Origin of the sequence: Saccharothrix sp. CCNWYY140 (assembly GCF_037401995.1) — a bacterium.
In the GTDB taxonomy this organism is placed as follows: domain Bacteria; phylum Actinomycetota; class Actinomycetes; order Mycobacteriales; family Pseudonocardiaceae; genus Actinosynnema.
Genome location: NZ_JBBEGC010000055.1, coordinates 1 through 50,189 on the forward strand (window position 1 = coordinate 1; position 50,189 = coordinate 50,189).

At 71.4% G+C, this 50,189-nt stretch carries 53 protein-coding genes; 24 read left to right on the forward strand and 29 right to left on the reverse strand.

Annotated elements, in window-relative coordinates:
* Positions 1-314 precede the first annotated feature (314 nt).
* The 6 genes from alc to WBN91_RS22930 are packed head-to-tail and all read right to left on the reverse strand — an operon-like array spanning position 315 to position 6,993.
* Positions 315-1,313, reverse strand: coding sequence for an allantoicase (alc, locus tag WBN91_RS22905; RefSeq protein WP_337726191.1), 999 nt, complete (start codon positions 1,311-1,313; stop codon positions 315-317).
* A complete protein-coding gene (gene allB / locus WBN91_RS22910) occupies positions 1,310-2,614 on the reverse strand; it encodes an allantoinase AllB (protein WP_337726190.1) in 1,305 nt (434 codons plus the stop codon). The genes alc and allB overlap by 4 nt, the downstream gene beginning before the upstream one ends.
* Positions 2,615-2,619: 5 nt before the next feature.
* The gene (locus WBN91_RS22915; protein ID WP_337726189.1) at positions 2,620-3,639 is read right to left on the reverse strand and encodes a glycerate kinase; all 1,020 of its coding nucleotides are present in this window, start codon (positions 3,637-3,639) and stop codon (positions 2,620-2,622) included.
* Complete coding sequence (gene gcl / locus WBN91_RS22920) at positions 3,636-5,348, reverse strand: glyoxylate carboligase (protein ID WP_337726188.1); 1,713 nt, start codon at positions 5,346-5,348, stop codon at positions 3,636-3,638. The genes WBN91_RS22915 and gcl overlap by 4 nt, the downstream gene beginning before the upstream one ends.
* Positions 5,348-6,220: a 2-hydroxy-3-oxopropionate reductase gene (locus tag WBN91_RS22925; protein ID WP_337726187.1), complete on the reverse strand. Its 873-nt coding sequence runs from the start codon at positions 6,218-6,220 to the stop codon at positions 5,348-5,350. Before WBN91_RS22925 ends, gcl begins: the two co-directional genes overlap by 1 nt.
* A complete protein-coding gene (locus WBN91_RS22930) occupies positions 6,217-6,993 on the reverse strand; it encodes a hydroxypyruvate isomerase family protein (RefSeq protein WP_337726186.1) in 777 nt (258 codons plus the stop codon). The genes WBN91_RS22925 and WBN91_RS22930 overlap by 4 nt, the downstream gene beginning before the upstream one ends.
* Before the next feature lie 154 nt (positions 6,994-7,147).
* On the opposite strand from WBN91_RS22930, the gene uraD reads away from it, so the two are divergent.
* Both uraD and pucL read left to right on the forward strand, forming a co-directional pair.
* Complete coding sequence (uraD, locus tag WBN91_RS22935) at positions 7,148-7,657, forward strand: 2-oxo-4-hydroxy-4-carboxy-5-ureidoimidazoline decarboxylase (protein WP_337726192.1); 510 nt, start codon at positions 7,148-7,150, stop codon at positions 7,655-7,657.
* Between the two features lie 3 nt (positions 7,658-7,660).
* On the forward strand, positions 7,661-8,539 hold the full coding sequence (gene pucL / locus WBN91_RS22940; RefSeq protein ID WP_337726185.1) for a factor-independent urate hydroxylase: 879 nt from the start codon (positions 7,661-7,663) through the stop codon (positions 8,537-8,539).
* Positions 8,540-8,552: 13 nt separating this feature from the next.
* Here the strand turns inward: pucL and WBN91_RS22945 are convergent, their stop codons facing one another.
* On the reverse strand, positions 8,553-9,278 hold the full coding sequence (locus WBN91_RS22945) for an SDR family NAD(P)-dependent oxidoreductase (RefSeq protein WP_337726184.1): 726 nt from the start codon (positions 9,276-9,278) through the stop codon (positions 8,553-8,555).
* Positions 9,279-9,383: 105 nt separating this feature from the next.
* Here WBN91_RS22945 and WBN91_RS22950 point away from each other — a divergent pair, with 105 nt between their 5' ends.
* The gene (locus WBN91_RS22950; RefSeq protein WP_337726183.1) at positions 9,384-10,223 is read left to right on the forward strand and encodes a LysR family transcriptional regulator; all 840 of its coding nucleotides are present in this window, start codon (positions 9,384-9,386) and stop codon (positions 10,221-10,223) included.
* A 12-nt stretch (positions 10,224-10,235) separates the two neighbouring features.
* On the opposite strand, the gene WBN91_RS22955 is transcribed toward WBN91_RS22950, so the two are convergent.
* Together WBN91_RS22955 and aceB are read right to left on the reverse strand one after the other, a co-directional pair.
* Positions 10,236-11,420 (reverse strand): DUF6986 family protein, encoded by a 1,185-nt coding sequence (locus WBN91_RS22955; protein WP_337726182.1) that lies wholly within the window; start codon positions 11,418-11,420, stop codon positions 10,236-10,238.
* A 1-nt stretch (position 11,421) separates the two neighbouring features.
* Positions 11,422-12,948, reverse strand: coding sequence for a malate synthase A (gene aceB / locus WBN91_RS22960; protein ID WP_337726181.1), 1,527 nt, complete (start codon positions 12,946-12,948; stop codon positions 11,422-11,424).
* Between the two features lie 84 nt (positions 12,949-13,032).
* Between aceB and WBN91_RS22965 the strand changes: the two genes are divergently transcribed.
* The 5 genes from WBN91_RS22965 to WBN91_RS22985 all read left to right on the forward strand — a co-directional run bounded on the left by WBN91_RS22965 (position 13,033) and on the right by WBN91_RS22985 (position 15,499).
* A complete protein-coding gene (locus WBN91_RS22965) occupies positions 13,033-13,788 on the forward strand; it encodes an IclR family transcriptional regulator (protein ID WP_337726180.1) in 756 nt (251 codons plus the stop codon).
* A 103-nt stretch (positions 13,789-13,891) separates the two neighbouring features.
* Positions 13,892-14,212 carry a DMT family transporter gene (locus WBN91_RS22970; RefSeq protein ID WP_337726179.1) on the forward strand — a complete coding sequence of 107 codons (321 nt, stop codon included), beginning with the start codon at positions 13,892-13,894 and terminating at the stop codon, positions 14,210-14,212.
* 28 nt (positions 14,213-14,240) lie between these two features.
* Positions 14,241-14,588: a DMT family transporter gene (locus WBN91_RS22975; protein WP_337726178.1), complete on the forward strand. Its 348-nt coding sequence runs from the start codon at positions 14,241-14,243 to the stop codon at positions 14,586-14,588.
* 36 nt (positions 14,589-14,624) lie between these two features.
* Positions 14,625-15,068 (forward strand): MarR family winged helix-turn-helix transcriptional regulator, encoded by a 444-nt coding sequence (locus WBN91_RS22980; RefSeq protein WP_337726177.1) that lies wholly within the window; start codon positions 14,625-14,627, stop codon positions 15,066-15,068.
* An 80-nt stretch (positions 15,069-15,148) separates the two neighbouring features.
* On the forward strand, positions 15,149-15,499 hold the full coding sequence (locus tag WBN91_RS22985; RefSeq protein WP_337726176.1) for a hypothetical protein: 351 nt from the start codon (positions 15,149-15,151) through the stop codon (positions 15,497-15,499).
* A gap of 4 nt (positions 15,500-15,503) precedes the next feature.
* Here the strand turns inward: WBN91_RS22985 and ftsY are convergent, their stop codons facing one another.
* Positions 15,504-16,862: a signal recognition particle-docking protein FtsY gene (ftsY, locus tag WBN91_RS22990; protein WP_337726175.1), complete on the reverse strand. Its 1,359-nt coding sequence runs from the start codon at positions 16,860-16,862 to the stop codon at positions 15,504-15,506.
* A gap of 114 nt (positions 16,863-16,976) precedes the next feature.
* On the opposite strand from ftsY, the gene WBN91_RS22995 reads away from it, so the two are divergent.
* Both WBN91_RS22995 and WBN91_RS23000 read left to right on the forward strand, forming a co-directional pair.
* The gene (locus tag WBN91_RS22995; RefSeq protein WP_337726174.1) at positions 16,977-18,089 is read left to right on the forward strand and encodes an anhydro-N-acetylmuramic acid kinase; all 1,113 of its coding nucleotides are present in this window, start codon (positions 16,977-16,979) and stop codon (positions 18,087-18,089) included.
* Positions 18,076-19,626, forward strand: coding sequence for a sodium:solute symporter (locus tag WBN91_RS23000; RefSeq protein WP_337726173.1), 1,551 nt, complete (start codon positions 18,076-18,078; stop codon positions 19,624-19,626). The genes WBN91_RS22995 and WBN91_RS23000 overlap by 14 nt, the downstream gene beginning before the upstream one ends.
* Here WBN91_RS23000 and WBN91_RS23005 read toward each other — a convergent pair.
* Entirely contained in the window at positions 19,623-20,555 is a 933-nt protein-coding gene (locus WBN91_RS23005; RefSeq protein ID WP_337726172.1) for a GNAT family N-acetyltransferase, read from the reverse strand. The two genes, WBN91_RS23000 and WBN91_RS23005, sit on opposite strands and share 4 nt — an antisense overlap.
* A 50-nt stretch (positions 20,556-20,605) precedes the next feature.
* Between WBN91_RS23005 and WBN91_RS23010 the strand changes: the two genes are divergently transcribed.
* The 6 genes from WBN91_RS23010 to WBN91_RS23035 all read left to right on the forward strand — a co-directional run bounded on the left by WBN91_RS23010 (position 20,606) and on the right by WBN91_RS23035 (position 24,599).
* A complete protein-coding gene (locus WBN91_RS23010) occupies positions 20,606-21,178 on the forward strand; it encodes a maleylpyruvate isomerase N-terminal domain-containing protein (protein WP_337726171.1) in 573 nt (190 codons plus the stop codon).
* Between the two features lie 69 nt (positions 21,179-21,247).
* The gene (locus WBN91_RS23015) at positions 21,248-21,697 is read left to right on the forward strand and encodes a winged helix-turn-helix transcriptional regulator (protein WP_337726170.1); all 450 of its coding nucleotides are present in this window, start codon (positions 21,248-21,250) and stop codon (positions 21,695-21,697) included.
* 49 nt (positions 21,698-21,746) lie between these two features.
* A complete protein-coding gene (locus tag WBN91_RS23020; protein ID WP_337726169.1) occupies positions 21,747-22,085 on the forward strand; it encodes a hypothetical protein in 339 nt (112 codons plus the stop codon).
* Between the two features lie 14 nt (positions 22,086-22,099).
* Positions 22,100-22,798, forward strand: a complete 699-nt coding sequence (locus WBN91_RS23025; RefSeq protein ID WP_337726168.1) for a lysophospholipid acyltransferase family protein — start codon at positions 22,100-22,102, stop codon at positions 22,796-22,798.
* Between the two features lie 161 nt (positions 22,799-22,959).
* Positions 22,960-24,168, forward strand: coding sequence for a hypothetical protein (locus WBN91_RS23030; protein WP_337726167.1), 1,209 nt, complete (start codon positions 22,960-22,962; stop codon positions 24,166-24,168).
* Positions 24,169-24,173: 5 nt separating this feature from the next.
* Positions 24,174-24,599, forward strand: a complete 426-nt coding sequence (locus tag WBN91_RS23035) for a hypothetical protein (RefSeq protein WP_337726166.1) — start codon at positions 24,174-24,176, stop codon at positions 24,597-24,599.
* A gap of 58 nt (positions 24,600-24,657) precedes the next feature.
* Here WBN91_RS23035 and smc read toward each other — a convergent pair whose 3' ends face one another.
* From smc to WBN91_RS23055, 4 genes are all read right to left on the reverse strand, one after another.
* Entirely contained in the window at positions 24,658-28,371 is a 3,714-nt protein-coding gene (gene smc / locus WBN91_RS23040) for a chromosome segregation protein SMC (protein ID WP_337726165.1), read from the reverse strand.
* A gap of 63 nt (positions 28,372-28,434) precedes the next feature.
* Positions 28,435-29,088: an anti-sigma factor family protein gene (locus WBN91_RS23045; RefSeq protein WP_337726164.1), complete on the reverse strand. Its 654-nt coding sequence runs from the start codon at positions 29,086-29,088 to the stop codon at positions 28,435-28,437.
* Positions 29,085-29,573: a sigma-70 family RNA polymerase sigma factor gene (locus WBN91_RS23050; RefSeq protein WP_443217778.1), complete on the reverse strand. Its 489-nt coding sequence runs from the start codon at positions 29,571-29,573 to the stop codon at positions 29,085-29,087. Before WBN91_RS23050 ends, WBN91_RS23045 begins: the two co-directional genes overlap by 4 nt.
* 51 nt (positions 29,574-29,624) lie before the next feature.
* A complete protein-coding gene (locus WBN91_RS23055) occupies positions 29,625-29,921 on the reverse strand; it encodes an acylphosphatase (RefSeq protein ID WP_337726162.1) in 297 nt (98 codons plus the stop codon).
* 67 nt (positions 29,922-29,988) lie between these two features.
* Between WBN91_RS23055 and WBN91_RS23060 the strand changes: the two genes are divergently transcribed.
* The 4 genes from WBN91_RS23060 to WBN91_RS23075 all read left to right on the forward strand — a co-directional run bounded on the left by WBN91_RS23060 (position 29,989) and on the right by WBN91_RS23075 (position 32,843).
* Positions 29,989-30,672, forward strand: a complete 684-nt coding sequence (locus WBN91_RS23060; protein ID WP_337726161.1) for a CAP domain-containing protein — start codon at positions 29,989-29,991, stop codon at positions 30,670-30,672.
* Positions 30,673-30,685: 13 nt separating this feature from the next.
* Complete coding sequence (locus WBN91_RS23065) at positions 30,686-31,168, forward strand: hypothetical protein (RefSeq protein ID WP_337726160.1); 483 nt, start codon at positions 30,686-30,688, stop codon at positions 31,166-31,168.
* Between the two features lie 140 nt (positions 31,169-31,308).
* A complete protein-coding gene (locus WBN91_RS23070; protein WP_337726159.1) occupies positions 31,309-31,752 on the forward strand; it encodes a hypothetical protein in 444 nt (147 codons plus the stop codon).
* A 53-nt stretch (positions 31,753-31,805) separates the two neighbouring features.
* On the forward strand, positions 31,806-32,843 hold the full coding sequence (locus tag WBN91_RS23075) for an amidohydrolase family protein (RefSeq protein WP_337726158.1): 1,038 nt from the start codon (positions 31,806-31,808) through the stop codon (positions 32,841-32,843).
* On the opposite strand, the gene WBN91_RS23080 is transcribed toward WBN91_RS23075, so the two are convergent.
* Positions 32,840-34,057, reverse strand: coding sequence for an MFS transporter (locus WBN91_RS23080; protein ID WP_337726157.1), 1,218 nt, complete (start codon positions 34,055-34,057; stop codon positions 32,840-32,842). The genes WBN91_RS23075 and WBN91_RS23080 overlap by 4 nt on opposite strands.
* A 246-nt stretch (positions 34,058-34,303) precedes the next feature.
* On the opposite strand from WBN91_RS23080, the gene WBN91_RS23085 reads away from it, so the two are divergent.
* A complete protein-coding gene (locus WBN91_RS23085; protein WP_337726156.1) occupies positions 34,304-35,143 on the forward strand; it encodes a class I SAM-dependent methyltransferase in 840 nt (279 codons plus the stop codon).
* Between the two features lies 1 nt (position 35,144).
* On the opposite strand, the gene WBN91_RS23090 is transcribed toward WBN91_RS23085, so the two are convergent.
* Together WBN91_RS23090 and WBN91_RS23095 are read right to left on the reverse strand one after the other, a co-directional pair.
* A complete protein-coding gene (locus WBN91_RS23090; RefSeq protein ID WP_443217779.1) occupies positions 35,145-35,684 on the reverse strand; it encodes a GNAT family N-acetyltransferase in 540 nt (179 codons plus the stop codon).
* On the reverse strand, positions 35,669-36,253 hold the full coding sequence (locus tag WBN91_RS23095; RefSeq protein ID WP_337726154.1) for a TetR/AcrR family transcriptional regulator: 585 nt from the start codon (positions 36,251-36,253) through the stop codon (positions 35,669-35,671). Before WBN91_RS23095 ends, WBN91_RS23090 begins: the two co-directional genes overlap by 16 nt.
* Before the next feature lie 139 nt (positions 36,254-36,392).
* On the opposite strand from WBN91_RS23095, the gene WBN91_RS23100 reads away from it, so the two are divergent.
* On the forward strand, positions 36,393-37,490 hold the full coding sequence (locus WBN91_RS23100) for an NAD(P)/FAD-dependent oxidoreductase (RefSeq protein ID WP_337726153.1): 1,098 nt from the start codon (positions 36,393-36,395) through the stop codon (positions 37,488-37,490).
* Between the two features lie 4 nt (positions 37,491-37,494).
* On the opposite strand, the gene WBN91_RS23105 is transcribed toward WBN91_RS23100, so the two are convergent.
* Positions 37,495-38,172 carry a response regulator gene (locus tag WBN91_RS23105; RefSeq protein WP_337726152.1) on the reverse strand — a complete coding sequence of 226 codons (678 nt, stop codon included), beginning with the start codon at positions 38,170-38,172 and terminating at the stop codon, positions 37,495-37,497.
* A gap of 244 nt (positions 38,173-38,416) precedes the next feature.
* On the opposite strand from WBN91_RS23105, the gene WBN91_RS23110 reads away from it, so the two are divergent.
* Positions 38,417-38,857, forward strand: coding sequence for a MarR family winged helix-turn-helix transcriptional regulator (locus tag WBN91_RS23110; RefSeq protein ID WP_337726151.1), 441 nt, complete (start codon positions 38,417-38,419; stop codon positions 38,855-38,857).
* Here the strand turns inward: WBN91_RS23110 and mutM are convergent.
* The 10 genes from mutM to WBN91_RS23160 all read right to left on the reverse strand — a co-directional run bounded on the left by mutM (position 38,854) and on the right by WBN91_RS23160 (position 48,538).
* Positions 38,854-39,714 (reverse strand): bifunctional DNA-formamidopyrimidine glycosylase/DNA-(apurinic or apyrimidinic site) lyase, encoded by an 861-nt coding sequence (gene mutM, locus WBN91_RS23115; protein WP_337726150.1) that lies wholly within the window; start codon positions 39,712-39,714, stop codon positions 38,854-38,856. The two genes, WBN91_RS23110 and mutM, sit on opposite strands and share 4 nt — an antisense overlap.
* A gap of 10 nt (positions 39,715-39,724) precedes the next feature.
* On the reverse strand, positions 39,725-39,952 hold the full coding sequence (locus WBN91_RS23120; RefSeq protein ID WP_337726149.1) for a hypothetical protein: 228 nt from the start codon (positions 39,950-39,952) through the stop codon (positions 39,725-39,727).
* 5 nt (positions 39,953-39,957) lie between these two features.
* Positions 39,958-40,761 (reverse strand): ribonuclease III, encoded by an 804-nt coding sequence (gene rnc, locus WBN91_RS23125; RefSeq protein ID WP_337726148.1) that lies wholly within the window; start codon positions 40,759-40,761, stop codon positions 39,958-39,960.
* A gap of 29 nt (positions 40,762-40,790) precedes the next feature.
* Positions 40,791-40,973 carry a 50S ribosomal protein L32 gene (gene rpmF, locus WBN91_RS23130; RefSeq protein WP_015104500.1) on the reverse strand — a complete coding sequence of 61 codons (183 nt, stop codon included), beginning with the start codon at positions 40,971-40,973 and terminating at the stop codon, positions 40,791-40,793.
* Between the two features lie 2 nt (positions 40,974-40,975).
* The gene (locus WBN91_RS23135) at positions 40,976-41,563 is read right to left on the reverse strand and encodes a YceD family protein (RefSeq protein ID WP_337726147.1); all 588 of its coding nucleotides are present in this window, start codon (positions 41,561-41,563) and stop codon (positions 40,976-40,978) included.
* A 138-nt stretch (positions 41,564-41,701) separates the two neighbouring features.
* Positions 41,702-42,430 (reverse strand): DivIVA domain-containing protein, encoded by a 729-nt coding sequence (locus WBN91_RS23140; RefSeq protein ID WP_309114039.1) that lies wholly within the window; start codon positions 42,428-42,430, stop codon positions 41,702-41,704.
* 187 nt (positions 42,431-42,617) lie between these two features.
* Complete coding sequence (gene coaD / locus WBN91_RS23145) at positions 42,618-43,100, reverse strand: pantetheine-phosphate adenylyltransferase (protein WP_337726146.1); 483 nt, start codon at positions 43,098-43,100, stop codon at positions 42,618-42,620.
* Between the two features lie 53 nt (positions 43,101-43,153).
* Positions 43,154-43,720 (reverse strand): 16S rRNA (guanine(966)-N(2))-methyltransferase RsmD, encoded by a 567-nt coding sequence (gene rsmD / locus WBN91_RS23150; protein ID WP_337726145.1) that lies wholly within the window; start codon positions 43,718-43,720, stop codon positions 43,154-43,156.
* Between the two features lie 188 nt (positions 43,721-43,908).
* Positions 43,909-44,991 (reverse strand): MBL fold metallo-hydrolase, encoded by a 1,083-nt coding sequence (locus WBN91_RS23155; protein WP_337726144.1) that lies wholly within the window; start codon positions 44,989-44,991, stop codon positions 43,909-43,911.
* 169 nt (positions 44,992-45,160) lie between these two features.
* Entirely contained in the window at positions 45,161-48,538 is a 3,378-nt protein-coding gene (locus WBN91_RS23160) for a pyruvate carboxylase (RefSeq protein WP_337726143.1), read from the reverse strand.
* Positions 48,539-48,842: 304 nt separating this feature from the next.
* On the opposite strand from WBN91_RS23160, the gene WBN91_RS23165 reads away from it, so the two are divergent.
* The gene (locus WBN91_RS23165) at positions 48,843-50,054 is read left to right on the forward strand and encodes a hypothetical protein (protein ID WP_337726142.1); all 1,212 of its coding nucleotides are present in this window, start codon (positions 48,843-48,845) and stop codon (positions 50,052-50,054) included.
* Positions 50,055-50,189 lie beyond the last annotated feature (135 nt).

Genomic DNA, 50,189 nt, shown 5'->3' on the forward strand with positions numbered 1-50,189 from the left:
TCAAGCCCGGTCAGGCCCTGGTCGTCCCGGACGGGCGCGCCGACGGCTGACCCCCTTCCCGGTCCTCCGGTCGCGGGGGGGGGGGGGGGGGGGGGGGGGGGGGGGGGCGGGGGGGGGCCCCCCCCCCCCCCCCCGACGCGGTGCCGGCGACGAGCGCCACGGCCGCGCCGACACCGCCCAGCGCTCGGAAGATCGATCGCACAGGTTCCTCCCTAGTTCCTGTCACCCTTCAGGGTGATCCGCAGGCTTCCAGGGGTGTGAACCAGCGCACAACCGACTGAAGTCGCACGCGCCGTCCACCCGGAGGAGGACAACTACCGGGTGAGTTCGGCGTACCTGGCGGTGAGCTGGTCGAGGCCCGCGTCGGTGAGCGAGCCGAACAACCGCATCCGGGCCATGCCGCCGTCCGGGTAGATGTCCAGGCGGGCGTGGGTGGCCTCCGCCGCGTCCACGCGGAAGCGGTGCCGGGTGTCGGGTTGCAGGCGGGTGCGCGGCAGGAGCTCGAACCAGTCGTCCGGGTCCTTGCGGGCGTCCCGGCCGCGGACCGACGCCCAGCCCGGCGCGTTGCCCTTGAAGTGGGTGGTGTCCAGTTCCGCCAGGTGCACCACGCCGGGCGCGGCCAGGGCGACCTCCACCCACTCGTTGCCCTCCTCGCGGCGGCGGGCGGTCTCCCAGCCCTCGCCCATCGACCCGGCGTGGCCGGGCGCGATGAGGTTGGCGGGCTTGCCGAAGAAGTCGTTGCTGCACCCCGCGATCGCGGCGCCGTTCTCCAGCGCGGCCAGGTCCAGCGCGCCCGGGACCAGCAGGTCCGGGTCGGGCACCGGGGAGCCGTGGACCCGCAGCCGGGCCACGCCGCCGTCGGGGTGGATGGTGAGCCGGACGTGGGTGTACCGGCGCTCGACGTCCACGTCGAAGTGGTGCTTCTGGTCGCCGCCCAACGGTGACTTGGGCACCAGCGGCTCCCAGTCGGTCAGCTCCTCCGGGCTCGGGTAGCCCGGGGCGTGCGTGCCCTCGACGCTCGCGAACGGCGGGTAGTTGCCCTTGAACCACGCCGTGTCCACCACGACCCCGCGCACCACACCGGGCAGCCCCAACCGCACCACGGCGCTGTCCGAACCCGGCTCGCGCCGCCGCCGGGTCTCCCACCCGTCGTAGACCTGGCCCTTGTGGCCGAACGTGTGCGGCCGGTACTCGGCCTCCGCCGGCGTGATCAGGTTCTCCCGCTCGGCGAACAGCTCGTCGTTGGCCCACACCACGCTCCCGCCGACCGCGCGGGAGGCCAGGTCGGGCAGCCGGGTCCAGGTCGGTGTCATGCGTCTCCCCTGCTCAGCAGCCGGCCGGTGGGCCGGTCTCCGGTGATCCTGTTGCCGCGCAACCACGTCTGCCGCACGACCCCCGCCAGCGGGCGGCCGTGGTAGGGCGTCACGGGGTTGCGGTGGTGCAGCTTCGCGCGGTCCACCACGAAGGCGTCGTCCGGCGCGAACACGGCGAAGTCGGCGTCGCGGCCGGGTTCGATCGCGCCCTTGCGGGTCAGGCCGACCAGCGCGGCCGGCGCGGAGGCCATCCACCGCACCACGTCGGTGAGGGCGTGACCGCGCTGCCGCGCCTGCGTCCACACGGCCGGGAGGCCCAGTTGCAGGCTCGCGATCCCGCCCCACGCGGTGGCGAAGTCGCCTTCCTTCAGCTCCGGCGTGCACGGCGAGTGGTCGCTGACGACCAGGTCCACCAGCCCGTCCGCCAGCCCCCGCCACAGCAGTTCGCGGTTGGCCGCGTCCCGGATCGGCGGGCAGCACTTGAAGTGCGTGGCCCGGTCGCCGATCTCCTCCGCGATGAACGTCAGGTAGTGCGGGCACGTCTCCGCCGTCACCCGCACGCCGTCGGCACGCGCCCGCCGCAGGTCCGGCAGGGCTTCCCCGCTGGACAGGTGCAGCACGTGCACGCGCGCGTCGGTCTCCCGCGCCAGCCCGATCAGGCCGCTGATCGCCTGTCCCTCGGCGTGGTGCGGCCGGGACGCCAGGAAGTCGCGGTAGCCGGGACCGGACTCGGTCACGTGGTGCGGGTCCTCGGCGTGGACGATGGTCAGCGCGTCCACTGTGCGCAGCTCGCTCAGCGCCGCCCGCAGCTCGTCGGTCTCGACGTGCGGGAACTCGTCCACGCCGGAGTGGATCAGGAAGCACTTGAACCCGAACACGCCGGCGTCGTGCAACGGCCGCAGGTCGGCCCGGTTGCCGGGGACGATCCCGCCCCAGAACCCGACGTCCACGTGCACGTTCCCGTCGGCGGCCTTGCGCTTGACCTCCAGCGCGTCCACCGACGTGGTCGGCGGCAGGCTGTTGAGCGGCATGTCCACGACGGTCGTCACACCGCCCGCCGCCGCCGCCCGGGTCGCGGTCGGGAACCCCTCCCACTCGCTGCGCCCGGGGTCGTTGACGTGGACGTGCGTGTCCACCAGACCGGGCAGCAGGACCTCGTCGTCGCCCAACTCCACCACCCGGTCGCCGGACAGCTCGTCCGGCCCGGTGACGACCTCGATCCGGCCGTCCCGGACGCCCACGTCGGCCGCCCGCTCGCCCTGCGGCGTGATCACCCTGCTCGCGCGGAACACCAGGTCCATGCCGGTCACTCTCCCAGCCAGTCGGCGGCGATGCGACCGGCCAGCCGCTCCAGCAGCGGCTCGGGCGCGGCCAGGCAGCGGGCCAGGTCGGGCTCCACGTCGAGCAGGGCGTAAGCGCCGCGCAGGCCCAGCTCGGCGGGGTCGACGGTGGCCCGGCCTGCGACGGCGATGGTGGGCACGGACCCCGCCGCCGTCGCCACCCCCACGGGGGCCTTGCCGTGCCGGGTCTGGGCGTCCAGCGACCCCTCGCCGGTGATCACCAGCCGAGCGCCCGCGACGGACTCGGCGAACCCGACCAGCTCCAGCACCACCTCGATGCCGGGCCGGCGGGTCGCGCCCAGCACGGCCAGGGCGGCGAACCCGATGCCGCCGGCCGCGCCCGCGCCCGGCACGTCCACGTACTCCGGCCCGATCTCCTCCGCGAACCGCGCCAACCGCTCCTCCAGCACCTCGACCTGTTCCGGCGTGGCACCCTTCTGCGGCCCGTACACCGCCGCCGCCCCGGACGGCCCGAGCAGCGGGTTGTCCACGTCGCTGGCCAGCACCACCTCGACATCGGTGAAGTCGCGGTCGCCGATGGCTTCGAGCATCCCCCGACCGCCATCGGTGCACGCGCTGCCGCCGACCCCGAGCACGATCCGCCGCGCACCCGAGTCCAGCGCGCTGACCAGCAGCTCACCGACGCCCGTGCTGGTGGCCGTCAGAGGGGCCGGCTCGTCCAGCAGCGCCAGACCGGAGGTGGAGGCCACCTCCACCACGGCGGTCGTGCCGCGCACGGCGAAGCTCGCCGCCACCGGCTTGCCCACCGGGCCGGTCACCCACCGACCGACCCGCAGGAAGCCGGCGGCGACGGCGGCGTCGACCGTGCCGTCACCGCCGTCGGCCACCGGCAGGCAGCGCACCTCCAGGTCCGGGACCGCCTCCCGCAGGCCGCGCTCGACCGCGGCGGCGACCCGCGGGGCGGACAGCGTTCCCTTGAACTTGTCGGGCGCGACAACCACATGGGATCTGGAGACAGGGCTCACGGCAACGGCTCGTACTCGCGCATCGCGGCGATGGACGTGCCGTTGGCGGTGTTGCCCTCGCGCTCGATCATGATCTCCACGAGCACCGGCCGGCTGGTCCGCTCGGCCTCCTTGCGGGCCCACTCCAGCGACTCCCGGATGCGGCCGGGCTCGGTGACCCGGGTGCCGGAGCAGCCGTAGGCCTCCATGATCTTGACGTTGTCCGATCCGTTGGTGTCGTAGTGGATGTCCACCTCGTACTTCATGTCGTAGCCGCCGTGGTCCTCGGCCATCCGGATCAGGCCCAGGTACTCGTTGTTCAGCATGATCAGCACGAACGGGACGTCGTACTGCGCGCCCACCGCCAGCTCCTCGACCAGGAACTGGAAGGAGTAGTCGCCGACGATCCCGACCACCTCGGCGTCCGGCTCGGAGGTCTTGAGCGCCTTCTTCACGCCGATCGCCGCCGGGATCTCCCAGCCGAGCGGACCGGCCTGGCCGCACACCTGGTAGTGCCGCGGCTTGTGCGCCTTCTGGTGCTGGCCCGACCAGATCTGGTAGAGCCCGATGGCGGTGACGAAGTAGGTGTCAGGGCCGTAGAACTCGTTGATCTCCTTGAAAACCCGGGGCGCCTTGACGGGGACGGTGTCGAAGTCCTCCCGGCGCAACAGGGTCCGCTTCAGCTCGGCGCACCGCTCGGTCCACGCGTTCGGCTCCGCCTTCGGCCTCGACCGGGCGAGCTCCAACAACGCTTGCAGGAACAGCTTCACGTCCGCGACGACACCCAGGTCCGGCCCGAAGACCTTGCCGATCTGGGTCGGCTCGACGTCGACGTGGATGAACTTGCGCTCACCCCGGTAGGTGGCGAGGTCGCCGGTGTGCCGGTCGCCGAACCGCGCGCCCAGCGCCAGCACCAGGTCCGACTCCAGGAAGGAGGCGTTGCCGTAGCGCTGGGAGGTCTGGATGCCGGTCATGCCCGCGTACAGCGGGTGGTCCTCGTCGATCGCGCCCTTGCCCATGAGCGTGGCCTGGACCGGGACCTGGAGGTGCTCGGCCAGTGCCTGCAACTCCTCCCCCGCCTCGGCGAGGATCACGCCGCCGCCGGCCAGCAGCAGCGGGTGTTCGGCGGCCAGCAGCATGTCCAATGCCCGCTCGACACGGGCCGGGTGCGGCTCGGGCTTGGCGACCGGCAGCGGGGCGTCGATGGACGCGTCCCACTCGATCTCCTGCTTCTGCACGTCGATCGGCAGGTCGATCAGAACCGGGCCGGGCCGTCCCGAGCGGGCGATCCGGAAGGCCTCGCGGAAGATCCACGGCGCCTGCGCGGCCTCCTTGACCTGCACGGCCCACTTGGTGACCGGCGCGGCGATGGCCACGATGTCGACGGCCTGGAACGCCTCCTGGTGCAGCTTGGAGGTGGCCGCCTGACCGGTGATGCACAGGATCGGCACCGAGTCGGCCTGCGCGGTGTAGAGGCCGGTGATCATGTTGGTGCCGGCCGGGCCGGAGGTGCCGATCGCGACGCCGACGTTGCCGGTGGTGCGGGACCACCCGTCGGCCATGTGCGTCGCGCCCTCTTCGTGGCGGACGATCAGGTGCTCGATCATGCCGTCGTTCTCCAGGGCCTTGTAGAGCGGCAGGATCGCCGCGCCGGGGCAGCCGAACACGGTGTCGATGCCCTCGGACTTGAGGACGTCGACGACCGCCTGCATGACGGGAACCTTGGCCATCAGGCCCTCCCTGCGAAGTTCTCGATGACCTTGAGCAGTGCGGAGTGGTCCAGGGCGCCGTAGCCCTGGGCGCGCGCGGACGCGATGAGCTGGGCGATGAGGCCCGTGACGGGCAGAGCGACGTCGACCTGGCGGGCGGCGGCGAGCGCGATGCCCATGTCCTTGTGGTGCAGGTCGATCCGGAAGCCCGGCTGGAACTCGCGGGCGATCATGGTCTCCCGCTTGAGGTCCAGGATGCGGTTGGCGGCCAGGCCGCCGGCGAGCACGTCCAGGCCAGCCTTGGCGTCCACACCGGACGCCTCCAGCAGCACGATCGCCTCCGCCACCAAGGCGTAGATGCCTCCGACCATGAGCTGGTTGGCCGCCTTCACCACCTGGCCCGCGCCGTGCGGACCCACGTGCACCACGGTCTTGCCGAGGGCGTCGAAGATCGGGCGCGCGGCGGCGAAGTCGGCTTCCTCGCCGCCGACCATGATCGAGAGCGAGGCTTGCTTCGCTCCCGCCTCGCCGCCCGACACGGGTGCGTCGAGGACCCTGACCTTCTTGGCCTTGGCGGCTTCAGCGACCGCGAGGGAGGTTTCCGGGCGGATCGTGCTCATGTCGATCAGGAGGGTGCCTTCGGCGACCACGTCGAGCACGGTGCCCAGGACGACGTCCTCCACCTGCGGGTGGTTGGGCAGCATGGTGATGACGACCTCGGCGTCCCGCGCCGCGTCCGCCACGTCCGCCGCCGCCGTGCCGCCGGCCGCGGTGAGCTTGGCGCGGGCGTCGGCGTTGAGGTCGAAGCCCGTCACGTCGTGGCCGGCGGCGACCAGGTGGGCCGCCATCGGTGTGCCCATGATGCCCAGGCCGATAAATCCGATCCTGCTCATGCCTTGTCCTTAGGTCCGAACAGCCAGTCGAAGTCGGGGAGGCCGTCGCGGAAGCGCGTGGCCTTGTACTCCAAGCCCACGAAGCCCCGGTAGCCGGCGGCGTCGAGCCGGTCCAGGTGGGCGCCCAGGTCCAGGTCCGCCGTGCCGGGCTCGCCGCGTCCGGGTGCGTCGGCGATCTGCACGTGCCCGATGCGGTCGACGTGGGTGGTGAGGGCGTCGAGGTCGTCCCCGTTGACGGCGAGGTGGTAGAGGTCGGCGAGCAGCGCGAGGTTGTCGCGGCCCGCCGCGTCCACGACGGCCAGCGCGTCGGCGGCCGTGCGCAGGGGGTAGTCCGGTGCGGCCGAGAGGGGTTCCACGACCACGGTCGCGTCGATCTCGGCGGCCACGTCGGCGGCGTAGCGGAGGTTCTCCAGCGCGGCCGGGGTGGTGGGGAAGCTGCCGTGCAGCGCGTTGAACGTGCGGCAGCCGAGCCGGCCCGCGATGCCGGCCGCGATCTCCGCGGAGGCCCGGAACTCCGCCTCGCGACCGGGCCACGCCACGAGCCCCCGGTCGCCGGCGGGCATGTCACCCGCGAAGAAGTTCAGGCCGACCAGTGCCACACCCGCGTCCCGGACGGCCGCCTCGAACTCCTCGACCTCGCCCGTCGAGGGCACGGCCTCGACGAAGGGCCACCAGAACTCGACCGCGTCGAACCCGGCCTTCCGCGCCGCCGCGGGTCGCTCCGGCACCGGCAGCTCGGTGAACAGGATCGACAGGTTGACGTCGTACCGCATCTCGGCTTCCTTCCACAATGCGGAAGCTATCTTCCGTACATCGAGAGAGTAGGCACGGTTCGCGGACCGGCGCAAGACTGTTGACACGCCCGGAGGCCGCTCGTACCGTCCCTCATGGCGGAAATCAGTTTCCGCGATACAGAAAAAGGGAGCCCTGGTGACCGATCTGCAAGGGTTCAACTCCGCACCGGCCGAACAGCTCCGCCCGCTGCTCACCGAATGCCTCGCCGTGCCCCGCTGGGTGGACGCCGTGCTGGCGGGCCGCCCGTACGCGAGCGAGGAGGCCCTGCTGGCCGCCTCGGACGCGGCAGCGGAGTTGAGCGACGACGAGGTCCACGCCGCCATCGCCGGCCACCCCCGCATCGGCGAGAAGTCGTCACACGGCGGCGTGTCCGCGAAGTGGTCGGCAGCCGAGCAGTCCGGCGTGGCAGCGTCGTTGGCGGACCGCCTCAAGGCCGCCAACGCCGCCTACGAGGAGCGGTTCGGCCACATCTACCTGGTGTGCGCCACCGGGCTGAGCGGCGAGCGGATGTTGGACGACCTGGCCGCACGCATGGCCAACGACCCCCGTGCCGAACTACGGGTCGTCAACGCCGAGCTGCGCAAGATCGCCGCACTGCGCCTGCGGAAGGTGCTCCAGAACCACGACACGCAAGGGAGCTGACCGATGGCCATCGTCTTGGGCCCCAACCAGTACGGCAAAGCGGAGAACCGGCTCGTCACCGTGACCCGCGACGGCGATGTGCACACGATCAAGGACCTGACGGTCAGCACCTCACTGCGCGGCGACTTGGCGGAAACCCACCTGACCGGCGACAACTCGGCGGTCCTGGCGACGGACACGCAGAAGAACACCGTCTACGCCTTCGCCAAGGAGTCCCCGGTCGGCGAGATCGAAGACTTCGCCCTGAGGCTGGCCAAGCACTTCGTGTCGTCCCAGGAGGCCATCACCGGCGCGCGGGTCCTGATCGACGAACACTCGTGGCAACGCATCGAGGAGAACGACCACTCGTTCGTGCAGGGTTCGAACGAGAAGCGGACCACGGCGGTGACGGTCGAAGGGTCGCAGGCGTGGGTGGTGTCGGGTCTGAAGGACTTGGTGGTGCTGAAGTCCACGGGCTCGGAGTTCCACGGGTACCCGAAGGATCGGTACACGACGTTGAAGGAAGTGACCGATCGGATTCTCGCGACCTCGGTGACCGCGCGATGGCGGTACCAGGGGTCGGGGATCGACTGGGCGAAGAGCTTCGCGGAGATCCGGGGGATCTTGCTGAGGACGTTCGCGGCGAAGCACTCGCTGTCGTTGCAGCAGACGTTGTACGCGATGGGCGAAGCGGTCCTCCAGGAGCGGTCGGAGGTCGCCGAGGTACGTCTGTCCATGCCGAACAAGCACCACTTCGTCGTGGACTTGTCGCCGTTCGGGCTGGAGAACGACAACGAGGTCTTCTACGCGGCCGACCGGCCCTACGGGCTGATCGAGGGCACGATCCTGCGGGACGACGCCGAGGAGCCGGGCCGGGCCTGGTATTCCCTGCCCGCGTTCTAGCGCGGTGAGCCCGTCACCAGGGCACCGGTCCGGCGTCGTTGAAGAACCCGCCGGTCGGTCCGCCGTCGGGCAGCGTCGCGAGGTGGATCGCGATCGCCGCGCCCTGCTGGGGTGTGCGGATGCCCTGGAAGCCGTTGAGGTCGGTGGCGGTGTAGCCGGGACAGCCGCAGTTGACCAGGATGCCGGTGCCGCTCAGTTCCTTGACGTACTGGGCGGTCACGGCGTTGAGGAAGGTCTTGGACACCGAGTACGCGGCGGAGATCGGGCCGAGGTCGACGCCGGGCGTGGTCTGGAGGGTGAGCGAGCCGACGACGCTGGACATGTTCACGATCCGCGGCGATGCCGAGGCGCGCAGCATGGGCAGCATCGCGTTGGTGACGCGCATGACCCCGATCACGTTGGTTTCCACCACAGCTCGCACGGTCGCGAAATCGACCGTGGTGGGCGTCTGCGGCATTCCGCCGGCGATCGCGGCGTTGTTCACCAGGACGTCGAGCCCTCCGGCGCGGTCGGCGACCAACTCGGCCGCGGCGGCCACACTCGCGTCGTCCGCCACGTCGAGCGGGACGCCGAACGCGTCGGCCCCGCCTGCCCGCAGCTTCTCCACCGCGGTGTCCCGGCGCTGCCGGTCCCGCGCGCCCACGCCGATCCGCCAGCCGAGGGCGCCCAGGCCCGCCGCGATCTCGTACCCGATTCCTTTGTTCGCACCGGTCACCAGCGCGATCGTCTGTGCACTCATGCGATCGAGCGTGGTGCGCAACCGGGTCGGAGGTCCAAGACAGACTGGGTGGACGGCGATACCGCACGGGTATCGATCGTGGTGGACGCCGGATACGATGCCCCGGTGGAGACGCGAGAGTTGCGGTACTTCGTCGCCGTCGCGGAGGAACTGCACTTCGGGCGGGCGGCACAGCGGCTCGGCATGGCGCAACCACCGCTGTCCCGGGCGATCCAACTGCTGGAGCGGCGGCTCAGGGTGGTCCTGCTGCACCGGACCGCTCGCGCGGTCACCTTGACCGAGGCCGGGTCGGTGCTCCTGCACGAGGCCCGGGCCGCGCTCGCCGCGGTCGAGGCCGCCGAGCGCCGCACCCGCCGCGCAGCCGCCGAGGCACCCGGCGTGGTGCTGGCCACGAAGGCCGGAGCGTCCAGCGAACTGCTGTCGAAGCTGCTGGACGCCTACGCCGCCGAGCCCGGCGCGGTCGCCGTCGAGGTGCTGCTGTGCGGACCCGGCGAGCAGGGAACGCTGCTGCGCGACGGACACGCCGACGTCGCCCTGCTCCACCGCCCCTTCGACGCGACGGCCGGACTCGACACCGAGGACCTGCGCACCGAACAGCAGGTCCTCGTCCTGCCCGCGGGGCACCACTTGGCCAACCGCTCCCACCTGTCGATGGCCGAGGTCACCACCCTGCCGGACCTGCCCCTGCCACGCTGGCCCCGGCGGGGCGGTGGTTATCCGGACGGACCCGGCCCGCAGGTGCGCGACCACACCCAGCTGTTCCAGCTGATCGCGCTCGGACGGGCGTGCGCGCTGGTGCCCGAGTCGGTCGGAACCCACCTGCGTGACGAGCACGCGACGGTGCCGGTACCGGACGCCCCCGCGGTCACGACCGTCATCGCCTGGCCACCGCACAGCAGGTCCAAAGCCGTCGCCGACCTCGTCCGCACCGCGACACGCCTCTAGCCGGCGTGGTGGTCAGGTCGTGGTACGGCGGGCCAGGGCGGTCAGGGTGGGGAGGGTGAGGCCGGTGAGGGTGTGGAGTTCCTCGGCGGTCACGGCTCCGCAGTCCAGTGCGCGGAGGAAGGACGTCGACAGGGCTTGGGCGGTGGCGGGTTCGTCCAGGACGGTGCCGCCAGCTTTGTCGACATATGCCTTCAGACGTAGAGCGTCGGCGGCGAGGGTCTCCCGGTAGTACGCGTAGACGGCGGCGTAGCGGGTGACCAGTTGGTTCGGGTGCAGGTCCCAGCCCTGGTAGAAGCCGTGGGACAGGGAGCGGCGGACCAGCGTGTAGTGGGTTTGCCAGCCGTGGTGGATGTTGTCGTCCACGGGGAGGATGTTGGTGGAACCGTCGGACAGTTCCACGCCGTGGCCCGCTGCGGACACCTGCATGACGTTGCGCGCGAAGTCGCACGCCCCGTGGGCCAGGTGTTGGTGCGCCGCACCCAGGCCGCAGCTCGCGGTGTAGTCGTAGGTGCCGAAGTGCAGGGCGGTGACGCGGCCCCGGCCCGCCTCGAGAAAACGCGGGACGGCCAAGCGGCCACGAGCATCCACAATGGACTGGGTGGTTTCCACTTGGATCTCGAAGCGGAGGTCGCTGCCGAAAAGGTCGAGGACGTCGGTGAAGACCTCGACCTGCTCGACCGAGGTCACCTTGGGGAAGGTGATCACGAAACCGGGCGGGACATCTCCCAGTGCGGTCAGGAAGATGTCCAGGGTGCGCAGGCCCCGCTCGACTAGAGCCTTGGTGTCGAAGGACTTCATGCGCAGGCCGAAGCGGGACGGGGCGCGTCCTTCGGACACCCAGCGGCGGACCAGCAGAGCAGTGCGCTCGGCGTCGTCGTCCTCGGTGGGGTGGGTGCCGTAGCCGTCCTCGAAGTCGATCCGCAGGTCTTCCACGGGTTCGGCGGCCAGCTTGGCGCGGACGCGGTCGTGGAGGTCCTCGCGGACGTCCAGGAGGGCGGCAAAGGCGCTCGGCGAGCGGGATCCCAGTGTGGCAAGCGCTTGCGCGCCCCAGTCGGCGACGGTCGAGTCGGTGACCTTGTCGGCCGGCACGTAACACGTGTGAACCGGTTGGCGGCCCGCCGGCGACCGCAGGTCCACGGCGGGCAGCCGCGCGGTGAGAGCCGCGACCGCCGCCGGGTCCAGGGAAGTCCGCGGCACGTCAGATCCGCTCGTACGCGGGCAGCGTCAGGAAGTCCACGAAGTCGTCGGCCAGCGCCACCTGCTCGAACAGCTCTACCGCGAGGTCGAGGTGTTCGCCGTCGAGCTTGGCCTTGGTGTCCGCCAGGACAGCGCGCACGAGCTCGGCGGTGACAGGGGTGCCGTCGTCCAGCACGACGTCGTTGTGCACCCACTGCCACAGCTGGGACCGCGAGATCTCGGCGGTGGCCGCGTCCTCCATGAGGTTGTGGATCGCCGCCGCGCCATTGCCCGCCAGCCACGACAGCAGGTAGCGGACGCCGACGTCCACGGCGCTCTCCAGGCCGGCGCGGGTGGCGTGCCCGCCGGCGGTCGTGAAGTCGAGCAGTTGTTCAGCCGTGACAGAGACTTCGGGGCGGGTGTTGTCGAGCTGGTTGGGCTTGTCCCCCAGCTTGGCGTCGAAGATCTCCCGGCACACCGGCACCAGGTCCGGGTGGGCGACCCAGCTGCCGTCGAAACCGTCGTTGGACTCCCGGGTCTTGTCGTCGCGGACCTTCGCCAGCGCCTGCTCGGTCACCTCGGGGTCGCGCCGGTTCGGGATGAACGCCGCCATGCCACCGATGGCGAACGCGCCCCGCTTGTGGCACGTGCGGACCAACAGTTCGGTGTAGGCGCGCATGAAGGGCGCGGTCATGGTGATGCTGTTGCGGTCGGGCAGCACGTGGTCCGCACCCGCGTCGCGGAAGTACTTGATGACGCTGAACAGGTAGTCCCAGCGGCCCGCGTTGAGGCCGGACGCGTGGTCGCGCAGTTCGTGGAGGATCTCCTCCATCTGGAACGCGGCGGGGATCGTCTCGATCAGCACGGTCGCGCGGACGGTGCCGTGCGGGATGCCCAGTTCGGCCTGCGCGGCGGTGAAGACGTCGTTCCACAGCCGGGCTTCGAGGTGGCTCTCCATCTTCGGCAGGTAGTAGTACGGCCGGCCGAGGGCGGCGTTGTGGAAGAAGTGCAGGCCGAAGTCGACCAGCGCGCCGACGGCCGGCCTGCCGTCGACCTCGATGTGCCGCTCGGGCAGGTGCCAGCCGCGCGGGCGCACGACGATGGTGGGGTGGTCGCCGTCCTTGAGGGAGTAGTACTTGCCCTCCGGCGACTGGAAGTCGATGGTGCCGCGGGCGGCGTCGTAGAGGTTGACCTGACCCGAGACGACGTTGTGCCAGTGCGGGGTGTTGGCGTCTTCGAGGTCGGCGAGCCACACCTTCGCGCCGGAGTTGAGCGCGTTGATGGTCATCTTGCGCTCGGTCGGCCCGGTGATCTCGACCCGGCGGTCGCGCAGCGGCTCGGGCGCCTCGGCGACCCGCCAGTCGGACTCGCGGACGTGCCTGGTCTCGTCGAGGAAACCCAGCGGCCGGCGCTCGGCGCGGCGCGCGAGGAGGTCGTCCCGGGTGGCGGCGAAGGCCCGGTGCAGACCCGCGACGAACTCCAGCGCGTCCGGCGTGAGGATCTGCTCGCCGCGCTCGACTTCGCCCCCGAGCACGCGGATACCGGACATGGGGTTCCACCTTCCTGGCGCTGGTTTCTACTTCGCGGACTATAGTTATCGCATTGCGGAACGGCAACGGAGGGGTTGGTCAGGATGGCACGGGAGTCCTCGGGCGGGGTGCAGTCCCTACAGCGTGCCTTCGACCTGCTCGAACGGCTCGCCGACGCGGGTGGCGAGGCGAGCCTGTCGGAACTGGCGACGACGTCCGGGCTGCCGCTGCCGACCATCCACCGGCTGATCCGCACCCTGGTCACGCTGGGGTACGTGCGGCAGAACAGCAACCGGCGGTACACCCTCGGGTCCCGCCTGATCCGGCTGGGCGAGAGTGCGTCTCGGCAGTTCGGCACATGGGCGCGGCCGTTCCTGGCGGCGCTGGTGGACCAGGTGGAGGAGACCGCGAACCTGGCCGTGCTCGACGGCGACGAGGTCGTGTACGTGGCGCAGGTGCCGTCGCGGCACTCGATGCGCATGTTCACCGAGGTCGGTCGGCGGCTGCTGCCGCACGGGACCGGAGTGGGCAAGGCGATCCTCTCGCAGCTGCCGCGGGACGAGGTGCGGGCGCTGCTGGAGCGGACCGGGTTGCCGGCTTACACGCCGAACACGATCACGGACGCCGACGAGTTGCTGGCTTCGCTGGACCGGATCGCCGAGCAGGGCTACGCGCTCGACGAGAGCGAGCAGGAGCTGGGCGTGCGGTGCATCGCCGTGCCGCTGGTGGGCGCGCCGACGCTGGCCGCGGTGTCGGTGTCCGGGCCGGAGGGGCGGCTGACCAAGGAGGCGGTCGAGCGGATCCTGCCCGAGGTCCTGGACATCGCGAAGCGCCTGTCGGCCCAGTCGGCCCTGGCCTGACGCCTCGACCGGTCCCCGTCGGGGTGGTGTGGATCTCCGTTGACCCAGTTATATTCATGTGCATACAGTTAATGCACATGCAGATGTCACGGAAGGTCGGCCCATGCACTGGCTCCACCTCGCCATCGCCACCGTCTTCGAGATCGTCTTCGCTCTGGGCACGAGAGCGTCGCGGGGGTTCACCCGCCCGCTGCCGTCCGTGGTGACCCTGGTCGCGGCGGCCGGCGGGATCTACTTCCTCAGCCTGGCGCTGCGGACGCTCGACGTGGGCGTCGGCTACACGATCTGGACCGGCATCGGGTCGATCGGCACGGTCGTGTTCGGCGTCTTCCTGTTCAAGGAACGCATCAACGCCGCCCGCGCCCTGTGCTTCGGCGCGATCATCCTCGGCGTCGTCGGCCTGCGCGTCGCAGCCGGCGCCTGAGCCCCCCAACACCCCGCGGAGGACTTCGGTGGACAACCACAAGCGTGCCTGGACCTACGTGCTGATCGCGGCCGTCTTCGAGGTGGTGTTCGCCCTCGGGACCAACGGGTCCGAGGGGTTCACCCACCTCGGGTGGTCGATCACGACCGTGCTCGCGGCGGCGGTGGGGATCTTCTTCCTCAGCCTCGCCGTGAAGACGCTCGACGTCGGCGTCGGCTACACCGTCTGGACCGGCATCGGGTCGGTCGGCACGGTCGTCTTCGGGACGATCGTCTTCCACGAGTCGCTGTCGCCGCTCAAGGTCGCGTGCTTCGTCCTGATCATCGGCGGCGTGGTGGGGCTCAAGCTCACCTCGCGAGCGGCACCGGCGCGCTAGCATATGTATGTACGACCATAGATCAGGGAGGCCGCCATGACGGACAGCTCCGGACGCCCGGTGGCCCTCTCCAGCGACGGCCAGCTCTGGGCCCGGCTGTCCGCGCTGCACGCCCGGGTCGGCGGCGCCATGCAGAAGGTCTTGCAGCGGCGCGCCGACATCGGGTTCTCCGAGTTCCTGGCGCTCGTCGCGCTCGCCAACGCCGAGTCGGGCGAACTGCACATGCAGGAACTGGAAGAGGTCACGCAGCTCAACCAGAGCTCGGTCAGCCGGCTGGTCCTGCGCCTGGAGCGGACCGGGCTGACCGAGCGCCGGCACTGCGAGCGGGACCGGCGGCGGGTCTACACGGGGATCACCCCGCTGGGGCGCGAGGTGCTGGCGGAAGCCCTGCCGGTGTACGAGGCGGCGTTGAGCGACGCGTTCGGGCACGTGACCGGCGACCGGGAACTCGGGCCGCTGCTGGCGAAGCTGCGCGACTGACCCCGCGCGACACCACCGTTTTCCCACGATCGAGCGACCCCGCCGTGCCCGGCGGGACCTCAGCGGTGATGATCTCCCGCGTGACTTACGAGGGACGCACGCTGACCCTGCACTGGGACGACCGCCAGGTGGTGGGCCGCTGGTCCGACGGGTCCCGGTTGGACCCCGTGCCGGCCGCCGACACCGCGGACCGGGTGCAGTGGCTGGTCGACCTGATCGCGCGGTACCGCCGCACCTACCCGGGCGCCCGCGTCCGGGCGACCAACCGGGACGACTGGCGGACACCGGAGACCGGGCGGCTGCGGTACGTCGTGCCACAGGAGCCGCCCGCCGGACGGCCGTACGTGGTGCGGTCCGCGCTGGAGCCGTTGCACTACCACGTCTTCCCGGAACGCCGGGAGGTCAAGGAGTGCTGGCACCACTGCCCGTGAGCGGTCAGCCCAGCAGGGCGTCGACGAACGCGGCCGGCTCGAAGGGCGCCAGGTGGTCGGCGCCCTCGCCGAGGCCCACGAGCTTGACCGGCACGCCCAGCTCGCGCTGCACCTGGAAGACGATGCCGCCCTTGGCGGTGCCGTCGAGCTTGGTCAGCACGATGCCGGTCACGTCGACCACCTCGGCGAACACCCGCGCCTGGGTGAGGCCGTTCTGACCGGTGGTGGCGTCGAGGACCAGCAGCACCTCGTCCACCTCGGCCTGCTTCTCCACCACGCGCTTGACCTTGCCCAGCTCGTCCATCAAGCCGGTCTTGGTGTGCAGGCGGCCGGCGGTGTCGACCAGGACCGTGTCGACGCCCGCCGCCACGCCCTGCTTGACCGCCTCGAACGCGACCGACGCCGGGTCCGCGCCCTCCGCGCCGCGCACGGTCTGCGCGCCGACGCGCGAGCCCCAGGTCTCCAGCTGGTCGGCGGCGGCGGCGCGGAAGGTGTCCGCCGCGCCCAGCAGCACCGACCGGCCGTCGGCGACCAGGACGCGGGCCAGCTTGCCGGTGGTGGTGGTCTTGCCGACGCCGTTCACGCCGACCACGAGCACGACGGCGGGCTTGCCGGAGTGCGGCAGGGCGTGCACGGACCGGTCCATGTCCGGGTGCAGCGCCTCGACCAGCACCTCCCGCAGCAGCGTGCGGGCGTCCTCGGAGGTCCGGACGCCCCGGGTCGCGATGCGCTCGCGCAGGTTCGTGACGACCTGGTCGGTCACCGCCGCGCCGAGGTCGGCCATGAGCAGGGTGTCCTCGACGTCGGTCCACGAGTCCTCGTCGAGGTCGCCCGCGCCGAGCAGGCCCAGCAGGCCCTGGCCGAGCGTCGAGCGGGACCGGGAGAGCTTGCCGCGCAGCCGTTCCAGCCGGCCGGCGGTGGGCTCGATCTCCTCGATCTCGGAGGCCTCGACCGGGAGGTCGATGTCGACGAACCCGCGCTTGACCGAGTCGCGGGGCACGCTGGCGTCGTCGCCCACGCCCGGCTGGCCGTCCACCTCGGTGCGGTCCGCGACCGGGTGCTCGACCGGGGCGGTGTCGGTGACGGGAGCGGTGTCGGTGACGGGGGTCGAGACGTCGGTCGGCGCGGTGTCGACGGGAGCCGGTGGTTCGGGTGTGGTCTCCGCGGGCTTCGGTTCCGTCGTCTTGGGAGCGAACGTGACCCCGCTGCCGGCCTGGTAGTTCCCCTTGACGGCCGGCTTGTCCTCTTCGCGTTCGGCGAGGCTGATGCGCCGCTTGCGCGACAGCACGACACCGGTCACGAGGGCGACCGCGAGCAGGGCCGCGACAACGACGACGATCCAGATCACAAGCTCCGTGGACACGGCGCAATCCTCGCACGCCACGGTCCGTGACAATCCAACGAGCTGGATTGATTTCCGGCAACTTTCCCACGTGGACCCTTGCGCCTGCGGTCTGTGTGGAATAGGACACAGGGCGTGAGGGTGATCGGGCTCATCTCCGGCACGTCGATGGACGCCGTGGACGTGGCCGTCGGCGACTTCTCGTTCGACGGCCCGACCGTCGTGCTGCGCCCGATCGCGCACGCCGAGCACCCGTTCCCGCCCGAGCTGCGCGAGCCACCCGCGAGCGCCGCCGACCTCTGCGTCCTGGACACCCGGCTGGGCCAAGTGTTCGCGGCGGCGGCTCACGAGCACGAAGCCGACCTGGTCGCCTCGCTCGGGCAGACCGTGCACCACTGGGTCGAGGGCGGCCGGTGCCTGGGCACGCTCCAGGTAGGCGCGCCGGCGTGGATCGCCGAGCGCACCGGGCTGCCGGTCGTCGCCGACTTCCGCGTGCGGGACGTCGCCGCCGGCGGCCACGGCGCACCGCTGGCGAGCACGCTGGACGCCCTGTGGCTCGCCGAGCTGGGCAACGCCGTCGCCCTGAACATCGGCGGCATCGCGAACATCACGAAGGTTTCGCCCGAAGGTGTGATCGCCTACGACACCGGGCCGGGCAACGCCCTGATGGACGCCGCCATGACCGTCCTCTCGAACGGCCTGCGCACCGCCGACGTGGACGGCGAGTTCGCCGCGCGCGGCCGGGTGCGCGAAGAACTGCTGCGGCGGCTCCTCGCCGACCCCTACTACGCGCTGCCCGCGCCGAAGTCGACCGGCAAGGAGCACTTCAACCGCGCCTACCTGGACCGCATGACCGAAGGCCTGGTGATCCAGGCCGAAGACCTCCTGGCCACCCTCACCGAGCTGACCGCCCGCACCATCGCCGCCGAGTGCGACGGGCTGGTGATCGGGTCCGGCGGCGGGATGCGCAACCCGGTCCTGGTGGACTCCCTCCAGCGCAGGGTCGAGCTGCGCTCCAGCGACGAACTGGGCCTGCCCGGCGACGCCAAGGAGGCCTACCTGACCGCCCTGCTCGGCTTCCTGACCTGGCACGGCGTGCCCGCCAACGTGCCCTCCGCCACCGGCGCGTCCGGCCCGCGCCTGCTCGGCTCGATCACCCCCGGCCGCGAACCCCTGCGCCTGCCCGAGCCCGTGACCACCGCCGTCACCGGGCTCAAAGTGATTGGAGGACACCGTGCGCGCACTTGATGTCGCCATCATCGTGCTGTTCCTGGTGGGGATGCCGCTGCTGGGGGTGTGGATCGGCGGCCGGCAGCGCTCCGCCACGGACTACTTCGTCAGCGAGCGGCGCATCTCGTGGTGGGTCGTGTGCGTGTCGGTGGTGTCCGCGGAGACGTCCACGCTGACCGTGCTGTCCGTGCCCACGGTCGCCTACGGCGGGACGATGACGTTCCTGTCGCTGGCGATCGGCTACCTGCTGGGCCGGATCGTGGTGTCGTTCGTGCTGCTGCCCAAGTACATCGCGGGCAACCTGATCACGGCGTACGGGTTCCTGGGCAAGCGGTTCGGCGGCGGGTTGCAGTCCACCGCGTCCGTGACGTTCCTGATCACCCGGCTGCTCGCCGACGGCCTGCGGCTGTTCGCCACGGCCATCCCCGTCAAGGTCGTGCTGGCGGCGTACGGGATCAACGCGTCCTACTGGGCGATCGTGGTCGTGTTGGGCGCCGCGATGGTCGTCTACAGCTTCCTGGGCGGCGTGCGGGCCGTGGTGTGGGTCGACGCCATCCAGATGCTCTGGTACGTCCTCGGCGCGGTCGCGGTGATCGTGGTGCTGTCCGGCAAGCTGCCCGACGGGTGGTTCTCGGCGGCGGCCGACGCGGGCAAGTTCCAGGTCCTCGACTTCGCCGCCAACCCGCTGACCTCGCAGTACGCGCTCCTGACCGCGTTCATCGGCGGCGCGGTGCTGTCGATGGCCTCGCACGGCGCGGACCAGTTGATCGTCCAGCGGCTGATGGCCACCAAGGACGTTCGTGCGTCGCAGAAGGCGTTGATCGCCAGCGGTGTGGTGGTGTTCCTCCAGTTCGCGCTGTTCCTGTTCATCGGCGTGATGCTGTGGGCGTTCTACAAGGGCGCGAACCCGGTCAAGGACCTGGGGCTGAACAACAACGACGAGCTGTTCGCCAACTTCATCGTGCGGGACATGCCGTCCGGGCTGAGCGGGTTCGTGATCGCGGGCATCCTCGCGGCGGCGCTGTCGTCGTCGCTGGGCGCGCTGGCCTCGTCCACGGTGACCGACATCTACCAGAAGCTGGTGCGGCGGCCGATGAGCGAGGCCGAGGTGTTCCGGCAGGGTCGGATCTGGACCGTGGTGTGGGCCGGTCTGCTGATCGTGTGCGCGGGGCTGTTCGCCTCGCTGACGCGGCGCGGCAACCCGATCGTGGAGCAGGGGTTGTCCATCGCCGGGTTCACCTACGGCGCCCTGCTGGGCGCGTTCCTGCTGGGGTTGCTGTTCCGCAAGGCCAAGCAGACCGACGCGGTCGTGGCGTTCGTGACGACCGTGGTGGTGATGGCGTTCGTGATCCTGGGAGTGAAGTTCGTCGGCCCGGAGGCCGCGGCGACGCTCGACTTCTCGGCGGCCACCGCGACCTCCAAGCCGTTGGCGTACCCGTGGTACACGCCGATGGGCGTGCTGGTGACGCTCGTCGTGGGCGGCTTGTTGTCGTTGCGGCACAAGGGGTACACGCCACCCGAGGTGGACGAGGCGGTGAGCGTGCGGGCGGCCTAGGCGGCCTTCGAGCGGTAGGCCACCAGTTCGAGGTGCCGGCGGAAGCCGAGGCGTTCGAACATGCGGTGGGACGACGTGTTGCCGGCCAGGATGGCGGCGGCGGCTTGGGGGCGGGCGCCGAAGCGCTCGGCGAGCTTCCAGACGAGTTCGGTGATCAACGCGGCGCCGACCCCCTTGCCGCGCACGTCGGGTTCCACGGCCACGAAGTCCACGTAGTACTCGCCCGGCTCGGCCTTGCCCGCGGCGTAGCCGAGGACCCTGCCGCCGTCCATCGCGACGACGACGGTGTGGTCCCGGCTGCCGTCGACCAACTGCCGGCCGGCCAGGTAGGTCTTGGGGAAACAGCGCTCGTGCAGGACGGCCACCGCCTCGTGGACGGCGGCCTCGGTCGGCAGCACGCGCATCTCCCGCGCCGGACCGGTGCGCGGGCAGCCGGCCTCGCGCAGCAGCAGCCCGCGCAGGCCGTCGCCGTCGAGCACGTGGATGCTGCTGGCCCGGCCCGCGGTGAACCCGTGGCGCTCGGCGAACGCGGCCAGCCTGCGGTGCAGGGTGTGCCCGTAGACCTCGCGGTCGGCGATGCCGTCCAGGAGGGGCTGGGCGTGGGCGTAGAGGGCGTCGGAGGTCTGGTCCCAGATGCGGCTGCCCGCCGGGTGGTTGACCGGCACGTCCACGAACGGCCCGTGCAGGAACGCCCGCCGCAGCTCGCGGTCCACCTCGACGCTGAGCACGCCGCAGACGCGGCCGGAGTCGTCGGTCGCGACCACGGTGCAGGAGGGCCAGTCGGGTTCGAACTCGGTGAGTTCCTCGGTCAGCTCCCCGAGCGTCTCACCGAGGTAGCCGATGTGGTGCGCGGTGTCGGCTTGGAGCCGGACGAGCAGGGCGAGCACCGCACCCAGGTCGTCCTGGCCGGCGAGGCGGATGTCATACATGCCCGGAATAGTCACTCGCGGATGCGGCGAACGCGAGGGAGTTTTCGGACGTGGACACGGGTGATCTTGCCGGGGCCCTGCGAGTGGGCACGGCGTTGCTGGACGAGGTGGTGGACCGTGACTGGACGGTGGACGTCCCGGGGTTGACGTGGACGGTCGCGGCGACCGTCGCCCACATCGCGGACGGCCTGCTCTGGTACGCCACGGACGCCGTGGCGGGACCGCACGAGCTGAGCACCGCCGAGGTGCGCGTGCGGCCGGAGACGCCGCCGGCCGACCTGGTGCGGACGGTGCGGACCTTCGGGACGGTGCTGGGGCACGTGCTCGCGGTGGCGCCGCCGGACACCCGCGGCTGGCACCCGTGGGGTGTGTCGGACATGGCGGGGTTCGCGGCGATGGGGAGCATCGAGGTGCTCGTCCACGGGCACGACGTGGCCCGCGGGCTGGACGTGCCGTTCGAGCCGCCGGCCGAGCTGGTGACGCCGGTGCTGCGGCGGCTGTTCCCGGAGGCGCCGGCGGACACCGATCCGTGGCAGACCCTGTTGTGGGCCACCGGGAGGCAACCGCTGGGCGACCGGCCACGGCGCGAGGGGTGGCGCTGGCACTCCGCGCCCCTGCCCTGATCGGCGGGCGGAGGCGGTGGAAGCGGTTCACGATGGGCGCGACACACTCGTACCCGCCCGGGAGGCGTCATGGCGGTGCGGCGCGTGCACTTCGAGGAAGCGGGGTGCCCGGTCTCGCGGTCGGTGGACGCGGTCGGCGACTGGTGGTCGCTGCTGATCGTGCGGGACGCGTTCGACGGGGTCCGGCGGCTGACCGACTTCCAGCGCAGCCTGGGTGTGGCCAAGAACATGCTCGGCGCCCGGCTGCGCGAACTGGTCGACCACGGCGTGCTGCGGTCCGTGCCCCCGCCGGACGGCGGGTTCCACCGCGAGTACGAGCTGACCGCGAAGGGCCGCGACCTCTTCCCGGTGATCGTCGCGCTGCGCCAATGGGGTGAACGCCACTGCTTCGCCCCCGACGAGCCGCACAGGGTCCTGGTGGACCGCGCCCAGGGCCGACCCGTACGGCCGCTGGAGGTGCGCGCGGAGTCCGGCGCGGTGCTCGGACCTGACGACACCGTTGTCACCGGGGTGTCCTGACGGGACCCATCTCTTGCCGCCGGGCGGCGCGTGGTGGACCCTCGACTGCGTGAGTGAGGAAACGATCCAACTCGAACTCAACGACAGCGGGGTGGCGGTAGACCTTCCCATGCCCGCCAACCAGCGGGACGCGGTGCAGGAGGTTCCCTACCGGCCGGTGGAATTCCGCGACGACGACCTGCCCAGCGCACTCGCACGGGCCTCCTCGTGGCTCCGGCAGACCCAGGACTGGCTGGGCGAGCCGGTCGACGTCATCGCGATCCACCTGGACTACGACGACACCAAGGGTTCGCCGTACTACAACCTCAAGTTGCTGTGCAACGACGAGGACCTGGCGGGCGTCCCCAAGGTGGTCCGCGAACACGAGGCCGGTATTACCCGCCAGTAGCGTACCGTTGGGGTATGCCTGATCGCGTGTACCCGCCGGTGATCGCCGCGGCCAAGCTCATGTTCCGCGTGCTCGACCTGCGCATCACCGTGGACGGCGCACGCCACGTGCCGACCACCGGCGGGGCCGTGCTGGCGAGCAACCACGTCAGCTACCTCGACTTCATCTTCGCGGGCTACGGCGCGCTGCCCGCGAAGCGCCTGGTCAGGTTCATGGCCAAGCACGAGGTCTTCAAGCACCGCGTCTCCGGCCCGTTGATGCGCGGGATGCACCACATCCCGGTCGACCGCGCCAACGGGCAGGAGTCGTTCCAGCAGGCGCTGGACGCGCTGCGGGCGGGTGAGGTTGTCGGGATCTTCCCGGAGGCCACCATCAGCCGCTCCTTCACGGTGAAGGACATCAAGAGCGGCGCCGTGCGGCTGGCGGCGGAGGCCGGTGTGCCCCTGCTGCCGGTCGCCGTGTGGGGGACCCAGCGGTTGTGGACCAAGGGGCGTCCGAAGAGCCTCACGCAGCGGCACGTGCCGGTGACGATCATCGTGGGTGAGGCGATCGAGCCGACCACCGACGAAGCGTTGCGGAAGCGGATGCAGGAGCTGGTGGACGAGGCCCAGGCGCGGTACCCGGAGTCGGGCGACGGCCAGTGGTGGCAGCCCGCCCACCTGGGCGGCGCCGCGCCGACCCCCGAGGAAGCCGCCGCCCTCGACCGCCGCTAGCGGCGAGGACCACCCACCCCACATTTGTGCGGAAACGCGCAGTCACCGTGCAATCCGTCCAGGTCTTTCCCGACCACTCGATGGTGCGGTTTCGCAGACTCGATCTCAGGCCACGTGCTTCCGTCGATTTGACTCGTCCAAATCACGGAATGGATCCGACAATGGCAGCCCCCACCACCACGGCCACGGACTCGGCGGCGGCACAGGCGATGAAGACCCTCACCGCGCAGTGGTACAACGCCGTCACCGCAGGCTGCGGCCTGGACCCGCAGACCTTCCAGCTCGCCCAGGGCTTCATGCAGCTCGGCACGACGTCCCAGGCGCTGTGGCAGACGTTCGACGCCCTGCCGCCCGTCTCCCTGACCCACTTCTGGAACCCCACGCAGTACAGCAGTTTCGCCGCGACCTACGGCGGGGTGATCAACAACCTGATCCCCCAGGACTCCGGCCAGTTCCAGAAGACGATGGGCGACTACTACCCCCAGTGGGTCGAGTACCTGCATTCGACACCCCCGCCGGTCATCCCCAATCCCGGCGGCATCCTCGAACTGTTCCACCAGTGGGAACAGCTGAACATGCCGCCCGGACAGGGCCAGGCCGCGTACACCGAGTACCAGCAGGTGTCACAGGGCGTCGTGCCCGTCGCCGTGCAGATGTGGCTCAACGCGGGCGGCGGCGCGAGCGGCATCAAGGCGTACAGCAACACGATCGAAGACCTGAACTACCAGCTCAGCAACACACCGTTGAGCAAGCAGGTCACGATGGACAGCGCCACGCAGTCCAGCGACGTCAACCACTCCTGGGCGAGCGGCGAGGTCGGCGGCGCCGTCGACTTCTTCCTCGGCCACTCGGCCGGCGACTGGGACAAGCTCACCACGACGATCGCGCAGGCGGGCGTGGAGATCCAGGCGAAGTTCAACCACTTCGCCACCTTCGTCACCGGGCCGCTGGCGCAGCCCAGCACCAACCCGCTGCTGTCGAAGTACCAGCCCTGGTACGACAGCGAGGCCATCAGCCTGGCCTACCAGAACAACAACTACTACGTCTGGAACCAGAACGCGCCCACCTGGCAGGGCACCTTCGGTCCCACCGGCAACCTCCAGTACGTGACCACGGCGCTCGTGGTGGTCAGCGGCGTGACGGTGAGCATCGAGTCCGCCGCCACGTTCGACTCCAGCCAGCAGGAGTCGATCAAGGCATCCGCGGAGGTCGGGTTCTTCCCCTTCTTCGAAGCCGAGTCGTCGGGCGGTTGGCAGCACAACATCACGTTCAACGACGAAGGGCAGCTGAACGTGGCCTCGACGGTGCCCGACGGTGTCGAAGTCGTGCTCGGCGTGATGGTCACGCCCTCGTCGGCCCAGTTCGGGTGATCGTCATGCCGATCACCATCGCCCGGGGCGCGCAGATGAGGGGCTGGGAGCTGCCCAAGAGAAGGCTGGTCGACGACATGGACAGCGCGCTGGCGGAGGTCCTGTACGCGAACCTGTGGCGTCAGGGGAAGACGATCGCCGAGTACGGCAAGGTCCGCATCGACAACCAGGGACCGTGGACCCAGGGACCGGGCCAGAACATCCAGGCGCAGACGGGAAACGACAGCATCGCCGGCGTCCTGCTGGCGAACACGCTCGGCAACGCCGGGAACCCGATCGACCAAGGCGCCGTGGTCGACGCCGTGCGGCGGGCCATGAGCCAGTCGGTGCAGGACGGGTACTTCTACCAGGTGACCGGGACCGTTCCCGAGGCACTGGCCGAACCGGGCACCCCCGACCAGGCCGTCACGGCCGAGACCACCTCGGGATAGCCCCCGGTTCGTCGACGGGGTTCGGTGCGCGACCGGACCCCGCCGACCGCGTCGGCCGTCACTCGGCCGCGGGAGCCGGGGCCTCGGGAGCCGCAGGAGTCTGGGCCTCGGGAGTCTGGGCCTCGGGAGTCTGGGCCTCGGGAGTCTGGGCCTCGGGAGTCTGGGGCTCGGCCGGTGCTTCGGGTTTGCCGGGCTTGAGGTCTTCGCGGCCCCGAAGTCGCTGCGAGATCACCTGGCTGATGCCGTCGCCCCGCATGGACACGCCGTACAACGCGTCCGCGATCTCCATCGTCGGCTTCTGGTGCGTGATGATCAGCAGCTGCGACCGTTCCCGCAGCTGCTCGAACAACCCGATCAACCGGTGCAGGTTGGTGTCGTCGAGGGCCGCTTCGACCTCGTCCATCACGTAGAACGGCGACGGCCGCGCGCGGAAGATCGCGACCAGCATCGCCACCGCCGCCAGGGACTTCTCCCCGCCCGACAGCAGCGACAGCCGCTTGACCTTCTTGCCCGGCGGCCGGGCCTCCAGCTCGATGCCCGTGGTCAGCATGTCGTCCGGCTCGGTCAGGACCAGCCGGCCCTCGCCGCCCGGGAACAGGACCTTGAAGACGATCTCGAACTCGCGGGCCACGTCCTCGTAGGCCGACGTGAAGACCTCCAGGATCTTGTCGTCGACCTCCTTCACCACGGTCAGCAGGTCGCGGCGGGTGGCCTTGATGTCCTCCAGCTGGTTGGACAGGAACTTGTACCGCTCCTCCAGGGCCGCGAACTCCTCCAGCGCCAGCGGGTTGACCTTGCCCAGCAGGGACAGGTCCCGTTCCGCGCGCTTGGCACGCCTCGCCTGGGTGTCGCGGTCGTAGGGCACCGGCTGGGGCGCCGAGACCTGCTCGCCCCGCTCCTTCGCGGCCTCGTACTCGGCCATCTCGCCGGCCGACGGCGGCACGTAGACGTCCGGGCCGTACTCGGCGATCAGGTCTTCCAGGCCGATGCCGAAGTCCTCGGCGACCTTGGTCTCCAGCTGCTCGATGCGCATCCGCTGCTCGGCGCGCAGGACCTCGTCGCGGTGGACGGCGTCGGTCAGCTTCTCCAGTTCGACCGACATCTCGCGGACGAGGTTGCGGACCTGGCTGAGCAGGGCTTCGTGCTGGGTGCGGCGCTCCTGGGCGGCGTCGCGGTCGCGGGCGGCCCTGGCCAGGGACACGGCGATGCGCTCCAGGGCCACCTCGCCGCCACGCACGACGGCCTTGGCCACGACCGCGCCCCTCGCACGGGCTGCGTGGGCACGGGCGGCGCGTTCCCGGGCCTCGCGTTCGGCGCGGGCCGCGCGGCGGAGGGCGTCGGCCTTGCCCTGGAGGGCTCGGGCGCGTTCCTCGGCGGTGCGCAGGGCCAGCCGGGCGTCCATCTCGGACTGGCGGGCGGAGGCCAGTTCGGCGGCGGCCTCGTCGCGGTGGGAGGTGTCCGGCTCGTCGTCCAGCGGCTGTTCCTCGGCGACGAGGAGGCGTTCCTCCAGTTCGGCGAGCTTGAGCAGGTTCTCCTCGCGGGCCGCCTCGACCTTCGCCCGCTGGACGCGCACCCGCTCCACGTCCGCTTCGGCCGAGCGCACGGCCGCCGCCAGGCGGTTGAGCCGTTCCGAGGACCGGGCGCGGCGCACCTTGGCCTCGTTGACCTGCTCCTTCAGCGCGCTGACCTCGGTCCGCCTGGCCTGCTGCTCGGCCCGCGCGCCCTCCAGCGCGGCGGCGGACTGCTCCAGCGCGCGCTCGGCCAGCGCCAGCTTCTCCGACGCCTCGTCGACCGCCGCCTGGACCTCGATGACGCTCTGGCTGCGTCCCGAGCCGCCGACGGCCCAGTCCGCGCCGAACACGTCCCCCTCCCGGGTGACCGCCCGGACCTGCGGGAACGCCTCCACCAGGGCACGCGCGGCGGCCAGGTCGTCGACCACGGCCAAGCGGTCCAACGCCCGGTGCACGGCGGGCCGCAGGGCCTCGGGCGCGTGCACCAGGTCGACGGCCCAGCGGGCACCGTGCGGGAGCGCCGGCCACCCCGCGCGGTCGACCGGACCCGCGCCGCCGACCAGCACGCCCGCACGGCCGGCGTCCTGCTCCTTCAACAGCTCCAGGGCGGCCAGGGCGTCCGGGCCGGACTCCACGGCGACCGCGTCCGCCACCGGACCCAGGGCCGCCGCCAGCGCCACCTCGTGCCCCGGCTCCACGGTCAGCAGCGCCGCCACCGAGCCCAGCAGGCCCGGCAGCCGCGACGCCAGCAGCGCCCCGGCACCATCCTTGCGGGTCAGGCCCAGGGACAGGGCGTCCACGCGGGCCTTCCAGGACGCGATGTCCCGCTCGGCCGTCCGCTCGGCCTTGACCAGCTCCTCGACCCGGCGGCGCGCGGCCTCGTCGGCCTCGACGGCCTGCCGGTGCCGTTCGTCCAGGCCGGCGTCGTCCTCGTCCTCGGTGCCGGTGACCTCGCGGCCCTCGGCCAGCTCCTGCGCGGCCAGCTCCCGCCGCTCCTCGGCCTCGGCGAGGGCGACCGACATGCGCTCGATCTCCTCGGCCGTCGCCGACGTCTTGGACCGCAGCGCCTCGACCTGCCCGGACAGCCGGGCCAGGCCCTCGCGCCGGTCCGCGATGGCCCGCACGGCGGCCATGTGCGCCTTCTCCGCCGCCTGCACCATGCGTTCCAGCTCGGCGCGGGTCTCCACGGCCTCGGCCAGCCCGATCCGGGCCTCGGTCACGCCCTCCTGGAGTTCCTGTTCCAGCATGGCGGTCTGCTCGGCCTCGGCGTCCAGCTCGTCCGGGTCGCGCCCGCCGCGCGGCGCGTCCACCGACGCCGACAGGTGCCGCTCGCGCTCGACGGCCAGCCGGACGGTGCCGCGCAGCCGCTCCTCCAGCGCGGACAGCCGGTACCAGGTGTCCTGGGCCTGCTGGAGCTTGGGCGCGTCGGCCGAGACCAGGTCCTCCAGCTCGTTCTGCTGCGACTGGGCCTGCTGGAGGGACTGCTCGACCTCGGCGCGCCGGGCGCGGGCCTTGGCCTCGTCCTGCTCCTCGCGGGCCAGGCTCTCGCGCTGGGTGACCAGGTCGTCGGCGAGCAGCCGCATCCGCGAATCCCGCAGCTCGGACTGCACGACCTGGGCGCGGCGGGCGATCTCGGCCTGCTTGCCCAGCGGCTTGAGCTGGCGGCGCAGCTCGGCGGTGAGGTCGGTGAGGCGGGTCAGGTTGGCCTGCATCGCCTCCAGCTTCCGCAGCGCCTTCTCCTTGCGCTTGCGGTGCTTGAGGACGCCCGCGGCCTCCTCGACGAACGCCCGGCGCTCCTCGGGCTTGGACTCCAGGATCGCCGCGAGCTGGCCCTGACCGACGATGACGTGCATCTCGCGGCCGATGCCGGAGTCCGACAGCAGTTCCTGGATGTCCATCAGGCGGCACGAGTTGCCGTTGATCTCGTACTCGGTGGCGCCCTCGCGGAACATGCGGCGGGTGATCGACACCTCGGTGTACTCGATCGGCAGCATGCCGTCGGAGTTGTCGATGGTCAGCGTCACCTCGGCGCGGCCCAGCGGCGCGCGGCCGGAGGTGCCGGCGAAGATGACGTCCTCCATCTTGCCGCCGCGCAGGTCCTTCGCGCCCTGCGTGCCCATCACCCAGCGCAGCGCGTCGAGCACGTTGGACTTGCCGGACCCGTTGGGACCGACGACGCACGTGATGCCCGGCTCGAAGCGCAGCGTGGTAGCCGAGGCGAAGGACTTGAAGCCCTTCAGCGTCAGGCTCTTGAGGTGCACGCGGGGCAGAGTACCCGTGCGCCGGCCCGCCTAGACGCCTGCCACGCCGGCCAACAGCCCTGTTCAGGGCTTCACGGACACGATGACCTGCGTGTCCACGATGACCTCGAGACGCTCGATCTGGTCGACGCGGAACGAGGTGGAACCCGGGATGCGGGCGTCCTCGGGGTGGTCGGTGCCCCACCAGCCGCCGATCTCGGCGCGGCCGGCGCGGTCGTGGACGACCAGCTTGCACCTCTTGCCCTTGGGCGCGTTCTTGATCGTGAACCACATCTCGGTGCCCCACTCCTTGGCGACCAGGTCGGCCGTGGCGCTCACCCCGGTCGTGCTGTCGGCGGCGACGAGGTGCACGGCGTCGGGCTCGCGCGGGCCGAACACCAGCACGCCGACCGCGACCAGCACGACGACCAGGGCCGCGGCGGCCAGCACCACGCCGCGGCGACCGGCGCCCACCAGGCCCCGGCGGTGCTCGGGCGTCCGGGTCGGCGGCTCGGGCGGCAGCGGCAGCAGGTCCGGGTCCGGCACGGGGTCCGTGAAAGGAACGTCGAGGTCGGCCACGTCGACCTGGGCGAGCAGGCCGGGCAGCGGCGCGAGGCGGACCATCTCCCGGCGGCAGATCGCGCAGGTGCGCAGGTGCACCTCGAACGCCGAGCGCTCCGCCGGGTCCAGCGCGCCCAGCAGGTAGGCGCCGAGCGAGACGGTGTGCGTGCAGCTCACGACTCGGTCACCCCTCGTTCCTCCAACGCGTCGCGCAGCGCCCGCAGGGCGTAGAAGCAGCGCGACTTCACCGTGCCCGGCGGGACGCCGAGGACCGCCGCGGCCTCCTTGACCGTGCGGCGGCGGTAGTACAGCTCCACCACCACGGCCCGGTGGTCGGGGGTCAGCGCGCGCAGCGCCTCCGCGATCTGCCAGCTCTGGAGGACGTGGTCCACCTGGTCGGCGACCGGGGGCAGGTCGGCGGGCTCGATCGGCACCTCGGAGTTGCGCCCGCTGCGCTTGCGGAAACCGGAGATGACCAGGTTGCGGGCGACCGTGTAGAGCCAGGGTCCGGCGTCGTCGGGGGTCAGCTCGTCGGCGTGCTTCCACGCGCGCAGCAGGGTCTCCTGGACGACGTCCTCGGCCTGCTGGTGGTCGCCGCCGACCAGGCGCAGGACGTAGCCGTGCAGCGGGCCGCGCCACCGGCCGTACAGCTGCCTGACCACCTCTTCGCCTCGGTCCACATCGCTTTACTACGCCATTCGACCCTTGTGCGTTCAACGCTCGACGAAACCGGTCAAGCCCCCGCGTGGCTCCGACCAGCGCTCCACGACCGAGTCCACCCGACCGGGTGTACGGCCGGAACGCAGCGCGTCCAGCAGGCCGTCGCACGCCTCCTTCGGACCCTCGGCGTTGACCTCGACCCTGCCGTCCCGGAGGTTCGACGCGCTGCCGACCAAGCCCAGCTCAAGTGCCCTGGCGCGGGTCCACCAGCGGAAGCCGACGCCCTGCACCTGCCCGCGGACCCACGCGGTGAGCCGAACCGTGTTCTCTGCACCAGCCACAACGGCCATCCTGACATTTCACCCTTTAGTGGTACGGTGCGCGACCGTGAGTGCGCGGCGCGGTAACCGATCCGTGATGGGCGGACTGGTCGGGCTGCTGCTGGGGGCCGCCGGCGCGACCGGCGTGGCCTTCGCAAGCCCCGAACAGCTCGCCCCCTTCGTCGCGCCCAGCTCAACACAGGCGGCCGAGGGCGACAAGCCGGGCGTCGGGGGCGTGGGCGGGGTCGGCGTGCCCGTGCGGACCGGTCAGCCCGCCCCGACGAAGGACACCACGACCGCCGCACCCACCACCACGACCACCGAGACGACGACCACCACGACCCCGGCGCCGACGACGACCACCGAGACCACCACCCAGCCGCCCACGACGACCACCACGACACCCCCGCCCGTCTCGGCGGCGCAGCGGGTCGTGGAGCTGGTGAACGAGGCCCGCGCGGCGGCCGGGTGCCCGGCGGTGAAGGTCGACGAGCGGATCGTGAAGGCCGCCCAGGCGCACAGCACCGACATGGCCACCCGGGACTACTTCTCGCACGACACCCCGGAGGGCGTGGACTTCGCCGAGCGCATGAAGGCGGCCGGCTACCCGAAGCCGGGCGGCGAGAACATCGCGCAGGGCTACCGCACGCCTGACGCGGTCATGACCGGGTGGATGAACTCCGAAGGCCACCGCCGCAACATCCTGAACTGCGGGTTCACCGCCATCGGCGTCGGTCTGGACACCCGCGGCAACTACTGGACCCAAGACTTCGGCTGGTAAGAGGGAGCAACGCGTGACCGACGGGCTGTACGAGACCCCGGAACCCGACCGCCGGAAACCGCGGGTGTCGCCGAACGTCCTGCTGGCCGCGTCCGGCGTGGCCGTCGCGACGATCTTCGCCACCATCGCGTCCCTGGCGGGCTCGCAGGAGACCGCGGCCCCGGCCAAGGAGACGCCGCGGCAGGACGTCGTGAACCGCAGCACCCTGACCACCCTGCCCACCACGACGACGGTCCCGTCGGTCACCCTGACCACGACCGACACCACCACGACCACCACCGACACCACGACGACGACGCCGAAGCGGACCCGCGTGACCACGGTGACCCGTCCGGACGGCACCACCACGACGACGACGGTCGAGGACACCCAGCCGCCGGCGCAGACGACCACCACGACGACCACCACCCAGCCGACGACCACCACCACGACGACCACGACCACCACGACGACGACCACCACCACGACGGAGTCCAAGCCGCCCGCCGGCGGGTGATCCAAACGAGGGCGTCCCGGCTTGGTGACGGGGTGCCACACATTCGTGTGGAGGACCGCTCGAACGATGAGGGCGCCGACGCGATGAGCCGATAACTCGAACACCTGACCATCCGACCGGGTTTCCCACAGGGAGATGGTGTGTTCGAGGAAGATCATCAGGAGTCACCGAAGCGCGGGGTCTCGTCGCTCGTCCTGCTGGCCGCCGGCGGCGCGGTCGTCGCCACCGTGATGGCCACCCTGGCGTCGATGCTGGCGACCGGCGACCCCGAACCGGAGGCCGGCCCGCCCAAGCCGCAAGCCGAGGTCAAGGCCACCACCAGCACTGCGGTCCGTGTGGCCGCCGACGGCCACACGTCCACGGTGGTGATCACCGTCCGCGCCCAGGACAAACCCCGCGCCGACGCCCCCGCGCAGCAGCAGCAGCAGCCCGACGACCGTCCCCCGGTCGAGCTGACGACGACCACGACCACCGAACCGCCGCCGGCCTCCCAGCCGCCGAGCAACCCGCCGACGTCGTGGACACCCACCCCCACCAGCTCGTCGTCGTCCTCCTCGACCACCACGACGACGACCACCGGGTGACAGGTCCGCCCCCGTCCGGTTGGCTGGACGTCGACCGGTGAGGGGGAACCGTGGTGGTGCGGATCAGGGGGCGGGCGCTCCCGAGCGGTGAGCACGTGGACCTGTGCGCGGACGGCGACCGGTGGACCGACGACCCGGTCCCCGGCGCCGAGGTGGTCGAGGGCTGGCTGCTGCCGGGCCTGGTGGACGCCCACACCCACCCCGGCGCGAAGGACCCGGGCGACCCGCTCGACGAGACCCTCCTGCGCGAGCACCTGGGACAGCAGCTCGACCTCGGCGTCACCGCGATCCGCTCCCCCGGTCTCGCCGGCGACCCGCCCCCGTGGTTCGGCACCGAGCCCGGCACACCCCGGGCGTTCCACGCCGGCCCCTGGATCGCCCGCCACGGCCAGTTCTTCGACGAGTGGGGCCGGCACGGGGACTGGGCGGACCTGCCCGGCTTCGCGGCCGAGCAGGCGCGCCGGTCCGGGTGGGCGAAGATCATCGCCGATTGGGGTGTGGACGACGAGCCCGTCCCCGCCGACGTGATGACCGCCGTCGTGGCGGCCGTGCACGCCGTGGGCGGGCGGGTCGCCGTGCACACCCAGCACGCGGCGGGCAGCGCGGCGGCCGTCGCCGCCGGGGTGGACTCCGTCGAACACGGCATGTGGCTGGACCCGGCCCTGCTGGACCGGATGGCGAGCCAGGGCACAGCCCTCACCCCCACCCTCTCCGGCTTCGAACGCCACCTGCCGGAGGTGGAGAAGAAGCCGGAAGGCGCGCGCAAGGACTGGTACGTCGGCGGCGTCCACGCCCTGCGCGCCCTGGTCGGGTCCGCGCACGAGGCAGGCGTGCGCATCCTGGCCGGCACCGACTCCATCCCCCACGACCGCCACGCACTCCTGCACGAGATCCACGCCCTGTCGAGCCGGATCGGCCCGCACGAGGCCCTGGGAGCCGCCTCCTGGCACGCCCGGACCTACCTGGGCCTGGCCGGCCTCGAACCGGGCGCACCGGCGGACGCGGTCGTGTACGCCGAGGACCCGAGACTCGACCTGGACCAACTCGCCCACCCGATCGCGGTGATCCTGCGCGGCGAGCGCGTCCGCTAGTCGCGCAACGCGTAGAAGGCGGCTGCGGCGGTGCCCACGCACAGGGCGACCGCGCTCCACGCCAGCGAGGCGTGCACGCCCACGGCCGCGCCCAACAGGCCCACCGTGAACCCGCTGCCCGCCCGCAACCCGCCCGACGACATGCCGTAGACGCCCAGCACCCGGCCACGGTCGGCAGGTGGGCTGAGCAACTGCACCACGGTCTGCGTGATCGACATCGACGCCAGGTGCGCCACGCCGCCGACCAACAACAGCAGCACCGCCAACGGGTAGCTGCCGGTCACGGCGAAGCCCAGGCTGGTCACGCCGTAGATGCCCGTGGCCACCACCGCCGTGCGCACGGTCGGCTTGATGCTCGTCGTCGCCTCCAGCAGGACACCGCCCAGCACCCCGCCCGCCCCGTTGGCGAACAGCAGCACGCCGTAGGCCAAGCCGGCGCTGCCGGCGCCCAGGTCGGTCGCGAAGATCGGCATGGCGGACTGGAGTGACGCACCGACGAAGAAGGACGCCAGGCCCGCCACGACGATCATCGCCACCAGCGTCCGGTTCGAGCCCACCTCGCGCAGCACGCGCAACGACTCCACCATGCCCACGCGCGGCCGGGCGTGCTGGTCACGGGTGTGGCCGGTGAACTTCGTGCGGAACAGGAACAGGGTCAGCGGCAGGTAGAAGGCGATGTTGACGAAGATCCCGGCGGTCGGGCCGAGGCCCAGCAGCAGGGCCGAGCCGACGACCGGGCCGAACAGGACGCCCAGGCTGCGGAAGGTGGCGTTGAGCCGGACCGCGCTGGGCAGCTCGTCCGGGCCGACGAAGTCGTGCAGCATCAACTGCTCGCCCGGACCCCACAGCGCGCCCGCGATGCCGTGCAGCACCAGCAGGACGCCCGCGTGCCACACCTGGAGGGTGTCGGTGAGGAACAGGACGCCCCACGCCGCCGACACGGCCATGAACAGCACCTGGGCGACCTGGATGACCCGCCGGCAGTCGTAGCGGTCGGCCAGCGAGCCGAACCACACCGACAGCAGCAGGAACGGCAGCCAGTGGCTGATCACCGCGAACCCCGCCAGGGCCGGCGACCGGAACTTCTCCCACAGCACCCAGTACGTGATGACGTGCTCGATGTTGTCGGCCATCATCGCCAGGCCCGCGCCGAACAGGTACGGGCGGCAGTCCCGGTTGCGCAGCGCGGCGAACCGGCGCGGCGCGGCCGGCACGTGCGTCGCTCCACCACAGGCCGCGCACATGTGTCCTCCTGGTCTTGGTTCCCCCGCGGGCCACGCTAGGTAGGCGGTGGCCGCCGCACCTAGGACGGGAGCGAACTCGCGGCGCGGATCACACGCACTTCCCGACATCGCGCGGGAAACCCGACGCAGTGCGGACCCGCACGGCACGGCGCGGACCCGCCCGACGCGGGGCGAACACGGTCGCCCGGCCGGCGCGGCGGCGGTAGCGTCCGGCGGATGACCGTGCCGGTGGATCCGACCAACTCCGACCAGCTCTCCGCGTGGGACGGCGACCAGGGCGCCTTCTGGGCCGACCACGCCGACCACTTCGACGCGGGCGCCGCCCGGTACCACGAACGGCTGCTCGACGCGGCCCGCGTGACCCCGTCCGACCGCGTCCTGGACATCGGCTGCGGCACCGGCAAGTCCACCCGCGACGCCGCCCGCCGCGCCGCGCACGCCCTCGGTGTGGACCTGTCCTCCAGGATGGTCGAGGAGGCCCGGCGGCGGGCCGAGCGGGAGGGCCTCGCCAACGTCGCGTTCGAGCAGGCCGACGCCCAGGTCCACCCGTTCCCCGAAGCCGCGTTCGACCTGGTGATCAGCCGCCACGGGGTGATGTTCTTCGGCGACCCGGAGAAGGCGTTCGCCAACATCGCGACCGCGCTGCGGCCCGGCGGCCGGATGGCGCTGCTGACGTGGCAACCCCTGGCGCGCAACGAGTTCGCGTCCACGTTCCGCGCGCTGGTCGCCGACGGCAAGCCCGTGCCCGAGCCGCCGTCCACGGGGGCGCACCCGTTCTCGCTGAGCGACCCGGACCGGGTCCGCGCGCTGTTGACCGGCGCGGGCATGACCGACGTCGAGCTGCACGCCGTCAGCGAACCGGTGTGGCTGGGTGACGACGTGGAGGACGCGCTGGCGTTCATCACCGCCCGCCAGGCCGCTCAACTGGCCGAACTCGACGAGGACGCGCGAGCACGAGTCGTCGAGGCCACGCGGGAGAACATCACGCGGCACCTGGGCGAGCACGGGGTGCGTTATCAGTCCGCCGCGTGGATCGTGCTGGCCACCAAGGCCTGAGTCACCACACGTCCCCGTCGCGCCAGTCGCACACCAGGTCGCCGTCCACGTCCAACGGCACCGCGACGGGCAGCACGTGGACACCGCCGTCGTCGTCCTCGGTGCGCACGACCCCGCTCGGGGCGAGCACCGAGGACGGCCCGCGCCACAACACCCAGCCCCGCCGGGCGTAGAAGTCCAGGGCGTCCTCGCTCGCGCTCAGCGCACCCAAGTCGTAGGCGCCGCGGACCACCCGCTCCAGCGCCGCCATCACGGCCGCGCCGTGCCCCCGCCCCCGCCGGTCCGCGCGCACCGCGACGGCCTCGACGTACCCGGCCCGCAACGCCCGCCCGCCGTGCAGCAGCCGCCGTTGCACCACGGACCCGTGCCCGACCAGGTCGACCCCTTCCCACGCGAACGCGTGCACGCCGCCGAGGGCGTGGTCCCAGTCGTGGTCGGAGAAGTCGCCGTCGAAGGCGTCGTCGCACAGCTCGCGCGCCGCCTTGAGCACCCGGCTGTCCACGTCGGAGGTGTGCAGGACAGTGATCACCGCGCCGCCAATCCCTTGTCCACCAACGACATCAAGGTACGCGCCAACTCGTCCGCGTCGGCGGCGGGCAGCAGGCCGGCCAGGACCTGCGAGCACAGGCCGTGCACCACGCAGGACACCAGCAGGGTCACGTCCGCGACCGGGTGGGGCGCCAGTTCGCCGGAGGCCTGCGCCGCCTCGACCCCCTCGACGATCCGGGCGTGGACGCGCCGCTCGGCCGCCACGAGGTCGGGGAAGTCGGCGCGGCGCGGGACGTCGTCAGAGGCGAACATCAGCCGGTACAGGGACGGGTTGGCCAGCGCGAACTCCAGGTGGGCGCCGGCGATGCCGTGCAGCGGAGCGCCGTCCGACACAGCGACCGCCGCCAGTTCCCCGAACCCCTGTGCCATCACGGCAGCGACCAGCGCGGCCTTGTCCGCGAAGTGCCGGCGCGCGGTGGCGTCCGACACCCCGGCCTCGGCGGCGGCCTTGTGCAGGGTCAGGCCCTCCGCGCCCTCGGCGTCCACCAGCGCGCGGGCGGCCGTGACCAGGCCCTCGCGCAGGGCACCGGCCTGGTAGGGCCTCCGCGGCGATGTGACCACCGGCAACTCCCCTCTCGTGACCGCCTTGCCGTCAATCCTGCGCCCAGCCTGCCCCACCGCCGCGTGGCGCACGTCACAGCGGACCGGTGTCACGGGTCGGCCCGCCGTCTCGCTCCACCCTCGACGAAAGGACGGGGACATGACGGAGATCGTGGTCATCGGCGCCGGCTACGCGGGACTCGCGGCGGCCAAGCTCGCGGCACGCTGGACCGGCGCGAAGGTCACCCTGGTCAACGAGCGCGACCGGTTCGTGGAACGGGTGCGGCTGCACCAGCTCGCGGCCGGCCAGACCCTGCGCGACCGGCCGCTGGCGGACCTGCTGCGCGGCACGGGCGTCGAACTGGTGGTGGACCGGGTCACGGCGATCGACCCGGACACCCGCAAGGTCCACCTGCGGGGCGGGGCGCTGTCCTACGACAAGCTGGTCTACGCCCTGGGCAGCCGGGCGGACCTGGACTCGGTGCCGGGCGTCCGCGAGCACGCCCACACCGTGGCCACGCGCGAGGAGGCCGAACGCCTGCGCGCCGACCTGGCGAACGCCCGCGTGGTCGCAGTGGCGGGCGGCGGCCTGACCGGCATCGAGGCCGCCGCGGAGTTCGCCGAGAGCCACCCAGACCTGGAGGTCCACCTGGTCACCGCCGGCGACCTGGGCGCGACGCTCTCGCCGGCCGGCCGCGCCCACCTGCGCAAGGCGTTCACCCGCCTGGGTGTCGTGGTGCACGAGCAGGCCCGCATCACCGCCGTGGACGCCGGGGGCCTGGTGCTGGCCGACGGACGGGTCGACGCGGACACCGTGGTGTGGACGGCGGGCTTCACCGTGCCGGAGCTGGCCCGCGAGGCCGGGTTCGAGGTGGACGCGCGGGGCCGGATGGTGGTCGACCAGACCCAGGCGTCGGTGTCGCACCCGGACGTGGTGGCCGTGGGCGACGCCGCCGCCATGCGCCGCCCGGACGGGCTGGAGCTGCGGATGGCGTGCGCGACCGGTCTGCCGACGACGCAACGGGCGGTCCGGGCGCTGGCCGACAAGCTGGAGGGGCGCGAGCCGAAGCCGTTCCGGTTCTCCTACATCAACCAGTGCGTGAGCCTGGGCCGCCGGGACGGCCTGATCCAGTTCGTGCACGCGGACGACAGCCCCAAGGCCAAGGTCCTGACCGGCCGCTGGGCGGCGCGCTACAAGGAGCTGGTGGTGAAGACGACGATCTTGTTCGAGCGCCACCCCACCATGCCGGCGGGCTGAGCGGTCACAGCTCGAAGCGGTAGCCCATGCCGGGTTCGGTCACCAGGTGGCGGGGGTGCGCCGGTTCCGGTTCGAGTTTGCGGCGCAGTTGGGCCAGGTACACGCGGAGGTAATGAGTTTCTTTCGCGTATTGCGGTCCCCACACCTCCTGCAACAACTGCTTCTGCGCCACCAACCGCCCCCGGTTCCGGGCCAGGATCTCCAGCAACCCCCATTCGGTCGGGGTCAGGTGGACTTCCCGGCCCTCCCGGACGACCTTCTTCGCCGCCAGGTCCACGGTGAACGACGCCGTCTGCACGACGGCGTCCTCGCCCTCGGTCACCGCCGACCGCCGCACCGCCGCCCGCAGCCGCGCCAGCAGCTCGTCCATCCCGAACGGCTTGGTCACGTAGTCGTCCGCGCCGGCGTCGAGCGCCTCGACCTTGTCCGTCGAGTCCGTCCGCGCCGACAGCACGATGATCGGCACCGACGTCCACCCGCGCAGCCCCGCGATGACCTCGGTGCCGTCCACGTCGGGCAGCCCGAGGTCCAGCACCACGACGTCCGGCTTGCCCTCGGCGGCGGCCTTGAGCGCCGCCGTCCCGTCGTGCGCCGTGAGCACCGCGTAGCCCCGCGCGGACAGGTTGATCCGCAGCGCGCGCACGATCTGCGGTTCGTCGTCGACCACGAGCACCTTCGTCACGGTCCGACACTACGTCCAATCGGTCGCCGCTCGCTGTCCGTGGTCGATTCTGACGTGGTCTTGACGGCCCCCAACACCGCTTTTATGGCGTTTTAGCGGTCCGCTGACCGCATCGGTGCGGAAAGCGTGAGTACATCCGGGTGCGAATGAATCCGTTTGCTGGACAGGGGTCGCGCGATAGTGCAAATGTCCTGTCCGAATTCGGACAACCGCTCACGGTCGGTGAGCCACGAGGAGGTCTTAGATGACCACCAGTGTGACCAACCAAGACGCATTACAGCTCGTGGTCGCCGTGCACCGACTGGTCCGCAGCCTGCGGCAGTCGGCGTCGGTCCGCAGGCTGCAACCCACTCAACTGCTCGTCCTCGCCGAGCTGGCCGCGCAAGGCCCCATGCGGATCGGCGAGATCGCGGTGCGCGCGCTGTGCTCGCAGCCCACGGCCACGACCGTCGTGACGGGACTGGAGTCCAGCGGCCTGGTGCGCCGCGAAGCCGACCCGGCCGACGGGCGGGCGACCATCGTGGAGTTGACCGGCGCGGGCCGGGACACGATCGTCTCCCTCGCGCACGGCGAGGCCGAGCTGCTCTGCGAACGGCTCTCGCGGCTGTCCGAAGAGGAGCGCGACCACGTCCGCTCGGTCACGCCGCTGCTGCGCCGCCTCGGCGATCCGCCGCGCGCCCGTTAAAGACCGCGCGGCCTCGGCTGGCAGCGCGGGCACGAGTACGACGACCGGTTCATGAACGGTTCCCGCACCACGGCCGTGCCACATCGGCGGCACGGCCGGTTCTCCTGACCGTAAACGTCGAGCGAACGGTCGAAGTACCCGGATTGGCCGTTCACGTTGACGTACAGAGCGTCGAAAGAAGTCCCACCCTCGCCCAGGGCCTCGTGCATGACCTGGGTGGCGTGCCCGAGCAGTTCCACCGCTTTCGGGCGCGTCAGCTTGTCCGTCGGGCGCAGACCGTGCAGCTTGGACCGCCACAGCGCCTCGTCGGCGTAGATGTTGCCCACACCGGACACCAGGGTCTGGTCCAGCAGCGCCCGCTTCACCTCGGTCCGCCGCCGTCGCAGCGCCGCCACGGCCGCAGCGAGGTCGAACGCCGGGTCCATCGGGTCGCGCGCGATGTGCGCGACGGGCTCCGGCAACGCCGTGCCGTCCACCTCGACCAGTTCGGCCAGCGCGAGCCCGCCGAACGTCCGCTGGTCCACGAACCGCAGCTCAGGGCCGCCGTCGGCGAACCGGACCCGCACCCGGAGGTGCTTCTCGTCCGGGGCGTCGTGCGGCTGGACCAGCATCTGGCCGCTCATCCCCAGGTGGGCGAGCAGCGCGTCCCCGTCGGACAGGTCCACCCACAGGTACTTGCCCCGACGCCGGGCCTCGACCATCGTCCGACCCGTCAACCGATGCGCGAAATCCGCCGCACCGGGCAGGTGGCGGCGGATCGCACGGGGGTGCAGGACCTCGACGGAGGCGACGGTCCTACCGGCCACGTGCTCGTGCAGGCCTCGGCGGACTACTTCGACCTCGGGCAGCTCGGGCACGTGCGGTGGGTCAGTCCTCGTTCTCGGCGGTCTCTTCGGCGGCCTTCTGCTCCAGCTCCTCCAGCAGCTCGTAGGCGGCGGCCTGCGGCTTGGTCGGCTTGAGCATCCAGCCACCGTTCTGGGCGGTGTCGCGCACCAGGACCAGGCCCTGGATGCCGCCGCTGCGGGTGGCGTTCAACGGTCGAGAGGGTCGGCGGTCGCGCACGCGCCGGGTCGTCCGGACGTTCGTGGCATACATCGGCGTCAGTCTTCCTTGGTGTGTGAAGTCTGCGGTGTCGCCGAGTTCTGGGCGTGGCCGTTGCCGGCCGCGGCGGCCTCTTGCTCCGCGCGGACCCGTTCCGACAGCACCCGGTAGGCGGCCTCGGCCGCCTTCTGCTCGGCTTCCTTCTTGGTGCGGCCGTCGCCGGCGCCGTGGGACTGGCCACCCACGATCACCGTGGCGGTGAACTCCTTGCGGTGGTCGGGACCCTGGTCGTCCACCCGGTACTCGGGGACGCCCAGCCCGGCCGAAGCCGTCAGCTCCTGAAGGCTGGTCTTCCAGTCCAGACCCGCGCCGCGCAGCGGCGCCTCCGCCAACAGCGGGTCGAACAGGCGGTGGACCAGTTGACGGGCGGTGTCGATGCCGAACTGCAAGTACACCGCGCCGATGACGGCCTCCAGGCCGTCCGCGAGGATGCTCGCCTTGTCCCTGCCCCCGGTCAGCTCCTCGCCGCGACCGAGCAGCAGGTGCCCGCCCAGACCGTCGTCACCCAGGCCGCGGGCCACGCCGGCCAGCGCGTGCATGTTCACCACGCTGGCCCGCAACTTCGCGAGCTGGCCCTCGGGCAGTTCCGGGTGGGTCTGGTAGAGGTGGTCGGTGACGACGAGGCCGAGCACCGCGTCGCCCAGGAATTCCAGTCGCTCGTTCGGCGGCAGACCGCCGTTCTCGTACGCGTACGACCGGTGTGTCAGTGCGAGCGTCAGCAGCTCGGCGTCCAAGGGGACGCCGAGCGCTTCGAGCAACGGGGCGCGGTCGGCGGACCGACCGCGCGACGACCTGCCCCCCACTGTGCGCCGCTTCTCTTCGCTGGAGGAGGTCAGGCCGGCTGGACGACCTGGCGGCCGTCGTACTGGCCGCAGGCCGGGCAGGCGACGTGCTGCGGCTTCGGCTGGCGGCAGGCCCGGTTCGAGCAGGCCACCAGGTGCACGGCAGCGGTCTTCCACTGAGCGCGGCGCGAGCGCGTGTTCGAGCGCGACATCTTCCGCTTCGGGACGGCCACGACTAGTTCTCCTCTGGATTGTCACGATTCCCGTCGAACCGCTCCTGGAGAGCGGCCCACCGGGGGTCAATCGTCTCATGCCCGTGGTCGGGGCCGAGCTCAGCCAGCTTGCCACCGCAGTCGACGCACAGCCCGGGGCAGTCCGGCGAGCACAGCGGCACCTGTGGGAGCGACAGCACGATGGCGTCGTTCACCACGGGTTCGAGGTCGACCAGGTCGTCGTGCAACCGACTGACCTCGTCCTCCTCGGTGGTCTCGTCCGTGGTGCTGTCCGGGTAGGCGTACAGCTCCGTCAGCTCCACCTCGACCTTCGCCGACAGCGGTTCCAGGCAGCGCGAGCACTCCCCTTCGACCACCGTCGAGGCCGTGCCCGTCACCAGGACGCCCTCCACCACCGACTCCAACAGGAGGTCGAGGTCGACGACGCCACCCTTCGGCACCGCGATCACGCCTTCGAGGCCCATGCCCTCGGCCGGCACCGACCTGGTGACCCCGCGTGAAGAGCCCGCACGACGCCCGAGGTCCCTGGTGTCGATGACCCAGGGCCCGGTGGCTGCGGGACGCGCGGAGGCGTGACGGTGCTCAGACATGATGTTGGTGGTTGCCGCCGGGTGACTTACCACGGCCAGCCGGTCAAGGGTACGGGACAAGGGGCCGGGACGTGAAATCGGGTGCTCAGGGGCTTGCCGGCCGGTGGGTACTCAGTGGGGTCGGCAGTCCTGAAGGGTTCAGCGGGCCGCGGACTCGTGGTAGTCGAAGGGCGCCGCCGCCGCGTTGACCGCCGGGCCGCGCAGGTGCGAGCGGCCCTTGCCGACGCTGCGGAGGGTGTGCGCGAGCAGGTCCTCGAAGTCGGCGAGCTTGCCGTCCACGTAGGCGTCGCACTCGTTGCGCAGCCGGATCGCCTCGGCCTGGGCGGCCTCCAGGATGCGCGCGGACTCGGCGTGCGAGGCCTGCACCACCTCGGTGGCGTCGACCAGGCGGGCCTGCTCGGCGCGACCCTCCTCGATGGCGCGCTCGTAGTTGGCGCGACCGGCCTGCACCATGCGGTCGGCCTCGGCGTGGGCGCGGCCGACCAGGTCCTCGTACTCCTGGCGACCGGCGGTGACGGTCCGCTGGGCCTGGTCCTCGGCCTCGGCGACCATCCGCTCGGCGCGCGAGCGGGCCTCCGACAGCATCCGCTCGGCCTCGTGCTGGGCCTCGGCGACGATCCGCTCGGCCTCGGCGCGGGCCTTGCTGGTGGCGGCCTCCAGCTCGTGCTGGGCCTTGCCGACCAGCTCGTCGCGGTGGTCGAGGACGTCCTGCGCGTCGTCCAGCTCGGCCGGGATGGCGTCGCGGACGTCGTCGAGCAGTTCGAGCACGTCACCGCGCGGGACGACGCACCCGGAGGTCATCGGCACGCCACGCGCTTCCTCGACGATCGTGACCAGCTCGTCGAGGGCCTCGAACACCCGGTACACGGCACACTCCCCACGCCACACACTGCGGTACCCGTCCTAGTGTGCCCTGCCGGGTCGATCGGCGCGGGGAGATCGGGAGCGCGTGTTGGGGTGGACGGCGCTTTGTCGGGGGCCGGTGCGAGGTGGTCGCTCATGCGAGTGGCCGGACCACCACATCGAGTGAAGATCCGGCCACGGGGAGGTGAATTCAGCGGCGTTCTTTGAGGCGCTGGGACAGTCGGGCCTCGATGGACGGGGGCAGCAGCGTCGACACGTCGCCGCCGTAGGTCGCCACGTCCTTCACCAGCGAGCTGGCCAGGAAGCTGTAGAGGGGGTTGGTCGGCATGAACAGCGTGTCCACGCCGGTGAGCTGGTGGTTCATCTGCGCCATCTGGAGCTCGTAGTCGTAGTCACTGACCGCGCGGAGACCCTTGACGATGGCCTTGATGTCGTTCTCCCGGCAGTAGTCGACCAGCAGGCCGTGCCAGGAGTCCACCCGCACGTTCGGCCACTGGGCCGTCACCTCGCGGAGCATGTCCGTGCGCTCTTCCACCGAGAACAGGGTCTTCTTGTTCTTGTTGATGAGCACGGCGACGACGACCTCGTCGAAGAGCTTCGCCGCTCTACCGATGATGTCCAGGTGTCCGTTGGTGGCCGGGTCGTAGGAGCCGGGGCACACGGCACGCGTCATGGTTTCGGACGGTAGCACCCGATCGGATGCGTCCAGTCCGGTCGTGGTCCGCATCACCCGCGCGGGCCGGCGTGCTCCGCCCAGTACAGCGCCGTGTCGCCGTATCGCTTGCTGCGCAAGGATTCCAGCGCAGGTGGCCAGATCGGTTCAGGAGTCCGCGCGGACCGCTCGACGACGACCACCGACCCGGGCGCGGTCCACCCGTTCCCGACCAGCGCGGCGAGGACCTCGGCCAGCTGGGCGTCGGTCACGTCGTAGGGCGGATCGGCGAAAACGACGTCGCACGGGGCCTCGGGCGGGTTCGCGACGGCGGCCAGGGCGGTGCGGTTCACGATCTGCGCGCCGGGCAGGCCGAGGGTCCGGGCGTTGCCCTTCAGCACTTCGGCAGCCCGCTTGTCCGACTCGACGAACGTGGCGTGCGCCGCACCCCGCGACAACGCCTCGAACCCGAGCGCCCCGCTGCCCGCGTAGAGGTCGAGCACGCGGAGCCCGTCGAGGTCGACGAGCGCTTCGAGCGAGCTGAACAACGCCTCGCGCACCCGGTCGGAGGTCGGTCGGGTGCCCTTCGGGGGCACTTGGAGGCGCCGGCCCCCGGCCACGCCCGCCACGATCCTGGTCATGGGGAGATTGTCGCCCGACGGGCCGGGCGTGCCGGGCACGCCTCGGTCGCAGCGCGCCACCGTCGACCGGGATCACCTGTGCCGGTGGTCGCGACCCGCCTGGCGGGGACGTGAGGACCGCCACAGTCGCGTCCGCGTCCACCGCAGCACGCGCGCGGCAGTCGGCGGGCGTCCACAGTGGATGGTCCTCAGGCCAGGGCTTGCCACCACCCGTCGACCTGCGGGGGATCGTTCACGTCGATCTTCTCACCGGGCCGCGGGACGGCGAGCGGGATCTCCCACGCCTTGGCCTCGCGCCACACCCGGTCGACGGGCTCGGACCAGTCGTGGAAGGCCAGGTTGAAGGTCGCCCAGTGCACCGGCACCAGCAGCCCGCCCCGGACGTCCCGGTGCGCGGCGACGCCTTCTTCGGGCGTCATGTGGATGTCGGGCCAGCCGGGGCCGTACGCGCCGATCTGGATCAGCGAGGCGTCGAAGGGGCCGTACTTGTCGCCGATGCGCTTGTAGCCGTCGAAGTACCCGGTGTCACCGCTGTAGTACACGCGGTGTTCGGGGCCGAGGATGACCCAGGACGCCCACAGCGTGTTGTCCCGCTGGAACCCGCGGCCGGAGAAGTGCTGGGCGGGCGAGGCGACCAGGCGCACCCCGGCGACCTCGTGCGACTCCTCCCAGTCCAGCTCGACGATCCGCGACTCCGGCACCTTCCAGCGGCGCAGGTGCGCCCCGATGCCCAACGGGACCACGAAGACGGCGTGCGTGGTCGTGGTCAGGTCGCGGACGGTGGCCTGGTCGAGGTGGTCGTAGTGGTCGTGCGAGATGACCACGGCGTCCACCGGCCCGACCTCGGAGAGCGTGTGCGGCACCGGGTGCAGCCGCTTGGGTCCGACCAGCTGGGACGGCGAGCACCGGTCGCTCCACACGGGGTCGAGCAGGATCCGGGCGCCGTCGATCTCGACCAATGTGGACGCGTGCCCGTACCAGGTGAGGTGCAGCCCTTCGGTGGCGAGGTCGGTCGCCCGCACCAACGGCACGTCCCCGACGGGATGCCTTTGCTGCCCACCGAAAACCAACTCACGCGCGGTGTCCCCGGCACTCCCGGCCGGCATGGTCCGCGTCCGCACGGCGTTGTGGAACTTCCCGTCCCAATACCGCGGCGACCGCCACACGCGCTCCCCACCGGGCCGCCCGCCCAACGCGGCAGGCACGTCCCGCAACCCCCACGCGACCGCGCCGGCCGCCAACCCGAGCAGCGCTGCGGTGACCTTCTTCATGGCTCCTCCAACGCCGAGACGCCCGACCGGGTTCCCCCATCCGATGGAGATAACCCGAGACCCACGTCACCGCCACTCGAAACGCGACGACCTCGACCCCCGAACGACCCCGGGCACGAACCGGGCCGGGCACCCACGCGGATGCCCGGCCCGTTCCGAACGACGATCCCTACTCCAGCACGATCAGCAGGTCGCCACCTTCCACCTGCTGCACCCCGCCCACGGCCAGCCGCTTCACGCGACCCGCCTTCGGCGCGGTGATCGCCGCCTCCATCTTCATCGCCTCGATGGTCGCCACCGTCTGGCCGGCCTCGACCGAATCGCCCTCCGCCACCGACGGCGTGACAACCCCCGCGAACGGCGCGGCCACGTGGTCCGGGTTGGTCCGGTCCGCCTTCTCCGCCGCCGGGATCTCCGCCGCGATGGACCGGTCGCGGACCTGGATCGGCCGGAGTTGGCCGTTCAGGGTCGCCATGACCGTGCGCATGCCCCGTTCGTCCGCCTCGCCGATGGCCTCCAGGCCGATCAGCAGGCGCACGCCCGGCTCCAGGTCGACCTGGTACTCCTCGCCCGGCCGCAGGCCGTAGAAGAAGTCCTTGCTGGTCAACACGCTCGTGTCGCCGTACGCGTCGCGGTGCGCGCGGAACTCCTTGGTCGGCGCCGGGAACAGCAGGCGGTTGAGGGTGTTGCGGCGGTCCGTCGCCAGGCCGGCCTCGTCCTCCGGGGTCAGTGACGCCACGCCCTTCGGGGCCGCCCGGCCCTGCAACGCCTTGCTGCGGAACGGCTCCGGCCAGCCGCCGGGCGGGTCGCCCAGTTCGCCGGACAGGAAGCCGACCACCGACGCCGGGATGTCGAAGCGGCCCGGGTCGGCCTCGAAGTCCTTCGGGGACACGCCCGCGCCCACCAGGTGCAGCGCCAGGTCGCCGACGACCTTGGACGACGGCGTCACCTTCACCAGGCGACCGAGCATCCGGTCCGCCGCCGCGTACATGGCCTCGATCTCCTCGAACTTCTGCCCGAGACCGAGCGCGACCGCCTGGGTGCGCAGGTTGGACAGCTGCCCGCCGGGGATCTCGTGGTGGTACACGCGACCGGTCGGCCCGGGGATGCCGGACTCGAACGGCGCGTACACCTTGCGCACGGCCTCCCAGTACGGCTCGATGTCGCACACCGCCTGCAACGACAGGCCCGTGGCGTGCTCGGTGTGGTCGGTGGCCGCGACGATCGCCGACAGCGGCGGCTGGGACGTCGTGCCCGCCATCGACGCCGACGCGCCGTCCACCGCGTCCACACCGGACTGGATGGCCGCGAGGTAGGTCGCCAGCTGACCGCCCGCCGTGTCGTGCGTGTGCAGGTGCACGGGCAGGTCGAACTCCTTGCGCAGCGCGGTGATCAGCCGCGCGGCGGCGGGCGGGCGCAGCAGGCCCGCCATGTCCTTCACGGCCAGCACGTGCGCGCCCGCGCCGACGATCTGCTCGGCCAGCTTGAGGTAGTAGTCGAGCGTGTAGAGCCGCTCGTCCGGGTTGGACAGGTCGGCTGTGTAGCACAGCGCCACCTCGGCGACGGCCGTCCCGGTCTCGCGGACGGCCTCGATCGCCGGGCGCATCTGCTCGACGTCGTTGAGCGCGTCGAAGATCCGGAAGATGTCGATGCCGGTCTTGGTCGCCTCTTCGACGAACGCCGAGGTCACGGCCTCCGGGTACGGCGTGTAGCCGACCGTGTTCCGGCCGCGCAGCAGCATCTGGAGGGTGATGTTGGGCACGGCTTCGCGCAGCGCCGCCAGCCGCTCCCACGGGTCCTCCGCGAGGAACCGCAGCGCCACGTCGTAGGTCGCGCCGCCCCACGCCTCCAGGGACAGCAGCTGCGGCGTCAGGCGCGCCACGTGCGGCGCGACCGCGAGCAGGTCCTTGGTGCGCACGCGGGTCGCGAGCAGCGACTGGTGGGCGTCGCGGAACGTCGTGTCCGTGACCGCCAGCGCCTTGCTCTCCCGCAGCCACCGGGCGAAGCCCTCGGGCCCCAGGTCGGTCAGCTTCTGCTTGGACCCGGCCGGCGGTTCGACGTTCAGGTCCGCGACGGGCAGCTTGTCCTTCGGGTCCACCGCCGCCGGGCGCGGGCCGTTGGGCTTGTTGACCGTCACGTCCGCCAGGTAGGTCAGCATGCGCGTGCCGCGGTCGGCGGAGTGCCGGGCGGTCAGCAGGTGCGGGCGCTTCTCGATGAACGAGGTGGTGACGCGGCCCTGGTAGAAGTCCTCGTCGTCCAGCACCGCCTGGAGGAACGGGATGTTCGTGGACACACCGCGGATGCGGAACTCGGCCACCGCGCGGCGGGCGCGGGCCACGGCCGCGGCGAACGTCCGGCCGCGGCAGGACAGCTTGACCAGCATCGAGTCGAAGTGCGCGCTGACGACCGTGCCGGCGCCGGTGGTGCCGCCGTCCAGCCGGATGCCCGAGCCGCCCGGCGAGCGGTAGGCGCTGATCATGCCGGTGTCCGGGCGGAACCCGTTGGCCGGGTCCTCGGTGGTGATGCGGCACTGGAGGGCCGCGCCGCGCAGCTGCACGGTGTCCTGGCTCAGGCCGAGGTCTTCGAGCGTCTCGCCCGACGCGATGCGCATCTGCGACTGCACCAGGTCGACGTCGGTGACCTCCTCGGTCACCGTGTGCTCGACCTGGATGCGCGGGTTCATCTCGATGAAGACGTAGTTGCCGTTCGGGTCGAGCAGGAACTCGACGGTGCCCGCGTTGCGGTAGCCGATGTGGCGGGCGAACCGGACGGCGTCGTTGCAGATGCGCTCGCGCAGCTCGGGGTCGAGGTTGGGCGCGGGCGCGATCTCGATGACCTTCTGGTGGCGGCGTTGCACCGAGCAGTCCCGCTCGAACAGGTGGATCACGTTGCCCTCGCCGTCGGCGAGGATCTGCACCTCGATGTGGCGGGGCTCGACGACGGCCTGCTCCAGGAACACCGTCGGGTCGCCGAACGCCGACTCGGCCTCGCGGGACGCGGCCTCCAGGGCCTCCCGCAGCGCGGCCGGGTCCTCCACGCGCCGCATACCGCGGCCACCGCCGCCGGCGACGGCCTTCACGAACACCGGGAAGTCGATGCCCTTCGCGGCTTCGAGCAGCGCGTCGATGTCACTGGACGGCTCGCTGGACCGCAGCACCGGCAGCCCGGCCTCGCGGGCGGCGGCGATCGCACGGGCCTTGTTGCCGGTCAACTCCAGCACGTCGTTCGGCGGACCCACGAACGTGATGCCCGCGTCCGCGCACGCCTTGGCCAGCTCGGGGTTCTCCGAGAGGAAGCCGTAACCCGGGTAGACCGCGTCGGCGCCGGCCTTGCGCGCGGCCTTGATGATCTCGTCGACGGACAGGTAGGCCCGGACGGGGTGGCCGGGCTCGCCGATCTCGTAGGACTCGTCCGCCTTGAGCCGGTGCAGCGAGTTGCGGTCTTCGTGGGGGAAGACGGCAACGGTGCCGGCGCCCAGCTCGTAGGCAGCGCGAAAAGCCCGGATCGCGATCTCGCCGCGGTTGGCGACAAGAACCTTGCGGAACATTCGGCGTTCCCTCCCAGGTCAGTCGGCGTTCAATCAAGGCACGCTACCGTGATGTTCCCGCTGGTCGGGAGTTCCATCCCACGTGACGGACGTCATCGTGATCGGTCACTCACCCGGTCAAGAGGGGCGCACGGCCGGGGAATTGTCCCGTGCCGGGGTCCCGCCCGCAGCCCCCCATCGATCGGCTCACACTGCGGGACGTTGACAAGTGCGGTGGACTGTGAGCGCACGATCACCGACCCGTTACAGCGTGTTCGCTGCATCGGGTGAATGGCGGAGTCGACTTCTCGGTAGGGTTGGGCACATGGCCGGGGCTGAAGGGACGGGGCAGCCTGCTGCCCGCACCCACTTCGACGTCGTTCTGCGCGGGTACAACCAGCGGCAGGTCAACGAGCGCGTGACACGCCTGGAGTTCGACCTGAAGAACTCCAACCGCGCACGCGACGCCGCGGCGGCCCAGGTGGGCGAGCTGACCAAGCTCCTCAACACCACCCGCGCGGAGCTGGACAAGGTCAAGGCGCAACTGGGCAACCTGGCCAACAGCCCGGTCAGCGCCTCGAACGTCACCGACCGCGTGCGCGTGATGATGACCCTGGCCGAGGAGGAGATCGCCGACATCCGCCAGGGCGCCCTGGACCAGGCCAACGCCACCCGAGCCGAAGCCGACCGCTTCGCCGCCGAGGGCCGCGCGGCCCACCAGCGGGCAATGGCCGAGGTCGAGGACCGTCGCAAGCAACTGGAAGCGGCCCACCAGCAACGCACGAAGGAGCTGGAACAGCAGTACCAGGAGCGCCGCGCAGAGCTGGAGAAGCAACACGAGGACCTACGCGCCAAGCTGACCGCCGAACACGAGGCCCTCCTGGCCCAAACCCGCGCGGACCACGAACGCCTGGCGGCGGAGTTCGACGAGAAGACCAAGGACCTGGAAAAGCGCCGGGTAGACCTGGACGCCAAGTACAAGGGCTACCACGACGACCTCGACAAGGAGTACGACGAACTCCGCACCACCCTCCGCAAGGAGCACGAGGTGCACGTCGTAGAGGCCAAGGCCGAGGCGGCCAGGCTCCTGGAGGAAGCGAAGGCCGAGGTCGGCAAGCTCCGCGAAGACTCCGCCAAGCAAATCGCCGACCTGGAGGCAGAGGCCCTGGCCAAGGCGGAAAAGGCCGTGGCCGACGCCAACGCCCAAGCCGAAAAGACCCTCACCGAGGCAACGGCAGAGGCAAAGAACAAGATCGCCGACGCCAACACCTACGCCGACGAACGCATCACGGCAGCAGACCGAAAGCTGACGGAACTGCACACGGTCCACAAGGCCTTGACCGAACAGTTCACCGCAGCCCAGGAAGCCGTCCTGAACGCAGTAGCCGCCCTCTCGCCCCTCGACATCGAGGCCAACGAGGACGCCGAGGGCTCAGAGGACACGGAGAACGCCAAGGCCACACAGGAAGCGGACAAGTCAGACATCCCCGCCTCCGAACAGCCAACAAAGCAACTCCGAATCCCCAACAAGAACTAACCCAAGCCCGCCCACGCCCACGCCCACGGCCAGCTCCCGCGCCCGAAGGGCGCGCTTCTCCTTTGGGCTCGCGCAGCAGACCTCCCAACTTGGGCTTCTTCCGTCATCCCCGTATGGCCTGCCCGAAGGGCTACC

Excerpts from the sequence above, each read along its gene's own strand:
- WBN91_RS23100 (WP_337726153.1), top strand. The coding sequence starts at position 36,393 with ATGACGGAGATCGTGGTCATCGGCGCCGGCTACGCGGGACTCGCGGCG.
- allB (WP_337726190.1), bottom strand. The coding sequence starts at position 2,614 with ATGGACCTGGTGTTCCGCGCGAGCAGGGTGATCACGCCGCAGGGCGAG.
- WBN91_RS22945 (WP_337726184.1), bottom strand. The coding sequence starts at position 9,278 with ATGAGTGCACAGACGATCGCGCTGGTGACCGGTGCGAACAAAGGAATC.
- WBN91_RS22970 (WP_337726179.1), top strand. The coding sequence starts at position 13,892 with ATGCACTGGCTCCACCTCGCCATCGCCACCGTCTTCGAGATCGTCTTC.
- gcl (WP_337726188.1), bottom strand. The coding sequence starts at position 5,348 with ATGGCCAAGGTTCCCGTCATGCAGGCGGTCGTCGACGTCCTCAAGTCC.
- alc (WP_337726191.1), bottom strand. The coding sequence starts at position 1,313 with ATGACACCGACCTGGACCCGGCTGCCCGACCTGGCCTCCCGCGCGGTC.
- WBN91_RS23160 (WP_337726143.1), bottom strand. The coding sequence starts at position 48,538 with ATGTTCCGCAAGGTTCTTGTCGCCAACCGCGGCGAGATCGCGATCCGG.
- WBN91_RS23165 (WP_337726142.1), top strand. The coding sequence starts at position 48,843 with ATGGCCGGGGCTGAAGGGACGGGGCAGCCTGCTGCCCGCACCCACTTC.
- WBN91_RS23110 (WP_337726151.1), top strand. The coding sequence starts at position 38,417 with ATGACCACCAGTGTGACCAACCAAGACGCATTACAGCTCGTGGTCGCC.
- WBN91_RS23155 (WP_337726144.1), bottom strand. The coding sequence starts at position 44,991 with ATGAAGAAGGTCACCGCAGCGCTGCTCGGGTTGGCGGCCGGCGCGGTC.
- rsmD (WP_337726145.1), bottom strand. The coding sequence starts at position 43,720 with ATGACCAGGATCGTGGCGGGCGTGGCCGGGGGCCGGCGCCTCCAAGTG.
- WBN91_RS22980 (WP_337726177.1), top strand. The coding sequence starts at position 14,625 with ATGACGGACAGCTCCGGACGCCCGGTGGCCCTCTCCAGCGACGGCCAG.
- pucL (WP_337726185.1), top strand. The coding sequence starts at position 7,661 with ATGGCCATCGTCTTGGGCCCCAACCAGTACGGCAAAGCGGAGAACCGG.
- aceB (WP_337726181.1), bottom strand. The coding sequence starts at position 12,948 with ATGTCCGGTATCCGCGTGCTCGGGGGCGAAGTCGAGCGCGGCGAGCAG.
- coaD (WP_337726146.1), bottom strand. The coding sequence starts at position 43,100 with ATGACGCGTGCCGTGTGCCCCGGCTCCTACGACCCGGCCACCAACGGA.
- WBN91_RS22965 (WP_337726180.1), top strand. The coding sequence starts at position 13,033 with ATGGCACGGGAGTCCTCGGGCGGGGTGCAGTCCCTACAGCGTGCCTTC.
- WBN91_RS23135 (WP_337726147.1), bottom strand. The coding sequence starts at position 41,563 with ATGTCTGAGCACCGTCACGCCTCCGCGCGTCCCGCAGCCACCGGGCCC.
- WBN91_RS23085 (WP_337726156.1), top strand. The coding sequence starts at position 34,304 with ATGACCGTGCCGGTGGATCCGACCAACTCCGACCAGCTCTCCGCGTGG.
- WBN91_RS22925 (WP_337726187.1), bottom strand. The coding sequence starts at position 6,220 with ATGAGCAGGATCGGATTTATCGGCCTGGGCATCATGGGCACACCGATG.
- WBN91_RS23055 (WP_337726162.1), bottom strand. The coding sequence starts at position 29,921 with ATGGCCGTTGTGGCTGGTGCAGAGAACACGGTTCGGCTCACCGCGTGG.
- WBN91_RS23060 (WP_337726161.1), top strand. The coding sequence starts at position 29,989 with ATGGGCGGACTGGTCGGGCTGCTGCTGGGGGCCGCCGGCGCGACCGGC.
- WBN91_RS23025 (WP_337726168.1), top strand. The coding sequence starts at position 22,100 with ATGCCTGATCGCGTGTACCCGCCGGTGATCGCCGCGGCCAAGCTCATG.
- WBN91_RS23015 (WP_337726170.1), top strand. The coding sequence starts at position 21,248 with ATGGCGGTGCGGCGCGTGCACTTCGAGGAAGCGGGGTGCCCGGTCTCG.
- WBN91_RS23030 (WP_337726167.1), top strand. The coding sequence starts at position 22,960 with ATGGCAGCCCCCACCACCACGGCCACGGACTCGGCGGCGGCACAGGCG.
- WBN91_RS23120 (WP_337726149.1), bottom strand. The coding sequence starts at position 39,952 with ATGTATGCCACGAACGTCCGGACGACCCGGCGCGTGCGCGACCGCCGA.
- WBN91_RS23005 (WP_337726172.1), bottom strand. The coding sequence starts at position 20,555 with ATGTATGACATCCGCCTCGCCGGCCAGGACGACCTGGGTGCGGTGCTC.
- WBN91_RS23035 (WP_337726166.1), top strand. The coding sequence starts at position 24,174 with ATGCCGATCACCATCGCCCGGGGCGCGCAGATGAGGGGCTGGGAGCTG.
- WBN91_RS22930 (WP_337726186.1), bottom strand. The coding sequence starts at position 6,993 with ATGCGGTACGACGTCAACCTGTCGATCCTGTTCACCGAGCTGCCGGTG.